This window comes from Salinimicrobium sp. CAU 1759 (genome assembly GCF_054482715.1).
Genome location: NZ_JBTLRK010000002.1, coordinates 354,366 through 412,036 on the forward strand (window position 1 = coordinate 354,366; position 57,671 = coordinate 412,036).

47 protein-coding genes are annotated in these 57,671 nt (G+C 41.9%); 23 read left to right on the forward strand and 24 right to left on the reverse strand.

Annotated elements, in window-relative coordinates:
• Both ACXYMT_RS12700 and ACXYMT_RS12705 read left to right on the forward strand, forming a co-directional pair.
• The coding region (locus tag ACXYMT_RS12700; RefSeq protein ID WP_459059474.1) for a MopE-related protein at nt 1-1,594 on the forward strand (1,594 nt) is incomplete at its 5' end.
• A gap of 469 nt (nt 1,595-2,063) precedes the next feature.
• Entirely contained in the window at nt 2,064-4,955 is a 2,892-nt protein-coding gene (locus ACXYMT_RS12705; RefSeq protein WP_459059475.1) for a thrombospondin type 3 repeat-containing protein, read from the forward strand.
• A gap of 72 nt (nt 4,956-5,027) precedes the next feature.
• Here ACXYMT_RS12705 and ACXYMT_RS12710 read toward each other — a convergent pair whose 3' ends face one another.
• On the reverse strand, nt 5,028-6,299 hold the full coding sequence (locus tag ACXYMT_RS12710; RefSeq protein ID WP_459059476.1) for a carboxypeptidase-like regulatory domain-containing protein: 1,272 nt from the start codon (nt 6,297-6,299) through the stop codon (nt 5,028-5,030).
• 541 nt (nt 6,300-6,840) lie between these two features.
• Here ACXYMT_RS12710 and ACXYMT_RS12715 point away from each other — a divergent pair.
• Genes ACXYMT_RS12715 through ACXYMT_RS12730 form a run of 4 tightly spaced genes read left to right on the forward strand, consistent with a single transcriptional unit; the run spans nt 6,841 to nt 13,865 of the window.
• A complete protein-coding gene (locus ACXYMT_RS12715; RefSeq protein WP_459059477.1) occupies nt 6,841-10,491 on the forward strand; it encodes a chemotaxis protein CheB in 3,651 nt (1,216 codons plus the stop codon).
• Between the two features lie 4 nt (nt 10,492-10,495).
• Complete coding sequence (locus tag ACXYMT_RS12720) at nt 10,496-12,724, forward strand: ATP-binding protein (protein WP_459059478.1); 2,229 nt, start codon at nt 10,496-10,498, stop codon at nt 12,722-12,724.
• 3 nt (nt 12,725-12,727) lie between these two features.
• Nucleotides 12,728-13,297, forward strand: coding sequence for a response regulator (locus tag ACXYMT_RS12725; RefSeq protein ID WP_459059479.1), 570 nt, complete (start codon nt 12,728-12,730; stop codon nt 13,295-13,297).
• Nucleotides 13,275-13,865, forward strand: coding sequence for a biliverdin-producing heme oxygenase (locus ACXYMT_RS12730; RefSeq protein ID WP_459059480.1), 591 nt, complete (start codon nt 13,275-13,277; stop codon nt 13,863-13,865). The genes ACXYMT_RS12725 and ACXYMT_RS12730 overlap by 23 nt, the downstream gene beginning before the upstream one ends.
• On the opposite strand, the gene ACXYMT_RS12735 is transcribed toward ACXYMT_RS12730, so the two are convergent.
• Together ACXYMT_RS12735 and ACXYMT_RS12740 are read right to left on the reverse strand one after the other, a co-directional pair.
• Nucleotides 13,833-14,483: a class I SAM-dependent DNA methyltransferase gene (locus ACXYMT_RS12735; RefSeq protein WP_459059481.1), complete on the reverse strand. Its 651-nt coding sequence runs from the start codon at nt 14,481-14,483 to the stop codon at nt 13,833-13,835. The genes ACXYMT_RS12730 and ACXYMT_RS12735 overlap by 33 nt on opposite strands.
• Nucleotides 14,459-14,818, reverse strand: a complete 360-nt coding sequence (locus ACXYMT_RS12740) for a SpoIIAA family protein (RefSeq protein WP_459059482.1) — start codon at nt 14,816-14,818, stop codon at nt 14,459-14,461. The genes ACXYMT_RS12735 and ACXYMT_RS12740 overlap by 25 nt, the downstream gene beginning before the upstream one ends.
• Nucleotides 14,819-15,332: 514 nt before the next feature.
• Between ACXYMT_RS12740 and ACXYMT_RS12745 the strand changes: the two genes are divergently transcribed.
• Both ACXYMT_RS12745 and ACXYMT_RS12750 read left to right on the forward strand, forming a co-directional pair.
• On the forward strand, nt 15,333-15,833 hold the full coding sequence (locus ACXYMT_RS12745) for a VOC family protein (protein WP_459059483.1): 501 nt from the start codon (nt 15,333-15,335) through the stop codon (nt 15,831-15,833).
• Nucleotides 15,834-15,853: 20 nt separating this feature from the next.
• The gene (locus tag ACXYMT_RS12750) at nt 15,854-16,183 is read left to right on the forward strand and encodes a DUF3140 domain-containing protein (protein WP_459059484.1); all 330 of its coding nucleotides are present in this window, start codon (nt 15,854-15,856) and stop codon (nt 16,181-16,183) included.
• Nucleotides 16,184-16,214: 31 nt separating this feature from the next.
• Here ACXYMT_RS12750 and ACXYMT_RS12755 read toward each other — a convergent pair whose 3' ends face one another.
• The 6 genes from ACXYMT_RS12755 to ACXYMT_RS12780 all read right to left on the reverse strand — a co-directional run bounded on the left by ACXYMT_RS12755 (nt 16,215) and on the right by ACXYMT_RS12780 (nt 19,511).
• Nucleotides 16,215-16,712, reverse strand: coding sequence for a rhodanese-like domain-containing protein (locus ACXYMT_RS12755; protein WP_459059485.1), 498 nt, complete (start codon nt 16,710-16,712; stop codon nt 16,215-16,217).
• A 162-nt stretch (nt 16,713-16,874) separates the two neighbouring features.
• Nucleotides 16,875-17,195, reverse strand: coding sequence for a hypothetical protein (locus ACXYMT_RS12760; RefSeq protein WP_459059486.1), 321 nt, complete (start codon nt 17,193-17,195; stop codon nt 16,875-16,877).
• Nucleotides 17,196-17,216: 21 nt separating this feature from the next.
• Entirely contained in the window at nt 17,217-17,462 is a 246-nt protein-coding gene (locus ACXYMT_RS12765; protein WP_459059487.1) for a hypothetical protein, read from the reverse strand.
• Nucleotides 17,463-17,619: 157 nt separating this feature from the next.
• Entirely contained in the window at nt 17,620-17,778 is a 159-nt protein-coding gene (locus ACXYMT_RS12770) for a hypothetical protein (protein WP_459059488.1), read from the reverse strand.
• An 85-nt stretch (nt 17,779-17,863) separates the two neighbouring features.
• Nucleotides 17,864-18,829: a DUF438 domain-containing protein gene (locus ACXYMT_RS12775; protein WP_459059489.1), complete on the reverse strand. Its 966-nt coding sequence runs from the start codon at nt 18,827-18,829 to the stop codon at nt 17,864-17,866.
• 205 nt (nt 18,830-19,034) lie between these two features.
• Nucleotides 19,035-19,511, reverse strand: coding sequence for a glutathione peroxidase (locus tag ACXYMT_RS12780; RefSeq protein ID WP_459059490.1), 477 nt, complete (start codon nt 19,509-19,511; stop codon nt 19,035-19,037).
• A 344-nt stretch (nt 19,512-19,855) separates the two neighbouring features.
• Between ACXYMT_RS12780 and ACXYMT_RS12785 the strand changes: the two genes are divergently transcribed.
• From ACXYMT_RS12785 to ACXYMT_RS12795, 3 genes are all read left to right on the forward strand, one after another.
• On the forward strand, nt 19,856-21,412 hold the full coding sequence (locus ACXYMT_RS12785) for a glycogen synthase (protein ID WP_459059491.1): 1,557 nt from the start codon (nt 19,856-19,858) through the stop codon (nt 21,410-21,412).
• 770 nt (nt 21,413-22,182) lie between these two features.
• Nucleotides 22,183-23,724: a SulP family inorganic anion transporter gene (locus ACXYMT_RS12790; protein WP_459059492.1), complete on the forward strand. Its 1,542-nt coding sequence runs from the start codon at nt 22,183-22,185 to the stop codon at nt 23,722-23,724.
• 34 nt (nt 23,725-23,758) lie between these two features.
• The gene (locus tag ACXYMT_RS12795; protein ID WP_459059493.1) at nt 23,759-25,195 is read left to right on the forward strand and encodes a TonB-dependent receptor; all 1,437 of its coding nucleotides are present in this window, start codon (nt 23,759-23,761) and stop codon (nt 25,193-25,195) included.
• A 50-nt stretch (nt 25,196-25,245) separates the two neighbouring features.
• Here ACXYMT_RS12795 and ACXYMT_RS12800 read toward each other — a convergent pair whose 3' ends face one another.
• Nucleotides 25,246-27,459, reverse strand: a complete 2,214-nt coding sequence (locus ACXYMT_RS12800; protein WP_459059494.1) for a tetratricopeptide repeat protein — start codon at nt 27,457-27,459, stop codon at nt 25,246-25,248.
• A gap of 138 nt (nt 27,460-27,597) precedes the next feature.
• On the opposite strand from ACXYMT_RS12800, the gene ACXYMT_RS12805 reads away from it, so the two are divergent.
• Nucleotides 27,598-28,629: a hypothetical protein gene (locus ACXYMT_RS12805; protein WP_459059495.1), complete on the forward strand. Its 1,032-nt coding sequence runs from the start codon at nt 27,598-27,600 to the stop codon at nt 28,627-28,629.
• A gap of 137 nt (nt 28,630-28,766) precedes the next feature.
• Here ACXYMT_RS12805 and ACXYMT_RS12810 read toward each other — a convergent pair whose 3' ends face one another.
• The gene (locus ACXYMT_RS12810) at nt 28,767-29,204 is read right to left on the reverse strand and encodes a PepSY-like domain-containing protein (protein WP_459059496.1); all 438 of its coding nucleotides are present in this window, start codon (nt 29,202-29,204) and stop codon (nt 28,767-28,769) included.
• Nucleotides 29,205-29,411: 207 nt separating this feature from the next.
• Between ACXYMT_RS12810 and ACXYMT_RS12815 the strand changes: the two genes are divergently transcribed.
• Nucleotides 29,412-31,907, forward strand: a complete 2,496-nt coding sequence (locus ACXYMT_RS12815; RefSeq protein ID WP_459059497.1) for a glycogen/starch/alpha-glucan phosphorylase — start codon at nt 29,412-29,414, stop codon at nt 31,905-31,907.
• Here ACXYMT_RS12815 and ACXYMT_RS12820 read toward each other — a convergent pair.
• The 6 genes from ACXYMT_RS12820 to ACXYMT_RS12845 form a co-directional block, all read right to left on the reverse strand.
• Nucleotides 31,904-32,455, reverse strand: a complete 552-nt coding sequence (locus ACXYMT_RS12820; RefSeq protein WP_459059498.1) for an HD domain-containing protein — start codon at nt 32,453-32,455, stop codon at nt 31,904-31,906. The genes ACXYMT_RS12815 and ACXYMT_RS12820 overlap by 4 nt on opposite strands.
• Nucleotides 32,436-33,377, reverse strand: coding sequence for a YitT family protein (locus ACXYMT_RS12825; protein WP_459059499.1), 942 nt, complete (start codon nt 33,375-33,377; stop codon nt 32,436-32,438). The genes ACXYMT_RS12820 and ACXYMT_RS12825 overlap by 20 nt, the downstream gene beginning before the upstream one ends.
• Before the next feature lie 19 nt (nt 33,378-33,396).
• Nucleotides 33,397-34,440, reverse strand: a complete 1,044-nt coding sequence (locus tag ACXYMT_RS12830; RefSeq protein ID WP_459059500.1) for an adenylate/guanylate cyclase domain-containing protein — start codon at nt 34,438-34,440, stop codon at nt 33,397-33,399.
• 9 nt (nt 34,441-34,449) lie between these two features.
• Entirely contained in the window at nt 34,450-34,827 is a 378-nt protein-coding gene (locus ACXYMT_RS12835; RefSeq protein ID WP_459059501.1) for a response regulator, read from the reverse strand.
• 9 nt (nt 34,828-34,836) lie between these two features.
• Nucleotides 34,837-35,868, reverse strand: a complete 1,032-nt coding sequence (locus ACXYMT_RS12840) for a sensor histidine kinase (RefSeq protein WP_459059502.1) — start codon at nt 35,866-35,868, stop codon at nt 34,837-34,839.
• 237 nt (nt 35,869-36,105) lie between these two features.
• Complete coding sequence (locus ACXYMT_RS12845; protein WP_459059503.1) at nt 36,106-39,591, reverse strand: GAF domain-containing sensor histidine kinase; 3,486 nt, start codon at nt 39,589-39,591, stop codon at nt 36,106-36,108.
• 252 nt (nt 39,592-39,843) lie between these two features.
• Between ACXYMT_RS12845 and ACXYMT_RS12850 the strand changes: the two genes are divergently transcribed.
• The 3 genes from ACXYMT_RS12850 (at nt 39,844) to ACXYMT_RS12860 (ending at nt 43,922) form a co-directional block, all read left to right on the forward strand.
• Nucleotides 39,844-40,254, forward strand: a complete 411-nt coding sequence (locus ACXYMT_RS12850) for a hypothetical protein (RefSeq protein ID WP_459059504.1) — start codon at nt 39,844-39,846, stop codon at nt 40,252-40,254.
• Nucleotides 40,251-42,074 carry an adenylate/guanylate cyclase domain-containing protein gene (locus ACXYMT_RS12855; protein ID WP_459059505.1) on the forward strand — a complete coding sequence of 608 codons (1,824 nt, stop codon included), beginning with the start codon at nt 40,251-40,253 and terminating at the stop codon, nt 42,072-42,074. Before ACXYMT_RS12850 ends, ACXYMT_RS12855 begins: the two co-directional genes overlap by 4 nt.
• 357 nt (nt 42,075-42,431) lie before the next feature.
• Entirely contained in the window at nt 42,432-43,922 is a 1,491-nt protein-coding gene (locus tag ACXYMT_RS12860; RefSeq protein WP_459059506.1) for a flavin monoamine oxidase family protein, read from the forward strand.
• A 1-nt stretch (nt 43,923) separates the two neighbouring features.
• Here the strand turns inward: ACXYMT_RS12860 and ACXYMT_RS12865 are convergent, their stop codons facing one another.
• The 4 genes from ACXYMT_RS12865 to ACXYMT_RS12880 all read right to left on the reverse strand — a co-directional run bounded on the left by ACXYMT_RS12865 (nt 43,924) and on the right by ACXYMT_RS12880 (nt 49,118).
• Nucleotides 43,924-44,712: a PhzF family phenazine biosynthesis protein gene (locus tag ACXYMT_RS12865; protein ID WP_459059507.1), complete on the reverse strand. Its 789-nt coding sequence runs from the start codon at nt 44,710-44,712 to the stop codon at nt 43,924-43,926.
• A gap of 41 nt (nt 44,713-44,753) precedes the next feature.
• Nucleotides 44,754-45,770: an LLM class flavin-dependent oxidoreductase gene (locus ACXYMT_RS12870; protein WP_459059508.1), complete on the reverse strand. Its 1,017-nt coding sequence runs from the start codon at nt 45,768-45,770 to the stop codon at nt 44,754-44,756.
• A gap of 131 nt (nt 45,771-45,901) precedes the next feature.
• Nucleotides 45,902-48,448, reverse strand: coding sequence for an ABC transporter permease (locus tag ACXYMT_RS12875; protein ID WP_459059509.1), 2,547 nt, complete (start codon nt 48,446-48,448; stop codon nt 45,902-45,904).
• Nucleotides 48,435-49,118 (reverse strand): ABC transporter ATP-binding protein, encoded by a 684-nt coding sequence (locus tag ACXYMT_RS12880; protein ID WP_459059510.1) that lies wholly within the window; start codon nt 49,116-49,118, stop codon nt 48,435-48,437. Before ACXYMT_RS12880 ends, ACXYMT_RS12875 begins: the two co-directional genes overlap by 14 nt.
• 61 nt (nt 49,119-49,179) lie before the next feature.
• Between ACXYMT_RS12880 and ACXYMT_RS12885 the strand changes: the two genes are divergently transcribed.
• Nucleotides 49,180-49,875, forward strand: coding sequence for an arylesterase (locus ACXYMT_RS12885; protein WP_459059511.1), 696 nt, complete (start codon nt 49,180-49,182; stop codon nt 49,873-49,875).
• A 95-nt stretch (nt 49,876-49,970) separates the two neighbouring features.
• Here ACXYMT_RS12885 and ACXYMT_RS12890 read toward each other — a convergent pair whose 3' ends face one another.
• On the reverse strand, nt 49,971-51,035 hold the full coding sequence (locus ACXYMT_RS12890; RefSeq protein WP_459059512.1) for an endonuclease/exonuclease/phosphatase family protein: 1,065 nt from the start codon (nt 51,033-51,035) through the stop codon (nt 49,971-49,973).
• A gap of 242 nt (nt 51,036-51,277) precedes the next feature.
• On the opposite strand from ACXYMT_RS12890, the gene ACXYMT_RS12895 reads away from it, so the two are divergent.
• From ACXYMT_RS12895 to ACXYMT_RS12910, 4 genes are all read left to right on the forward strand, one after another.
• Nucleotides 51,278-51,943: a response regulator gene (locus ACXYMT_RS12895; protein ID WP_459059513.1), complete on the forward strand. Its 666-nt coding sequence runs from the start codon at nt 51,278-51,280 to the stop codon at nt 51,941-51,943.
• A 298-nt stretch (nt 51,944-52,241) separates the two neighbouring features.
• The gene (locus ACXYMT_RS12900; protein ID WP_459059514.1) at nt 52,242-52,790 is read left to right on the forward strand and encodes a hypothetical protein; all 549 of its coding nucleotides are present in this window, start codon (nt 52,242-52,244) and stop codon (nt 52,788-52,790) included.
• A gap of 116 nt (nt 52,791-52,906) precedes the next feature.
• The gene (locus ACXYMT_RS12905) at nt 52,907-53,668 is read left to right on the forward strand and encodes a LytR/AlgR family response regulator transcription factor (protein WP_459059515.1); all 762 of its coding nucleotides are present in this window, start codon (nt 52,907-52,909) and stop codon (nt 53,666-53,668) included.
• Nucleotides 53,669-53,670: 2 nt separating this feature from the next.
• Complete coding sequence (locus tag ACXYMT_RS12910) at nt 53,671-54,783, forward strand: sensor histidine kinase (RefSeq protein ID WP_459059516.1); 1,113 nt, start codon at nt 53,671-53,673, stop codon at nt 54,781-54,783.
• A 3-nt stretch (nt 54,784-54,786) separates the two neighbouring features.
• Here ACXYMT_RS12910 and ACXYMT_RS12915 read toward each other — a convergent pair whose 3' ends face one another.
• Nucleotides 54,787-55,146, reverse strand: a complete 360-nt coding sequence (locus tag ACXYMT_RS12915; protein ID WP_459059517.1) for a hypothetical protein — start codon at nt 55,144-55,146, stop codon at nt 54,787-54,789.
• 83 nt (nt 55,147-55,229) lie between these two features.
• On the opposite strand from ACXYMT_RS12915, the gene ACXYMT_RS12920 reads away from it, so the two are divergent.
• Nucleotides 55,230-56,144 (forward strand): LysR family transcriptional regulator, encoded by a 915-nt coding sequence (locus ACXYMT_RS12920; RefSeq protein ID WP_459059518.1) that lies wholly within the window; start codon nt 55,230-55,232, stop codon nt 56,142-56,144.
• A 133-nt stretch (nt 56,145-56,277) separates the two neighbouring features.
• Complete coding sequence (locus tag ACXYMT_RS12925; RefSeq protein WP_459059519.1) at nt 56,278-56,697, forward strand: SRPBCC family protein; 420 nt, start codon at nt 56,278-56,280, stop codon at nt 56,695-56,697.
• 24 nt (nt 56,698-56,721) lie between these two features.
• Here the strand turns inward: ACXYMT_RS12925 and ACXYMT_RS12930 are convergent, their stop codons facing one another.
• Complete coding sequence (locus tag ACXYMT_RS12930; RefSeq protein ID WP_459059520.1) at nt 56,722-57,510, reverse strand: hypothetical protein; 789 nt, start codon at nt 57,508-57,510, stop codon at nt 56,722-56,724.
• Between the last annotated feature and the right edge of the window lie 161 nt (nt 57,511-57,671).

Consider the following 57,671-nt stretch of genomic DNA (forward strand, 5'->3'; position numbering starts at 1 on the left):
CGATCTATATGGTGTTGATGATCCTGCTACAAATATAGACGCCTGTGAAAACCCTGGCGCCGGTTATGCCAGCCAGGCAGGAGATTGTAATGACAACGATCCCGCGATCAATCCCGGAGCTACTGAGGTTTGTGATGGTGTGGATAACAATTGTGATGGTAACATCGATGAAGGACTCACCACCAGCACCTGGTACGCTGATGCCGATGAGGATGATTACGGTGTCGATGATACGGCCACAAATATTGAAGCCTGTGAAAACCCTGGCGCCGGTTACGCCAGTCAGGCAGGAGATTGTAATGACAACGATCCCGCGATCAATCCCGGAGCTACAGAAGTTTGTGATGGTGTGGACAATGACTGTGATGGTTTAGTGGATACCGATGACGACTCCCTGGATCTATCCACCAGTACGATTTATTATGTAGATGCTGATGGCGACGGATATGGAGATGCTTCAGATACGGGAACAGCTTTCTGTACCACTCCTTCCAATGGCTGGAGCTTGAATAATGAAGATTGTAATGATGATCCAGCTACCGGTGCGGGCATTAATCCCTCCGCAACGGAACAACCCGATAACGGTATCGACGACGACTGTGATCCTTCAACTCCGGACACCGTGGAAGGAACTGATTCAGATGGAGATGGCATTACAGATGATGTGGACAATTGTCCTCTTTCTCCAAATTCTTCACAGGAAGATTATGACATTGATGGTGCCGGTGATGCCTGTGATGATGACATAGACGGAGACGGAGTGTTAAATGAAGAAGATTGTGATTCGTTTGATCCAAACATCGGAGTGGCCACAACAATTTATTTTATAGACAATGATAAGGATGGATACGGCGACGAATCTGATACCGGTGAAACTTTTTGCAGTGATCCCGGGGAGGGCTATAGTTTGAATAACATCGACTGTGATGATGAAGATCAATCCATATATCCGGGAGCCTTTGATATTCGTGGAGATGGAATAGATCAGGATTGTGATGGTAAGGACCAACCATTTGATTGTATAGGTACTGATGTTCTTAACATCATAGAACTTTGTTCTTATTCTCCGGACACCGAAAGGAGATGGTTAGTTAATAACCCAGCGAAGTGTGCAGTGGAAGTACGCTGGGAAATAAAGAAAGAGAAAACTTCTGAATCTTTTATAGCTTATAAAGGAGATAACATTTTTATTACCCCTGTGGCCGACAAATTTCCAACTCAAGTGGTAATTTATTGGAATGATAGTAAAGGTAAAAGTAAAAAAAGAACTTTAGCCTCAACTGGTCCATTGTGCCAAGAGGAAAATACAATCTATAGTTCATCTCTTTTAGAAACAGGAGTTACTGCCTACCCCAATCCAATGGGAGCAGACGGCTTCTATTTAAGCTTTCCTGCCGAACTGGGAGGACAGATCTTTACCGGCAATTTATACGACTATAATGGTCGATTTCTAATAGGACAGGATTTCCAGGTGCCTATAGGAGGTGGAGATATTTTCTGGAATCTGGATCACAGTGAATGGGATCAGGGAATTTACATCCTGAAATTACAGAACAGTGTTCATAATTATCAGATCCAGTTAATGAAGAACTAAATTTAATAGATAATTAAAAAAACAGGCGAATCGGTCTCAGGAGAATTATGCGGATTAAACTTCCGGGGCCGATTTTTTTATCCCCCTAAAAGGTGATTGTGGGATCCTTTTTTTAGAGGTAATTTTATAACTCATCCTTTACTAGAAAAATGTAGTACAAGGTATGACTAAAGTTTGCTGTATTATAATAGCAATTCAAAGACCGGAGTTCAGTGGTAACATTTTTGGGGGAAGGTGTTACTGCCGAAGCCGGTTTTTTGTCATCTAATTTTCGTAGATAACATTTCCCCAGTCCATATTACAGGGTAATCTTTTCTTACAGGCCTTACTGTCATCCAGAAAAATACACTTATGGTCGAAAAACATGCTAACTGCTGAATACTAGTTATTTATATTTTATAAATTTAGAATAATTATTACTGCTTTCCCGACATCCCTACCCTGGGTGAAGCCTAAAATTTCTCTTACTATGAAAAATTTATACACTTTCTACGGGAAGGTGGTATCGCTATTTGCTACTCCTTCAAATTTCTTTTCAAAAAAGGCTTTTTCAGCATTCACACTACTTGTGGCCTTTAGTGTAAACCTTTCAGCTCAAAAAACTCTTGTTGTTGACAGTAATGATGATACTTCAGACGTCAATTTGAGTGACGGAATTTGTGCAGACTTTAAAGGAAATTGTACTCTTCGTGCAGCTATTGAAACTGCAAATCAAACTTCAGAAACCAACGCAATTCATTTTAGTCTTCGTGGCAAATCTCCATATGTTATTGTTCTTACAGGGGATCTGCCGGTGATTACTGAAACCGTAATATTAGATGCTACAACTCAGAAAGACTACTCCTGGTCTTCACCAGTTATTGTGGTAGATGGAGGTGGAGTCGCTAAATTCGGTTTTAAACTTGAAGGACAATCATCGGAAAGTACCATACAAGGTTTTGTAATGGGAAATTTCAATTTTATTAATGAAAATAATATACTTGGAAACGGAACTGCCATTTATGCCAATGAAACAGGATCTCATAAAATTAGAGGTAATTTCTTAGGTGTAAACCCGGATGGAACATCTGCTTTTTCAAATATGTTTGGAGTGGCACTGGTGAATAGTTCGGGAAATACAATAGGTGGATTGGAACCTGGAGATAGAAATGTTATTTCCGGTAATTATATAAAGGCAGGTTGGGGTATAGGCATTTTTATACATGGAGTGAATTCGTTCAGCAACAATATACAAGGAAACTTTGTTGGGACTGATGTTACAGGTACACGGGCTATTCCAAACCACTGGGGTATTGTAACCCATGAGGGAGCCAACAATACTTTGATTGGAGGCGCTACTGCTCAGACCCGGAATATCATTTCCGGAAATATTCGTACCGGGGTGTATGTCTTAAGTCCTGACAACATTATCTCCGGGAACTACATTGGATTAGGGCAGAATGGGGAAATGCTTGCCTATTTTGGAGAATCACGCCAGCAGGGAATACGCTTGTGGACCGAGGCTGCATCAAATAACACGATTGGCGGACTAGAACCAGGAGAAGGTAATGTCATTTCGGGAAATATTTATTTCAACGCAATTACTATAGGGGCACTTTCAGAAAACCCCCTGACAGGCAGCAAGATTCTTGGGAATTACATAGGAACAGATCCTTCAGGACAAATTGCAATACCTAATTACAGAGGAATATCCCATACAGCCGAGAGAACAACTATTGCCAACAATGTAGTTTCTGGAAATTATTCATTAGGAATACAAATTCACGATTCAAAAGAAACAGTGATGTATAACAATCTTATTGGAACTAAGGCTGACGGGATTTCTCCAATGGGTAATGGTAAAAATGGAATTATGATAGTCAACGGAAGCACAAATAATGAAATCGGTAGTTCCTCAATAGGTAAGGGTAATACTATAGCCTTTAATGAGGGTGCTGGTATTCTTATTAGTTACTTTGATAATATTGGATCTCAGGTCACAACCCAGCCTATAAATAATTCTCTTTGGGGAAACAGGATCTTTGGAAATACTACTTTGGGAATAGATCTCAATAGTGATGGAATTTCAAAGAATGATCTACAGGATGAAGATGAAGGCGCGAATCTTATTCAAAATTTCCCTGTCCTAAGTGAGGAAATAATTCTTCTGGACCAGAAATTGGACTTACAGTATATGGTTTCTTCGAGTCCGCTGTATTCGGCATATCCATTAAGTATTGATTTCTACAGAAGTGATGGTACGGGACAGGGCCAAGAGTTATTAGGTTCAAATTCTTATTCAGAAATGGACTATAACCAGGATATACCAAAGAATATTTCCCTTTTTCTACCTCCCGATGTTGATTTGGCTTCAGGTGATTTCATAGTCGCAACTGCAACCGATGCCAACGGCAATACTTCAGAATTTAGTGCCGAAGTTCAGGTGATTGGTGACTGTACCCCGCAAACCTGGTACGTAGATGCCGATAATGATAGCCACGGAATTGATTCAGCAGAGACTAATATTTCTTCCTGTAATCAACCTGAAGGGAATTATGTCACTAAGGCGGGAGATTGTGATGATAATGATGCCGCAATAAATCCTGATGCAGAAGATTTTCCTGATGACGACATTGATCAAAATTGTGACGGAGTAGATGCTACCACTGAAATAGTTGACACTGACGGAGATGGAGTTGCAGATTCAGAAGATAATTGTCCGGAGGTGGCAAATCCCGATCAGCTGGATTCAAATGGAAACGGAATTGGAGATGCCTGTGAAAATACTTCTTGTCTTGGAACAGATGTTTTAACTGTCAGTGATTGTACTTCGGGTTCAAATGTTTCCTGGACGGTCAATAATCCGGGAGATTGTGCTGTAGATGTGCGATGGGAGGTAAGGAAAGGACCGGAGTCGGGTGCTTTTACTCTAAATGCCTGGGAAACAACAGAATTTGTTACTTCAGTTGCCTCCAAGGGGCAAACCCAGGTAATCCTCTACTGGAATGACAGTACCGGCGCCGAAACTAAGATAAGTGCAAATGCAAGCGGTACTGATTGTACTGCATCAGCATCACTAAGTTCTACTAATGTAGGGGAAGAGAAAACACCTGGTGAGGCACCTTCTGCTTACCCCAATCCGGTAGAGAGCAAAGGCTTCTATGTGAGTTTTCCTGAAAATCTGGGTGGTGCTTATTTCACTGGATCTGTTTACGATTTGAATAATCGAATGATCGGCAGTAATGTTTTTGATGTTCCGTTGGGTGGGAAAGATATCTACTGGAACATAAGTACAGAAGGATGGGAACCGGGAGTTTATATCTTAAGGCTAGACAGTAACAGTAGCCCAGGATCTTATCAGATTAACCTGCTCAAGGAATAGATTATATATTCATAAAAAAAGATACTCCTGAAAAATGTCATTTTCAGGAGTATCTTTTTAATGTGAACAGAATTAGTTATTTTCCAGCTTATCTCTAATCTTATCTATTGCACTTTCAATTGATTCATCTGGTTCGATGATATTGTTCTCCCCCCAGAAAGAAAGGTCGGCAAAGCCAGTAACATCATCGTTCATGATCACTCTTCGGCTTAAGAAGGTATCATCCTTTTTTACCTTTTCAGGGTTAATTTCCCAATTGGTGACTGCAAGTTCGCTGTTAACCTTATAGCGGGAATTGAAGAGCTTACGTTTCCAGTTGACCACAAATTCTAGTTGGGTATGGCCATATCCAAAATACCAGCGGCCATCCTTCTCGCGATAGGTGATATCATAGTTCACTTCGACCGGATAAACCTTTGTTCCACCGGGTTTTTTCTTCACAAAAAGATCTGTCGCGGCAGAGCGGTTATCTACATTTAGGTTAAATGATGCTTTTGCCAGGGAGAATGTACTGGCATCGATAAATAATTTACCATAGTACCAGGGCATGCTTTTATCCATTTCTTCAAAATTTACCACATATAAGTATTGATCATCGATCTTTGTTGGATCATCAAAACTGAATTTGAAATTGGCAAGATCCTGCTGATTAAAAATGTTTGTCGGGTTCTTCATGATATCAATGCTCAGAGGATTATAAGGACCACCCCTAAGTTTTAGTGCAACTGTATCCAGTCTGTCATAATCAGCTGTTTTACGAGCTTTTACAAGAGCGATATCATCATCTGCATTGGAGTCATAAGGTTGCTTGTGGATCTTGACTACAGCTTCAGACAGGGAGACATTTTTGCGACCTCTTTTGATGGCTTCCCTGTAAAAAGCTGTCATTGTAGTACGATCGTTGAAATAATTCGTGCCTCTTGTCTCAAGCATGTTCCGTACTAAAGCTACGGGATCTGTATAGGTGAAAACAGCCACTTCCTGAAGCTCCTCGAGAGATTCCTGAAGCTCGATCACCACTTCCTCTTGTTGAAAGAACTGCAAAGGCAGGACACGACTTTGAAAGCCGAGATAGGAAACCTGTACATTTACATCTTCCAGGCTTTTTGGAATTTTAAGAGAGAATTCCCCGTCACTGTTGGTCACAGTAGCAATATTGGAGTTTTGAACTGTAAGGTAAGCTCCGGCAAGCGGGTCATCATTTCGGCTGTTCACTACAAGCCCTTTATATTCGGTAAAATCACTTATAGTTTGCTGAAATGCTGCAACGGCCCCGGTGGGAAAACTAAAAACCAATATTAGAATTAACAGGGGCCTGACGAAATTAAAGCTGGTATTTCTCATGGCGCAAGTTTTATAGGAATTATCTCTCCAAGATACTGAATTTTAGTTAATTGTTAAGATCAAGAACTAGAAATTTTAAGAGTCAAAATAGGGGAAAATCCCTGCCACATAATTTGAATAGTCTACTTAATAGTGCTAAATTTAATAGTCTAAATATCAACTATTTGTGACGAGTTTTTAATTGTTGAAAAGGAAGGGAGAAAGATCACTGGTGTGCCTTTTAAAGGGGAAGAAGGCTCATCATTCTTTTCTCTTCCATTTTTTATTTCTTTCTTAGACTGTTTTCATTTCTTTAATCGGCACCTAAACTTTAACACATACCGTTTTTTCTTCTAACCATCTGTGTTTTAGCTTAATTTGGAGAGCTTCATTTTTACGGCAAATGTTACTTAACAGATCATTAACAGCAAAAAATAGGAGATAGGATTAATTTCACGGCTTGTAATTCTTTTTAAGACAGGTTGAGCTTTGTCCTGCTTCATATCAGGGTGTCCCCGGAAATAGTTTCTTCTAAGGGAGCTTTATTGACCTCTATTCAAATATGAGTAAAAAAATAAGTAATTCCCCGACCTTACGATCAGAAATTTCCACCATCCCTGTAGAATCCAGAATTGTGGCTATTGGAGCCAGTGCCGGCGGCCTTGAGGCTCTTAAAGCTTTTTTTGAAAATGTACCGCAGGAGACGAAAAGTGCATATATTATCATTCAACATCTTTCTCCCGATTATAAGAGTATGATGGGAGAGTTGCTCGCCCGCAGTACCGGTCTACCTATCAAGGAGGTGCAGGAAGGAATGCAAGTCCTTGAGGGGCATATCTATTTGATCCCTCCTGTAAATAACCTGGTCATAAGGAATAACCTGTTGCATTTGCTGGAAAAGCCGAAAAATCCAACCCTGAATCTTCCCATTGATATGTTCTTTGAATCATTGGCAAGAGAGCACCGCGAAAAGGCTATTGGTATTATCCTTAGTGGTACAGGGAGCGATGGAACTCGTGGAGCAAGGGCCATTAAGGAGAATGACGGCATGATCATGGTACAGGAGCCGGGAGAAGCACAATTCGACGGGATGCCTAAAAGTGCAATAAATACAGGCCTTGTTGATTATGTTTTACCCGTTAAAGAAATGGGGGTGGAGCTTGATAATTTTCTGTCAGCTCCTTCGATATTCCACTTTAAGGATGGAGATGTAGCTTATGACCAAACAGAGCTAATGAAGATCCTTAATTTTATTGATCAGGAAACAGGGCTGGATTTTCGGGAGTATAAAAGATCCACTTTGGCCCGAAGAGTAGCCCGAAGAGTTAGTGTCTGTAAATGCCGTTCTTTGTCGGAATATTTTTCTTATCTCTCAACTACACATGGAGAGGTGGATATCTTATACCGGGAATTCCTAATTGGGGTCACAAAGTTCTTTAGGGACAGTAAGGTTTGGGAAACCTTGCGGGAAAAAGTGATACCACAAATGATTGATTCCCGTAATAATGGCGATACTATTAAGATTTGGGATGTGGCCTGCAGTACCGGCGAAGAGGCATACTCCTTTGCTATGTGTTTCTTTGAAGAGATAGATAGGCAAGGGAAAGATATTGGCTTGAAAATTTTTGCTACAGATATTGCTGAGAAACATCTTGAAATTGGAGGGAGGGGACTTTACCCTGAAAGTATTGCTGCAGATGTTCCAGCCAATTTCCTTTCAAAATATTTTGCCAGTAAACCGCATAAATATGAAGTTGTAGAGAAACTGAGACGTTCGGTGATCTTTTCACGGCATAATGTGATCAAGAATCCGCCGTTTAGCAATATGGATCTTGTTTCGTGCCGAAATCTTCTCATATATTTTCAGCCTGCTATTCAGGCAAAGGCTTTAAGCGTTTTGCATTACAGCTTGAAGAAGGACGGATTTCTGGTGCTAGGGACCAGTGAAAGCACTCATACACAGGAAAATAATTTTGCTGAAGTTGATCGAAAATGGAAGATCTACAGGAATATTCGTCCCAGCAGTAGACTTGAAGGTGGCATATCTCATACCCCGTCAAACATTGTACGGGGAAAATCACAAGGGAACAGACCGGCAACTGAAAGTATAACCTATAAACCCCCAACAGGCTCAAATCATCAAAAGCTTACAAGTGAATTTAATGAAACTGTATTGGATCATTTTAAAGCAGCCAGTGTTTATGTGGACTCCGATTATAACATCCTTGAGGCAATTGGAGAGTTTAGGAAGTATGCCAATCTTCCTGTAAGTGGCTTTTCCACGAATTTGCTGGACATGTTGGGTACAGATCTTAAGTATCTTGTGCAGAATAGCCTGAAAAGGGCTAAAAAACTTGAGCAAAAAGTTTATTATAAAGATGCTGTTTTTGAGCACCATGGTGAAAAAAAAGGCGTAGACATATTGGTTAAACCTCTTGCAAATAACCACCTCGACTCCGGAAGCACCTTTATGATCACTTTTCTGGAAAAGGAACTCAACCTGGACAATGTTGAGAAGGTGGATAATATTACCCTTACGACCCGCACAAAGGAATATGTTTCAAACCTTGAGGAAGAGCTTAAACAAACAAAAGAGGAATTACAAACCTCTCTTGAGGAGATTGAAACGAGCAATGAAGAATTACAGGCAGCCAATGAAGAGTTGTTGGCTTCTAATGAAGAATTGCAAAGTACTAATGAAGAGCTGCAAAGTGTTAACGAAGAAATTAATACTGTTAATGCCGAGAACCTTCAGAAAATGGATGATCTGGCAGCCCTTAATGCAGATATAAATAACCTGCTGGAAAGCACCCAGATAGGAACCATATTCCTGGATTCTTCCCTATGTATAAGAAAATTCACTCCTGCGATCAGACAGCATTTTAGTTTTTTGAATTCAGATGTGGGGCGCCCAATTAGCCATTTTACAGGTAATATTGGGAAAAGTAATCTCCTTGAGCGATGTAAAAGAGTGCTAAATTCTGGAAAGACTTTGGAGAAGGCTGTGGTTTCTAAGGAAGGTATCCGCTACTTAAGAAGAATTTCCCCGTATATCAATTCCGGTCAGGAGATTGACGGAGTCGTCATTACGTTTATCGAGATAGAAAATCTTCAAAAGTCAAAGGAAAAATTACAGGCTAGTGAGAGGAGGTTCAAAAGCTTTTACGAAGAGGATCCGGTTATGCATATTAGCGTGAATCCTCAAAACTACAAGATTCTCCATTGTAACAAAATGACTATAAAGCAGCTTAAGTATGAATCCAAGGAAGAGCTGGTTGGAAGATCAATTTACGATCTGTACAATGAAGATTCACAAGTAGAGGCGCTAAAATCCAGCAAAGAATTTGCTGAAAAAGGTGTGCTCGTAAACGTGGAGCAGAAAATCCTTACTAAGGACGGAGAGGCTTTACCTGTTATCCTTAATGCCATTGCTGAAACAGATGAAGATGATAATATCATTACCATAAGGTATACCTTTGTGGAAATTGCGGCTCTTAAAAAAGCTGAAGATCAGCTTAAAGAGCAAAAAGCCGATCTGGAGAGGGCAAACCGGGATCTTGAGCAATTTGTTTCTATTTGTACTCACGACCTTCAGGAACCTTTGTCTACCATTAAATTTGGTATTGATATTCTTGGGAAGATCTATTCTCCAAAACTGGACGAGAAAGGCCAGAACTATGTCGCTTATATTAAACAGGCTTCAACCCGATTATCTGAACAGATCCGCGCTCTTTTAGAACATTCCAGGATTGGAAGAAATGGAGTGAAAAAAATGGTGGATACCAGGGAATTGGTAGAGGTTGTGAAATATGATCTTGGCAAAAGAGTTAAAGATACCATGGCAAAGATCCATATTGGAGATCTGCCTAAGATCGAGGGATATGAGGTAGAACTAAGACTGCTCTTCCAGAACCTTATTAGTAATGCAATAAAGTATACTCCAAAAGACAGAAATCCCGAAGTGAGGATCTCAGCGTATCAAGAGGATGATTATTGGGTGTTCTCTGTTGTAGATAATGGCGTAGGGATCGCAAAAGAAGACCAGGATAAAATTTTCACTATTTTTAATAGAGTTAAAAAGCACGAGAGTTATGAGGGAACTGGGGTAGGGCTTGCTCATGTGGAAAAGATCGTTCACCTGCACGAAGGTACGATCTGGGTAGATTCCCAGGAAGGTGTAGGAAGTTCATTTTATTTTAAGATCAAGGCTTAAGAAGATGGCTGCATCCGAAAATTACCCAGAGCTGGTGAATCTGGAAAATTGTGCCCGGGAACCTATCCATATCATCGGAAAAATCCAGGAACATGGGGTTTTGTTGGCCTGTAGTGCAGCTAACCTCGAGATCACCCAGGCATCCCGAAACACTGCAGACTTTTTCGGGATCCAAGTGGAGGATCTTCTAGGTAAGCCACTATCATTTCTGCTGGGAGACCAGCAGGTGCAGCTTATAAATGGATCTTCTGAGAAGGAAGAGGAGAATGCGCCACAGGAAGTAGTCGTGAAGGAGAAAAAATTTGTGGTTTTTTCCCATTTTTCGAACGAAAGCCTCGTGCTGGATTTTGAACCTGTTAAAGAGATGCAGGACCCCTTCTTTTTTCAGAAGGAATTGACCAATGTTCTTAACCGGTTTCAGAATGCCAAGTCACTTGGAGCGCTTGTAGACGAGGCAGCAGGTCTTACCCGAAAAATGTTTGGTTATGACCGGGTGATGATATACAGGTTTGATGAAGAATGGAATGGGGAGGTGATTGCCGAATGTAAAAATGAGAACATGGAGTCATGGCTGGAATTTCATTATCCGGCTACAGATATTCCCGAGCAATCGAGAAAACTATTTTTAAAGCACAGGGTAAGACTCATTACCAATGTTCACTACAAACCCGTTCCCATAGAACCTGAATTTTCTCCGCTTACAGGAGAGGCACTCGATATTTCCAGGTCGGGACTGCGGGCTGTTTCACCTATTCATATTGAATACCTGAAAAACATGGGAGTGGGCGCCTCTCTTACGGCTGCTATCATAGTCAAAGGAAAGCTGTGGGGGCTTATTGCCTGCCATCATAACAGCAAGAAGTACCTGGACCTTTATCAGCGGGAGACTTGCCGCTTCCTGGCACAGATGTTCTCTAATGAAATTACCCTGCATGAGACCAGTAACTTGTTGAGCAAGTCTGAACTTACAGAGAACATTCGCCGTCAACTCATGGCTCAGATGAAGTATCACCAGGACATCGTGGCGGCTTTGAACAGAGATACCGTAAAGTTTACCGATCTTATAGAATGTACAGGAGGGGCAATATATTATATTGACAAGTGGGAGCTAAGCGGTAAAACGCCAACTCCTGAACAGCTCGATACGCTCCTTGAAAATTTTATTAAAAAGCAGTCAAAAAGCCTTTTTTTGACACGTAATCTCTCTGGACTTTTTCCTGATGCCGCAGCTTATTGTGAAGAGGCTTCGGGATTAATTAGCTTGAGGATATCAGACAATAAATATGTATTGTGGTTTAGGCCACAGGTGGCTCAGGTGATCAACTGGGGAGGTAATCCAAACCTGAAGGGGCACTATAACGAAAAAGAAGACAGAATAAGCCCCCGAAGATCATTCGAGAAGTGGAGCGAGAAACTAACCGGCTTTGCCGAACCCTGGCATCAAATTGATAAGAATAATGCCCGCTCCCTGCGGGAAAATATCAGCTATTTCTTATTACATATCCAGCGTAAGGAAATCGAAGCTTTAAATGAAAAATTACTTGCAGCACATAAGGAGCTGGAACTATTCAGTTACGGGCTTTCCCATGATCTTAGAGCTCCGGTTAGAGGAATGGAAGGTTTTATAAAGATCCTTCAGGAAGATTACGGGCAGCTTTTGGGGGAAGAAGGGAATTACATGCTAGAAATGAGCAATGGACTCATTGAGAAAATGAATACGCTTATTGATGACATCCTGGAATACTTCCGGTTGGGGCATTCTGGTGCAATAAGGAGGAAACCGGTCGATACTGCTTCAGTTTTAAGGGAAGTTGTAGATCTTTTCAATATACCTATTAACTTTCCGAAGACCAATCTTATAATTCAGCGGGATTTACCGGTAGTTGAGGGAGAGCGAAGAATGATCTTTCAATTGTGGTCTAATCTTTTAAATAATGCTCTAAAGTATTCTTCTGAAGAAGAGAAGCCATTAGTGGAGATCGGGTTTCAGAATATTAAAGGGCGAAAGAGGTTTTTTATAAAAGACAATGGAATAGGTGTAGAACCAAAGTTTCAGAAAACCATTTTTGATACATTTAGAAGAGCTGCCGGTAGCCGGTTCAAGGGCACCGGAGTAGGCCTGGCTATAGTAAAGCGCATTATTGAAAAACATAAAGGTGAGGTGTGGCTGGAAAGTGAACCCGGTAGGGGTTCTGTTTTTTATTTTTACCTTGAGCCTCCAAAGGAAGATTAATTTATGATCAAGACGCCATTGAGAATTTTGCTGGTCGAAGACAATGAGGCTGACGTTTTAATTACAAGGCGCAATCTTCAAAAACTTATAGCCAACCCCATTATAGAGGTAGTCGAGGATCTTTCTTCCTGCAGGGACAAGCTTATAAATTTTATACCCGATGTAGTAATTTCAGATTATAATCTTCCCACCTGTACAGGGCTGGAGGTGATGCAGCTGGTACAGGAGAGATCTCCCAACCTGCCATTCATCTTTCTCACAGGAACGGTTGATGATGAAGAGCTGGCAGCTAACACCATACTTGCCGGTGCTTCGGGTTACATTTTAAAGAAAGATATGAGCCATCTGGAAGAGAAACTAAAGCCCTTGCTCAATAAGATCGTTTTTAAAATGAGTGAAAAACAGGAAGTGCGGGAACGGCTAAGACAAAATAAGATCGCGATCAACCAGATCTATGATTACCTCGATAAGCTAAAGGCCGATAGTAAGGAGCAGAAGGAAAATATCACTAAGATCAAGGGAAAAATTAGAGAAAATAATTTGTTGAAGAATGATGATGACAGCAAAGCTTAAGGCAGAAACACAGGAACTTCATGACCAGATCGAGGAAAAGAACCTGGCAAGACAAATTATGGATGGCAGTATAGATCTGGAAACATATAAGCTTCTCCTACTCCAGAATTACATTGCCTATAAACACACAGAAACTGAAATTCACAGGTTTTTACCGAACTACACCGGCAGTAAACATTTACAGTTAAGGCGAGATCTTGAGAACCTGGAAATGACCACTGCTATACCTCCCAAAAATGTTGATTTTCAATGTAATTCTCCTGCTGAGGCTTTAGGGGCTGCTTATGTTGTAGAAGGATCTGCCTTAGGAGGAATGGTCCTTGCAAAAAAGCTAAAGAATTGTCCTGCTTTGGAAGGTCTCCCGGCGCAGAACTTTTTTAATGGTGATAAGGAGAACCTGAAGGAGTGGCGAAACTTTAAAGAGCAATTGGAACATTACCCATTCAGTCAATCTGAAGAAGTCGAGGCTATCCAGAAAGCCAAAGACACCTTTCGATTCTTTGAAAAGATCTTTGATCTCGAGTTCTCTTCAATTCTAGATCCTGCTTTCAAAAACAAGGGACAATAATCTCGGAATATTTTTTCTATCATCTTCATCAAAGTGCTCATTGAGATCAAGAAGCTTGAACTTGTTCGCCTTAGCGGCATTGAGAAAATCTGAAAGATGATGTGTAAAGGCTGGAGGAGTGTGTATGCCCTCGCTGGTCTCAAAATTTGCCCTGCTGCCTGAATATTGCCTGCCGGGATGTAACTCACAGATATAGAATTTTCCATTGCGTTTTAAAGCTCTTCCGGCTTCGGCAAAGATGAAGTCGAGATCTTCCACATGTTCAAGTACCAAACTGCAAGTTATTAGGTTGGCCCAACCGGGATTAACAGGCCAATCTATGGTGATGTCAGCCTCTTTAAAATGAACATTTTCGGCCTTAATTTTTTCTTTTGCTTTCCCTATCATTTTAGGGGAAAGGTCAATAGCCGTCACAAAATCGGCTTTTTCTGAGAGCCAGCCGGTGTTTTTCCCGGTGCCGCAGCCCAGCTCCAGGATGTTTCCATAATGAGGATTTAGGAAAGTCTTTCGCAGCACTTCCCCCTCCAGATCACGGGTCCTGTTCCTCATACTGTCATATGATGCGGCCCAGACGTTATAGGAGTCACCGGTTGTTAATTTGCTATTTTCCTGATCCAATTTTTAGCCTCGTCTTTTTGGGTTAAATCGTAATATTTTTTACTGGCACCTGTGAAGGGTTTCATTAGCCGGGTTAATTCCTTTTCCCATTTTTTGTCACCTACCATAGCTATTCTTTCCAGCTTCTCCTTGTTCCTGAAATCAAATTTTAGATCCTGCCACATGGCACTAAGGCTCCAACCTTCAAATTCCTGCATTTCAAAATACCACCTTATGACCCCGAAGCTTTCAATTTTTTCTTCCAGTAAAGGAATCAGCCGGTCATAGTCTTCATTGGTTAATTTTCCTTCTGCTACTGTGTAAACTATGTTGTGTTCTAAATGAATGGAGATCATAGTTCGATTTTATCACAATTTCCAAAGAAAAGTAGATTCTGCCAATAAAAAGGAAAGGTCCTGTGGTTAAGCTATTGTTAATCTGTGCTTAAGAAGTGTTAAGAGTTCTCTCTAATTCTTTTTCAGGTGTTGATTGTGAGAGCAACTCCTATACTTTTTCACCGGCAGGCTAAAAAATTTCCCGGGAGCGCAGTGGCTATAGTGGTATGGGCACATAGTTAAGGAACGAACATTATTATTTTAGCGGCAAGGTTTTCCATCCTTCAAACAGCAACTGAATTTGCCCTTTTTGGAAGCCGGTGAAGTAAGAGGGAATCTGTTATCCATATTCGAAATAACAACAGCAATTTCCCCTTTTTGAAACCTCTGTTTTTATGATTCCTTTAAAAGAGCTTTTCTATAAGCTTTCATATCTTGGTGAAAATCAGGTAGATATAAAACACAGATGTAATATTACGAGCACCACGAGGAATAGCAGGAGAAATTTCGGCAAGGCCGATAAAAATGTAGAAGGATGCCAGATAATGGAAATTACAAAACCCCCGAAACTACGAGGATAGGACATGTGCATCTCAAGGTGGCCGATCTTGAGAAGGCCCTCTTGTTCTATAATGGAATCCTGGGTTTTCAGGTGACGCAGATGATGAATGACTCGGCTGCATTTTTATCGGCCGGGGGTTATCATCACCATATTGGTCTTAACACATGGCATAGCAAGGACGCACCCCCGGCTTCAAAAGCTGGAGTAGGACTTTATCATACAGCTATTTTGTACAAGAGCAGGAAAGAGTTGGCAGAAGTGCTGCAACGTTTAATCGATGCGGAATATCCACTTACCGGTGCCGCAGATCATGGAGTATCTGAAGCGCTATATCTCAATGATCCCGATGGCAATGGAGTGGAGTTGTACTATGACCGACCACCAGATAGATGGCCGAGAAACAGAGATGGATCCCTTGGAATGTATAGTAAAGCCTTACATCTAGATGATTTGCTGGCGGAATTGAATGAATAAGATTTTAACTGTTAAAATTTATGGTAGAGAATAAAGATGAAGTTTATAAAGAATTTAATGATCTCGTGAACCTGAGTCCGGGAGAACTGGAAGACTGGCTTAAAACAGAGGAGTCAAAAGAAGTAGGCCAGGACAGTGGAGACGGGGAATCTATTGGTAGAAAGAGTGCTAAAAAGATCATCGAGATCAAGAGAAAAAAGAAAGCAGACCTTACTGAAGCCGATTATGAACATATGCAAAAGGTAAAGGGATATATTAGCCGGCACAAGGCGCAAAAGCCGGATAGTGGGGTCAAAGATTCACCATGGCGGTACAGCCTTATGAACTGGGGCTATGATCCTTTAAAATAAGTAGCTTTAATATCTTCAGGAACTTGATAAGTTATTCCGCAGTAGGATAACCTCGATCTATCCAGTCAACCTTGATGTTCTCCCGCAGATTAAGGAGTCGGTGATTAGTAAAGGCCATGTCATTGAGCAAACTAAAAGCAGGTCGAACATTTGGACAGATATTAAAGGGACAGCATCCACAATAGATAACGATGTCTGTATTCCTGGGAAGGGCTTCAAGTTCTTTTTTAAGGTTCTTTAGAGCCTGTTCTTCCCCTGAAGGTCCTGTGTCCTTTGAACCGGGTATAATTCCACCTGCACCCAGACTAAAGATGACAAGGCTGTCATTAGGATCATCTATTAGTTGCACAAGGTCCCTTGGCTCCAAAAGTTGCTGTTCTGTCCAGGGTTCTCCGTTTCCTTTGGATGTGGAAGCTTCAGGTGATGCTTCTATCATTTTCTTTTCAGACAATTGATCTTCACCAGCGTCATTTTTACAGGAGGTGATGACAAGCGAGCAGCTAATTACTAGGTAAAGGAATTTTTTCATCGGGACTTATTTGAGTGCAAAAATAACATTACTGATGTCAACTTCTAACATTTTTTCAGGGTCTTTAGAAATTCAAACATGAAGAATTAATAATGCAATCATATCCCCGCAACAATATCCTGAATCTGCGAACTCCGAACAACCAGCCAAACAGACTGCCAACTAATTCTTCGGCGGCGTGATCATAATGTGGGCCCGGTGAGTTCCAGGATCCATAATCCAGGGCATTCCCGGAGCAAAAGGTTTTTCGGGCAGTCCTGTTGATTCTGCAGTAGCGTAGGGTATGTAGATGACATATCTAAAATGACCGTCCTTCAACTCCCCGGTTTCCTTGTTATAATTTTCTTCACTTCCGCTAAGAATGGTAGTCATTCCGGGAGAATCAGTTAAGGATAATTTTCCGGCTTCGGCTTCTGTTTTTCTCATTTCCCGCTTTTCCATTTCTCCTTTTCCTTCCGCAGAAAGTTCGCGTCCCCTTGACATAAATGGTTCCAGCTTTTTAGACTAACAGGTAACGCTGATTCCTTCTTTATTGGGATCGTCGGCCAAACAAACGAGGTGATTAGTTCCTTTTTTCAGGACAACCATTTCTCCTTTTTCATTGAAACCATAGACCATTACTCCTTCCCGAAGCTCTTCGGGTGCTGCGAGACTGGCTGTTTTGATCTGAATTTCGGCAGGTAAAACATCTGTTTGAGCAAAAAGTATTGCGGGAATACAAAACGCGAAAAGGCTGGTAAGAATTTTCATGAATAATGAATTTAGAGATTACTGCAGCTTAAAGATAGGAAATAAGCATTAGCAGAAAAAAGATAATAGAGATTAGGGCCGGTTGTTGAGAACCACCGGGATTTGCACAGTTTAGCTTGTGCAGGCCGGGAAAAGAAAAGGTGTAGGGGGAGGAATCTTAGTTGAAGAAGTCGAGGTAGTCCTGGGAACTCGTCCGGATATTTTTAATATCCTTGAGGTTCCTTTTTAACCTGTAACTCTGCCTTCGGTTTTGAATCAATAATATGATCAAAAAGAGAATGGCAATTCCTGCAATACCTGAAATGAAATATTCCATCTTTTTTGCATTAGGCCAATAAAAGTAATGTAAAAAAGCAGAAATTAATTACGGCTTCCCATAATTTGTTGCAGTTCTAAAAAAATTAATTCCAGTCAAGTAATCTTTTTTCTCCTTCTATCCCTTTAATATCAGTAATGTCCTGTGACATTTCAATTACTCCGCGGTAATTTTCCCTTTCATCCCTTACAGCAAAATACCTGATGTAAATAAGTCTGCCCTTGAAATCGAACCAGAAGGAAGCTTCATTTTTGGTGCCTTTTCTAAACTCCTCCAGGATCTTTAGCACCATTCCCACGCTCTTTGGAGGGTGGCAAAATTTAACTTCTCTTCCTATGATCCCCGCACTTCGGGGAAACACTCGCTCATCCCCACGGTTGTAAAAGATCACCTTATCGTTCTCATCTACATAAGTGAGATCAAGCGGCATGGTTCGCAAAAGAAGATTTACCTGCTCGACCGTCATATATCCTTCATTATAGTGGGATGCTTTTTCTGTATCAAATGCATGTTCTCTTTTAGTGTGGTCTATTAAAGGATGAATATAGTCCTCTTCCATTGACACGGGATACCCTTCCGGCTTGTCTGCCAACATCCAGCCAATCTCCTCTTCGCCCTTTCTAACCTGCATCCAGTCATTTTCACTAAGGAGCTCCATTGAATTTGGGAAGAGCACATTATCTTCCACCAAAAGAAGTCTGAATATGCTGCTTACCAGGTACTGCGCATCCCGTGTTGCTTCAGAAGATTTTTTGTCTTCAATCTTCTTTCTCAATAACCGGAACTGTTCCCGGATGGTGTCGTGAAATGACCACATATTTTTTGACGGCCCGGTCCAGCCTTTTTGCTCCAGTACCGGAAACAGCTGATTCTCCTTTCGCTCGAATCTCCTCTCGATTTGCTGAAGTTGATTGAAGATATTGTAGAATTTCTGATCTTCAGTTCCTGGGTCGGTCTCAAGTAGTTCCTTTCCCAGGCTTTGGATCAATTCCTTTTCTTCAGAATAGATACTAACCGGATGTCCTTTTGGTAAGGCTGAAGTTTCTGTCATAGCACAAAATTTTCAGCAAATAAAGAGGATAATCAAATCCTGTTTTATGACCTCAATCACAACACCAGGAGAGGTTTCAAAATAGTAATATTCCGTCAAGCTGAACACTTGCTTCAGCTTCTTATTGATGTTGATTTTTTGGTGAAGATCCTGAAAAAATTCAGGATGACGTTTTCCTGGCTTTTTAATAGGCTTTGTTAAAAAGCTAAAGCAGCATTTTGATTTCCTTCTCTAAATTTTCCGGCTTTGTGATAGGTGCAAATCGCTTCACAGGTTTACCTTCCCGGTCGATAAGAAATTTGGTGAAATTCCATTTTACCTTGCTGCCCAATAAGCCGCCCAGCTCTTTTTTCAAGTATTTAAACAGGGGGTGAGCTTCTTTGCCGTTGACCTCCACTTTGGAGAACATAGGGAAAGTAACTCCGTAGTTCACCACACACCCCTCGGCAATGGATTTTTCATCTCCCGGCTCCTGCTTTCCGAATTGGTTGCAGGGGAATCCAAGGACAACAAATCCTTCTTCCTTGTATTTTTTGTAGAGTTCCTCAAGTCCTTCTAACTGCGGAGTAAATCCACATTCAGAAGCTGTGTTGACAACCAGCACGACCTTATTTTGGAATTCCTCCATACTTTTTTCCTTACCCTGCAGGTCTTTTGCCGAGTGCCTGTAAAATTCTTTCATGGAAAATACTTTTTGTAAAAATACTGATTTTGAATTTTAATCTAATAAGCGCAGCTGACATGCAGCGAGAGTACGGGTTTTTACAACCGGTGGGGACCCCTTATCATTGGCGTTTAACTCAGGGCTTTTGAGGCCCTAAGATTTTATCTTCCATAAATTCTGTTCCAGAAGAAAAAATGACGCTTTTTTTTTTGCCTTTTGATCCATTTCAGGAAAAAAGGTGAACTAAAACGTTTGAAGTAACTTTTATTTAATACTAATTTAACCTTTTGATATGCTGGCAGTTATGGCTTTAAAAAGTATTTTCGTCCTGTGAACGTGATGGTAATTTTTAGGATAAAACTATGAACAATTTTCTTTTTGTCGCTTCAGAAAATGATGCAATTTCTAACTGCAAAGTTGGTGGGGTAGGTGATGTGATCAGGGATGTTCCCCGTCAGATTTCCGATAGGGGTGACCGGGTGCACGTGATCGTTCCTTCTTATTCCCGCCTGCACAAAATGGGGAGATTAAAGGCAACTTTAGATTTTGAGCTAAGGGGCGAGGTTTATTCGGCTCAACTCTATGAGGTTGCACCAAAAGAACATCACGAAAATATTACTCATTATGTAATTCATCATCCCGAGATCGAGGCAGGCAGCATCGGCGGAGTTTACCATCATGATCCCTATGAGCCCTTTTTCACCGACGTGATCAAGTACACCATTTTCTGTACTGCAGTGGCCGAAGCTGTAAAACAGGGGCATTTTGGAAAGCTGGATATTATACATCTTCATGACTGGCACTCCAGCATGTTGTTGTTCCTGAAGAATTTCCACCCTGCTTATACAAAACTAAAGAAGGTGAAATTTGTCTATTGTATCCACAATCTTGCTCTCCAGGGGATACGTCCTTTTGAGCACAGCTATTCTTCTTTAGCTACCTGGTTTCCTAATATAGACTTGAACAGGGAAGCTCTTCAAGACCCCCGTTACCATAACTGCTTTAACCTTATGGCTATGGGAATCAGGTTTGCCGATTCTGTACATACTGTTTCTCCTTCCTATAAACAGGATGTCTTGCTGCCCAGTGAAGCACCAGAATTCATAGGTGGGGAAGGCCTGGAAGAAGATCTTAGACAAGCTGATAAAGAAGGCCGTTTCCACGGAATTCTCAACGGCTCAGATTACGAGAAGGTACCCGTTAAAAAAGGAAAGCTTTTCCAGAATATTGCCACTACAATTTTTCAGCAGCTCCAAAGAGAAACTCACAGAAGTAAAGCTGAATTTCTTGCTCACACAGGCGAGAAAATAGTTCCTTTTTTAAAGAAGCGTCCAAAGTTCATTTGCGCCAGTGTGGCACGGCTAACAGAGCAAAAGTTCTATTTCTTTAAACGTTCACCTGAAGCCTTGCTGCAAATCCTCGATCAACTTGAGGAAGTAGGGGGAGTTTACGTCCTTCTGGGAACCGGAGCTCACGATTATGAGGACCTGTTGAAGGGTCTAAGTTATAAAAGAGAGAACTTCATTTTTATCAATACCCAGTGTGAAGCGGTAGTAAATTCTATTTACAGGGATACCGATCTATATTTTATGCCAAGTCTCTTTGAACCTTGCGGTATCAGTCAAATGCTGGCAATGCGTAACGGTCAGCCGTGTTTGGTCCACCACACCGGCGGACTCAAAGATACAGTGCAGCACGTGCATACGGGGTTTGCCTTTGACGGCAAGACCTATGATGAAAAAGTATACAATATGGTAGAGAGTTTTAAAGAGGCCTTATACCTTTTCCAGCACGAAAAAACAACCTGGAAGCAGATACAGGTAAATGCCAGGAGGATGCGCTTTACCTGGAAAAAATCTGTGGATGAGTATTATAAACTGCTTTACGCCTTCAACCCCGCTGAGGTAAGAGTGGCTTAAGGTTAGTAAGCAGTGGTCAGTTTTCAGTCGTCAGCACCTTCTTTTGTAATAGGGGGGCAGGGTCAGAAAATTAGAAATAAAAATAGTTGTCTTTATAAATGAAACTTCAAAATAAATTTTATAAAAACACCTATAATTGAGAAGAATTCTCTTTTAAGTATCCCCTCCTTCGGAGGGGTGCCTGTAAGGCGAGGGGCAGAGCTTATAAGAGAGAGGGACGAATTTGTGATCACTGGGCAATATTCAGGATAAGCTTGCCTGAAAGATTTTTTACAGGATCCATACCCATGCATATGACTCAAAAAAGGCAAAAATAGCTATCTTTTATTGTCCTTGAATTTTTGCCTTATGGAGCTCCATTATTTTCTTCGAAAATGATTTATTCATTCATTACAACAAGCTCCCTTTGCTCCTTTACAGGAAAGGCATTATACAACAGGGGAAAATGCTGCCAAATTTTTTATTTTGCTTTAAACTGGAAGGATTCCTGACGCAACGGAGTTTTTAATTTTGTCCTTACCACAGTAATACATTTGAGGTGCTCGGGCTTTACAGTTGAAGAGCACTATTACGTTTGAGTGTAGAAGTTCCTTTTTTCTTTTGCTCGTTTCCGGAATAAATGTCTATTTTTGCCGGCTTTATGACGAGCACTAACAAAATATCCGTTTCGCCGGTTACTCCGCCCTGAGATAATTCTCTTTCTCATTTTCCTCCCTTTTATGATAGGGAGTGTCTTTCTATAAATTAAATTTATTTCAATACCATTTTAGATGAAAAAGATCTTCAACCTGTTCGATTTTTCACAAAAAGTAGATTATAAAAATGAAGTGCTGGCAGGGCTTACGGTAGCGCTTGCATTAATTCCAGAGGCGGTTGCTTTTGCAATGATCGCCGGGCTTTCACCTTTAACAGGTCTTTATGCTGCTTTTGTAATGGGCCTTGTGACCTCTATCCTTGGAGGCCGTCCGGGAATGATCTCGGGAGCCACCGGTGCAGTGGCAGTGGTTATTGCAGCACTGGCAATTTCTCATGGACCTGAATATGTATTTGCCACTGTGGTTCTCGCAGGAGTTCTTGAATTGTTAGCTGGAGTGCTACGTTTGGGAAAATTGATTAGACTGGTGCCCCATTCAGTAATCTTTGGTTTTGTGAACGGTCTCGCCATTATAATATTCATGTCTCAGCTGGATCAGTTTAAAACCCTTAATGAAGCCGGCGAGCTGGTATGGATGACAGGCCAAAATCTTTACATCCTGCTGGGTCTGGTCTTACTCACCATGCTCATCATTTGGGGACTGCCTAAGCTAACCAAAGTTTTTCCTTCCTCCCTTGCAGCAATTTTAGTTGTTTTCGGGCTGGTTGCTTTCTTTGGAATAGATACTAAGACCGTAGGAGACATTGCCTCCATTGAAGGAGGTTTTCCTCCTTTTCATATCCCAATGGTGCCCTTCACCTGGGAAACTCTTGCTTTAATTTTCCCTTTTGCAGCAATCATGGCAGGAGTAGGACTAATTGAAAGCTTACTAACCTTGAATATCGTAGATGAACTTACCGAGACCCGTGGAAGGAGTAATAAGGAGTGTGTGGCGCAGGGAACTGCAAATATACTTTCAGGTTTCTTTTCAGGAATGGGAGGCTGTGCCATGATCGGGCAGAGTTTGATCAACGTTTCTTCAGGAGCAAGAGCGAGACTATCAGGAATTGTTGCTGCTGTAATGTTGCTGGTCTTCGTGATGTTCGCAGCAAATATCATAGAATTATTGCCCATGGCTGCTTTAACAGGAGTAATGATCATGGTTTCCATAGGCACATTTGAGTGGGCAAGTTTGAGAACTTTCCGAAGAATGCCAAAAAGCGATGTATTGGTGATGGTTCTTGTGACCTTCGTTACGGTTGTACTTCACAATCTTGCACTTGCAGTTCTCGTGGGAGTGATCATTTCGGCTCTTGTTTTTGCCTGGGATAATGCTAAAAGAATTAGAGCTCGCAAGTATGTTGATGATAAAGGAGTAAAGCATTATGAGATCTACGGGCCCCTTTTCTTCGGAAGTGTAGCTGCTTTTAATGAAAAGTTCGATGTTACAGGAGATCCGGATGAAGTGATCATTGATTTCTCTGAGAGCCGAATCGTCGACATGTCGGGAATTGAAGCCGTTAACAGGCTAACCGACCGTTACCTGAAGCAGGGTAAAAAACTACATCTTAGGCACCTTAGCCGCGATTGCAGACAACTTCTTAAAAATGCCGATGAGATCATCGAGGTCAACATCCTTGAAGATCCCACCTGGAAAGTTGCTACAGACCGAATTTAATTCTTAAATTCAAGTCGTAACTAAATTTGAACTTATGAAATTCAGAGATAGAGACGACATAGAATTTGATCCTGTGCCTTCCTTGAAAAGTAAGGCTCTTAGGGTTAATCTAAACGAGCACATCTACGGCACCTTTGCCGAGATTGGAGCAGGACAGGAAACGGTGCGTAACTTTTTTCGTGCCGGGGGCGCTTCAGGAACTATAGCAAAGACTATGAGCGCCTACGACAAGGATTTTAGTGATGCTATCTATGGAATTGAAAAGGATGCCCGTTATGTAACCGAAGCCCGCCTTAAAAGCATGCTGGAATACGAGACCAGACTCCTGGAGGCACGTATCTCCAGGGAAAAACATCCGGATAAGCTCTTTTTTAGTTACGCCAATACGGTTACCACTATTGACTTCGCCAAGAAATACAAGGGTCATGGTTGGCTGGGTATAAGATTCCAGACAAACCCTAAGGAGGAATTTAACGAGATTATTATTCATGTTCAGTTTCACGAGAATAATGCAGGCCTTCAGCAAATTACGCTGGGCACCATGGGTACTAATTTAATTTACGGGGCCTTCTACCAGTATGATGATGCCAAAGTTCTCCTGCAGCATCTCTATGATCATCTCAACAGCGACCAGGTGGAGATAGATATGATCAATTTTACCGGGCCTGTCTTTAAAGATGTTGACAACCGCTTGATGAGCCTTCAACTAGTGAAAAATGGAATGACTCAGGCGGTGATGTTCGCTTCTTCAGGCAATAACGTTTTACCTGCCAATGAGCTGTATAAGAAGAACATTCTCACACTACGGGGAAGCTACCGGCCGGTTACTAAGGTGAACATGAACATGTATGAACAGTCTCTTGATCTTTTTCTAAAAGAGAGAAAGGTAAAGAAGGAAGAGACCAGAGTCATTTTTGAGATCACCTTATCGAACCTAAAATCTGAAGGAGATATTGACGAAAAAGATTTTCTTGATAGGGCAGATCTTTTGGGTTCTCTGGGACAAATGGTGATGATCTCGAATTTTCAGGAGTATTATAAGCTGGTTGAGTACTTTTCCCAATTCACTGCAGAGAGAATGGGATTGACTATGGGAGTCAACACCTTTATCGCTTTGTTCGATGAAAAGTACTACCGCCATCTTAGTGGTGGTATACTGGAAGCATTCGGAAAACTTTTCTTCAGAGATCTAAAGGTCTATCTGCATCCGCTAAAAGATCCCGATACAGGAGAGATCATTACCAGCGATAATCTTAAGGTACATCCCCGCATGAAGGAACTTTTCAAATTCTTTAAGGACAATGGTAGGGTAGTGGATATCACCAATTACGATCCCGAGATCCTGGACATCTACTCCCGTGAGGTGCACAAAATGATCTCTGAAGGCAAGAGCGGCTGGGAAGACATGCTTCCTCCAAGAACCACCGAAATGATCAAGGAAAAGCGTTTGTTCATGCCTACAGAGGCCTGATGGGAAGAGGTGTCAAAAATGTCATTTTTGAAGCTTTATTCAAAACTTCTTCATGGCTTGTCAAAAGTAAAATCTGTTTCCTCTGCGGTCCTGCCGCTAAGTCCCCAGGCAGAATTAACTTTTGCAATTAAACGGGGATAGCGTTCATCTTTACGCAGGTCTGCAAATTCTTTGGGGAAAAGATATCTAATGATCTCGGTTGAAAAAGAACTCCAGTCCGATACATTTTTAAGGCTATGATAAGCAGCATTGATCTCACCATCAAGAATTTGAAGCATAGCCATAGGAAAAGGGTTAATACGGCTGTGGATCTCTTCTTTTAATTTTTGTCCCCACTCCCCGTTGCCATGCGCGTGATAACAAAAAGCCATCACTGCCTTTACTTCTGCCCTGGAAGGAGTACTTAAAGGAAGGGTGTGAGGCAGTGTTTTCTTTAAAGAGATCAACGCCTCTTCAAATTTACCGAGGTGATAAAGACTCAGTCCTTCGACAAAATGAGTAAAGCTATAATCAGGGTTGATCTCCCTGGCTCTTTGAGCTTCCTTCAGGCCTTTAGAATAGTTTCCATTTGCGAGGTAAATTATTGATAAAAAGATCCTGAAAGCAGGGGAAAGCGGATTCAATATCACCGATTTTTCTCCCACCCCAATAGCTTCCATAGTTCTTCCCATCATAAGATTGATCCAGCCTAACCATATATAAGCTTCAGCATAACTGGGGGAGAGATCGATGGCGGTATCAAATTCTTTTTTTGCAGCAGGAGCATTCTGTTCGACTGAATAAGCAATACCCAGCGCGCAATGTGCTTCTCCCAGTTGAGGATTTAGCTCTACGGCCTTAGTAGCAACAAATATGGGAGTGAATGAGCTTTTAGGGGCCGGCAGTCCATAATACTTTAAAAGGGAGAGGGAGTCAGCAAGTCCTGCCCAGGCAAGAGCGTAATTGGGGTCGAGGTCTATGGAGCCTTTGAAAAGGTCCAGACTGCGATAAATACCATCTTCTGTGCGTAAATCAAGGCTGCTCCTGCCCGAGGTGTACAGGCGGTAGGCTTCAAGGTTCTTGGTGGGGTGTTGTGCTTCCCGGTTTTTTTCCCGGGGAGACAGCCGAATCTTTAAGGTCTCTAAAATGTCATCTGTAACCTCATCTCTTATGGAAAAGATGTTCCCCGCAGTTAACTCGCGTTGATACATTTGCGACCATGCCTGCGTATCATTTGATGCATGGATAAGTCGTACATTGATCCTTATATTGTTGCCGGCCTGCTCAACTTCCCCTTCCAGGAGCCAGTTGACATGTAGTTCCCTCCCAATGCGGGAGGATGTTTTACCCTTTTTATTATAATTCCTGACAGAGGTTCTGGAAATGACCTGCAGATCGCTGATCCTGGAAAGGGCGGTAAGAATATCTCCATGTATACCTTCGGCAAAATGCATTTTTTTAGAGCTAAGATCTTCAAAAGGTAAAACAGCTATGCTCTTTCCGGAAATATTGGACTCCTTTGTTTCAGTTCTTCGGTCTGGTATTACTTCTGGTCTGTTCTTGATTTCTTCGGCAGTTTTAGTGACGAGATCTCGTATTCTAGGACCGGGTTCTTCATTCCATTCGGTCTTTAAGTACCTACAATAGTTCTCATACTCTTCAAGTGCAGCCTTGCTGTCGCCACTATTCTGCAACAGCTTTATGAGTTTGATGCGGAATTCTTCTGAATCAGGATCGAGCTCTATTCCTTTTTTTAGCCATTTTGCGGCACTGTCATGATCATTGTCTAGCAATAGATCATTGGCCAGTTTGGAACAGGCATCAGTAGCTATGGAGAGAAATCTGCTTCTCTCTTTTTCCAGCCAGTGATCATACTCGGGTGAAATGTTGCTGACAAAAAATCCTTTGAGAAGATCACTTCTATAGACCTGCAGTGCAGTTTCAGGATCCTGATTATGTATAGCCTCTTCAAACTTCAACGCATCTGAAGAAAAAGATTCCGGGACTATCATGATCTCCTCGGCACCTCTGTTCTTTAATGCTTCTTTTCCAAGGGTTTTTCTAATGTGATAGAGCATATTGCTCAGGGAATTACGGGCACTTTTTTGGTCCTGCTCCGGCCAGAAAAGTGGAAGCAGACTATCCCTGCGATGGAAACCTCGGGGCCGGTCCAGTAACAGGAAAGTAAGTAATGCCAAACGTTTGGGGCCGGCTAGAAAGGAATGCTCCAGTTCACCTTTCGAATTCCTTATTTCGGCCGGTCCTAAAATATTTAATTCGATCATTACGGGGTGCTTAACTCTTAGATTGAAATCTAAGACATAAAACAGAATTAACAAAGAATGGCCGGTAATTTTACGGGATATAATCAAGAATGGAAGGAGAAATTTTTGAGAATTACCATTAACTAAAACCATATTATTATGAACAGACAAAATTTTAAAAGGAGTTTTATTGCTGCAGGGATCTTTTCAATGCTTTTAACCGGCATTGTAAGTCTGGCGATATTTGTGGGCTGTGAACCGGAGAATTTACAGGATTCAGAAACGCTGTCACTGCAGGCAAAAGTTAATAAGAGTGTAAAGGCTAAACAGAATGTTGTGGAAGTAGTGACCGATCATATGGACCTGAAGGTCCCGTCCAGGATTCCATCGGGGTGGACGACCTTTGAATATATTAATAATGGTCATGCACCACACTTCTTTGTAATTGAAAGAATGCCCGAGGGAAAGACCTTTGAAGATAGTAAGGCAGAGATCGTTCCGGTTTTTCAGGATGCAATGGATGCCATAGTGGCCGAGGATTGGGATAAAATGAACGAGGCCTTCGCCGCGCTTAACGAAGTAGAGTGGTACAAAGAGGTGGTATTCACTGGAGGCCCCGGAATTGTTTCTGAAGGTCATACGGCCAGGAGCACAGTTTATCTTGAGCCGGGAACTTACACCATCGAGTGTTATGTCAAGAATGAAAATAATGTTTTCCATGTTACCATGGGAATGATCGAGGGTTTTACGGTGACAGAAGATGAAAATGGTTATGATGAACCTAAATCCACAATGCAGGTAAATATTTCCAATGCCTCCGGAATTTCCTTTGATGATAAAATACGGCCCGGAAAACAGATCATTAAGATCAACTTTAGAGACCAAACCACCTACGCTCATGCCCTTGGCCATGATGTTCACCTGGTCAAACTGGAGAAGAATGCCGATGTTGAAGGGCTTAATGACTGGATGAACTGGTCATCACCGGCAGGACTTCTCACCCCCGTTCCGGCGGGAGTAACCTTCCTTGGAGGTATGCAGGAACTACCCGCAGAAGATGACAACTATGAGTCCGGCGTAGGTTATATTGAAACCAGGCTCGAACCCGGCACCTATGCATTTATAGCAGAGATTCCCGATCCAAAGAGCCATAACATGTTTAAGATATTTTCTGTTCCTTCGGCCAGGTAGATATGGCTAACAACAAAATAAAAGAACACCGGTATCTGCCGGTGTTCTTTTATTCAAAAAAGATTAAGCTCCAAGGGAAACCAAAGGGAAAGAAAATAAGAGGGCTCAAAAAAGTCATTTTTGAGCCCTCTTATTTTCTAATCTTCTTTTAAAAACTTCCCGGAGGAATCAAATTCTAATTCGCGTCCATCTGCCAATTGTACTTCGTGCCCATCATCTTCTTTTTCCCAACTTACTACGTGGTCTGTCAGATTATTCTGCTCTAAATAAGCTCTAATGGCTTGCGGAAGTGCCTGAAGGGGAATTGTAAACCCTTCCTTACTGTCAATTTCTGTGACCTCACCGGCTTTATTAAAATCCAGCTTGATCCCGTTTGCCAGTTTGACCTCATACATCTCATCCTTGTCCCAGTTGTACCAACTGTCATTCTTCTCTACTTTTGCCACTTGTTCAGACGAGAAATGTTTCTTCAGGAAATCCTGAGAGCTTTGAGGTAGCTTACCCATATCTGCCTGGGCAAATGTAAGGGCGGTGGAAAAGAGTAACCCTATACCTGTCAAAAATAACTTTTTCATGACCTTTTATTTTAGTTCCATATAAATTTAGAATAAGCTTCTGTCTTAGCCGCTGGCAAAGGTTTAATATTCTGTTAAATAGAGTCCTTGGAGAGCTAAAAGTGAGAAGAGCCCTCTTAATTACTTACAAGTCATAAAATAATCTTATAAAACTATCATCTGCATTAGCATTTTTCATTTTTTTCTTACTTTTTACAAAAAGCAACTATGAAAGAACATAAGAAGACTATAGAAAGCTATTTTGCTTCTATTGGGAGCAAGGCCAGTGAAGTAGGTCTGGCCAAAGAAGATATAAAAAAGGATTTTCTACATAAGCTTTTTTACCACCTGGGCCGGGTTCCGGCGGTAACAACAAATAATGATCTTTATACCGCGCTTGCACTTACCATTCGGGATAGGGCGTTAAGGCAATTTGTACGTTCTACAGAAGAATTTGCGCAAAAGGATGCCCGCGGAATTGCCTATTTTTCAGCCGAATATCTTCCTGGACCTCACCTTGGTAACAACCTTTTGAATCTGGAGATCATTGAGGAGACCCGGGAGGCTTTAAATGAATTGGACCTGGACCTGGACCAACTCCTTGAACAGGAAGTTGAACCGGGATTGGGAAATGGGGGATTGGGCCGCCTGGCGTCCTGTTATATGGACTCCTTAGCAACCCTGGGAATTCCTTCGATTGGCTACGGAATAAGGTATGAATTCGGGATCTTTAAGCAGGAAATCCGGGAGGGATGGCAGGTGGAAGCTACAGATAAGTGGCTGCACAATGGCAATCCCTGGGAAGTTATGAGACCCGAGATATCCTACGTTGTAAAGTTTGGTGGCCGAACAGAACACGGCATGGATGAGGAAGACAACTACCAGGTCAAATGGCTACCCGAATCTGAAATAAAAGGAACCGCCTACGATACTCCTATTCTCGGTTATCAAAGCAATGGGATCATCATGCGACTTTGGAAAGCCGAAGCTGTAGAATCTTTCGATTTTTCAGTTTATAACCTGGGAGATTACTATCGTGCTGTGGAGAAGAAAATGCGTTCAGAGAATATCACCAAAGTACTTTACCCTAACGATGAAAACCTCTCTGGTAAGGAGTTGCGACTCAAACAGCAATTCTTTTTCGTTTCCTGTTCTCTGCAGGATATGATCAATCTACACAAAGTGCAGGGTAGAAAACTGAAGGATTTCCACAAGAAGTTCGTCATTCAGCTTAATGATACCCATCCTTCTATAGCAGTGGCCGAACTCATGAGGCTTTTGGTCGATGAGCATAAGATGGAATGGGAAACTGCCTGGGATATTACCCGGGAAACCTTTGCCTATACAAATCATACCCTACTGCCGGAAGCCCTGGAGAAATGGACAATTAGCTTGTTAGGGAGATTACTGCCACGTCATCTGGAGATCATTTACGAGATCAATAGTCGCTTTCTTGAGGAACTTAGGGATAGAGGATTTAGCGGAGAGCAGATCGCCCGTATGTCTTTAATAGATGAGCAGGGGGAGCCTTCAGTAAGAATGGCTCACCTGGCAACTATAGGGAGCTTTAAGGTCAACGGAGTTTCTGAACTGCACTCCCGACTTCTCAAGTCACAGGTCCTTAATGATTTTGCCGATCTCTGGCCAGATAAATTCACCAATGTGACCAATGGGGTCGCTCATAGACGTTTTCTTGCAGTTGCAAATCCCGGTTTGGCCGACCTTATTTCTGAAAAGATCGGGAAAAAGTGGTTGACAGATCTTACAAGTTTTAGTCATTTGGAGAAATTTGCCGAAGATGAAGAATTTCAAAAGAGATGGCAGGAGGTAAAACTGCAGAACAAAGAGTTTCTGGCGCAGCACCTGGAGGAGCATACAGGAGTAAAGGTCGATCCCCACATGCTTTTTGACGTACAGGTTAAGCGCATTCACGAGTATAAAAGACAACACTTAAAATTGCTTCATATCATCGACCTTTATTTGAGGATAAAGCAGGGGAAATCTAAAAATATCGCCCCCTCGACCTTCATCTTTGCAGGAAAAGCTGCGCCCGGTTATTTCATGGCAAAGCTTATCATACGGCTGGTAACCGCAGTGGCCGATCTGGTAAATAATGATGAAGAGGTAAATAAGCTTCTTAAAGTGGTGTTTTTACCGAACTTTAATGTTAAACAGGCACAAAGGGTTTACCCTGCAGCCGATCTTTCTGAACAGATCTCTATGGCCGGTAAAGAAGCATCGGGTACAGGAAATATGAAATTTGCACTTAACGGAGCACTTACGATTGGAACCCTGGACGGAGCAAATGTGGAGATCCTTGAAGAGGTAGGGGAGGATAACTTTTACCTGTTTGGGCAAACTACAGAAGAAGTTCAGCGATCAAAAAAAGAAGGTTACCGGCCTTACAAGCTGTACCAGGAAAATTCCAGGTTAAAGAAGGTTCTTGATTTTCTGGTCTCCGGAGAATTAGCCGGGGGCGATACAGAGCTATTCAAACCTCTTTATCACAATCTATTGCAGCAGGATCCATATCAACTGCTAAAGGATTTCGATTCCTATTGTACCGAGAAAGAAGAGATCTTTAAACTTTGGAGTGATAAAAGGGAATGGACCAAGAAATCTATTCTCAATGTGGCAAGAATGGGAAAATTCTCTTCAGATCGTTCTATAAGGGATTACTGTGAGAAAATATGGAAGGTGGAACCTGTAAGGATCAAGGACTAACTGGCAATCCGGGCTTTTAATTCGGCTAGATGAGCAGCCTTTATTTCTTCACAGTACTTTTTACAGTAAGTCGTATGGTAGGAGTGGTTGGAAAGGAATTTGACCTGAATTTCGTTCCATTCCTGCCGCGAAAGCTGCGGCTGGCTGTGTTTTAATTCTTTATATAATCTTTCACTAACCTCATAGAAAGTATCGGTTCCTAAGTATTCAAGATCGGCATCTGCAAGTATTCTTTCAGAAAGGTTCTTTGGTTGTTGAGGTATTTTGGTCGCCATGATCATGCCGCAAATCCTTTGGATCTCTTCGGGTGTGATCTCAAATTCAGGAAGTTCGGCTGCAGCCATTTCACAACTTTTGCACTCATGGTCTTCCCTGCCTTTTATGAACCCAAGGTCATGATAAAGAGCTGCAACTTTTATCAGGAACAGTTCCCTGCCGGAAATTTCTTCCTGTTCTGCGAGAAAAATTGACTTTTCAAGAACGTATTTGGTGTGGTCGGGTGAATGGTAGTATAACCAGGAAGGCAGGTTATTCTCCAGATTCGACATTACTTTCCTGTAGATTTGCGTGAACATGATCTTCAAAAGGGTCTTTTGCTGTTTGTTTTCCAATTCCTCCTTTAACCTCCTTTATTCTTTGAACAAAGAAAAAGGCTTTAGGATCTATATTGGTAGTGGCTTCTTTTATTCTATGTATTTCCAGTCGGGTTACAATGGTCATCACAATATCGCAATCATGCTTTACATTGTATGTTCCCGGTAAATATCCTCTTTCACCCTTATAAACGGTAATAGCTTTACCAAAGTCATTTACAATAAGGGACTTCACTTGTTCACATTCACTGGATATTATAGTTAAGGCCGTGAACTCTTCAAATCCATCTATCACATAATCTGTGGTCTTGGCCGCAGTGAAATATACTAAAAATGAATACATCGCAGTTTCTATGTCAAAAACAAATGCTGCACCCACAAAGATCAGAGCATTCAAAGTAAGAATGATCTCGGCTGTGGAAAACGCCGATCTTTTGGTGGTATGCAGGGCCATGATCTCAATGCCATCCAATACGCCCCCTGCTTTTATAACAAGGCCGATTCCAAGGCCAATAAGAAAACCCCCAAAGACTGCAATGAGCACTTTATCATCGGTTACTGCAGGGATCTCTATAAAATGCATGAGGATGGTAAGCATGAGAATAGAGATAAGGGCACGAAGTGCAAAGGTCTTTCCTATTTTTTTATAACCCAGGTAAAGGAATGGCAGGTTAAAGGCTACCAGGAGATAGGTAAAAGGCACCTGAAGGATCTCCTCCACAAGAATGGAAATGCCTGTCACCCCACCGTCAAGGAAGTGGTTGGGCAGCATGAATCCTTCCAAAGCGACCATTGCTGAAAATACTCCCAGTATTGAATATACTATGGAATGAAGCGAGAAAAGTGATTTCCAGTTGATCGTTTTGTTTTGTTGCATTTTTGTCTTCTAATGATTGCTAGCTTAAGACTTCATAAGCTTGTACAGTTTCTTTTTTATTTTTGAAGTTAATCAAGCCGACCTCTTTACATTGAAAGGATTCTTTTATCTTTTCAAAATTTGCAGCTGTTATGAGGATCTGGTTGACAGATGCCGCTGTTTGTAGACGGGCCGCGACATTTACCACATCTCCTATAACAGTATAATCCAGTCTTTTTAAAGTACTGGAGCCAATGTTACCTGAAACCATTTCGCCCGAATTGATCCCGATGGAGATCTTTAGTTTGAAAGCTTCCTCCTCTTCCTTATCCTGTTCTACTTTTTGAAGTCTTTCCCTTATTGCAAGGCTGGCCTCAACAGCACGATCAAGATGGTATTCTCCCTTAAAGACGGCCATTATGCAGTCACCCATGAATTTATCTACAATTCCATTTTGATTGATGATCTCTTTTACCATCATATCAAAGTACTTATTAAGCAGTTTCACGACAACATCTGGCGCTTCGGTTTCGCTAATACGGGTAAATTCCACAATATCAATAAAAGCTACAGAGCCTTCCACGGTCTCATTCTCAAAAAGGGCATTTTCCACACCATTCTTTCCCATGAAGTTGAGAACGGTTTCATCTACATACATCCTTAAAATATCATTTTCCTTGACTGCTTTCAGGGTTTCCTTTAATTGGCTTACATGTTTGATTGTCTTATCTATTGTTATTTCAAGATCTTTAAAATCTACGGGCTTGGTGACAAAATCAAAAGCTCCCCGGTTCATGGCGATGCGTATATTTTCCATGTCTCCATAAGCTGAAACAATGACCGATTTCAACAAGGAGTTCTTTTCGCTAATTTTTGCCAGCAACGTAAGACCGTCCATTTCGGGCATATTGATGTCACTGAGCACAAGATCAACATCCGGGTTACTTTCCAGCTGTTCAAGCGCATGGCGCCCATTTAGGGCAAAAAGAAACTCGTATTCATTCTGCCTTATTTTCTGCCGGAACTTTTGCTTAATAAGTACCTCAAGATCGGCTTCATCATCAACTACCAGGATCTTTGCCATAGTTCCATTTTAGCTATTAATGATTCCTCTTATTTCCTCTTTTAGGGAAACAAAATCAATGGGTTTGGTGAAAAATTCTTTTGCTCCTGAATTAATTGCCTTGTTATAATTCTCGGAATCTCCATAAGCAGAGATCATACTCACCTTCATTTCCGGAAACTTCTGTTTAATGATCTGGAGCAGTTCAAGACCCGTCATTCCGGGCATATTGATATCTGAAAAAACATAGACCACAGAAGGGGGATTGGACTCCTCCAGGATTTCCAACGCCTCCTGTCCCGAAAAAGCAAAGACCAACTCCAGGTCTTCCTGTTTTGTCTCCTTCCGGAATTTTTGGCGGAATAACATTTCCACATCCTTTTCATCATCGACAATTAATATTTTCATAGCAATATTTTAAAGATTTTTGTTCAATTCTATCCTGAAGCGGGTATACTCCCCTTCGCCGGTCTCAATATCAAGTGAGGCTTTGTGTTCCTGAATGATCTCTTTGCTTATGCTCAAACCCAATCCGGTGCCTTCTGCACCTTTCTTGGTGGTGAAAAAAGGAGTAAGGATCTTTTTCTTAATATCTTCCGGAACTCCCGGGCCATTGTCTTCAATGATGACTACGGCTTTATCCTCTTCTGTAGTAGTTATCACCTTTAGAACAGGTTTATAATCCTCTACAGCCGGAGTGGATTCTACTTTTTCTCTCATCGCATCAAAGGCATTTTTACACAGGTTAAGAATAACCCGGCTAAAACTTTCGGCGTTTAGTTTAACATTTCCGAGATTCGGCTCAAGTTCAAGCTGTATATCCACATTAATGGAATTCTTATTGGCCCTCATACCATGGAAAGCGAGGTTGACGTATTCCCTGATTAAAGCATTCAGGTCTTCGGGTTCGTAATTTCCGTTACCGCCACGGCTGTGGAGCAACATTGATCTTACAATGCCCTCGGCCCGGTGCCCGTGAGTCCGGATCTTACTTAGGTTCGATCTTATGTACTCAATGAGGTTAAAAGCTTCTTCTATCTCTTTTGGATTTCTTAGATCCTGCAGAATTTCTTCGATCTCCTCAAGGTATTCCAAGCTGAGGTCGGAGAAGTTGGTGATGAAATTCAGGGGGTTTTTGATCTCATGAGCTATACCTGCCGTGAGGAGCCCCAAACCAGCCAGTTTTTCCTGCTTAATGAGTTGTTGTTCGGCCGCTTTCAGCTGTTTTTTTGCAGCTGCAAGGTTCTTCCTGTATTTTGCCAGTTCCGCATCCATAGCTCCGCCGGGAGCGACAGCCTTCAGATTCTGCAGTTTCCAATCCTCTCCGGACTTTTTTAGGTGAAGCTGAAAATTGAGATCGTTTTCTTTCTGCAAGGCCAACTCTTTTTTTAATGCCTGAACAAGCTTGGCAAATACCGGATCTTCTGTTTTTAATTCTTTATTTTCCATTGGTTTGGGAAACTCTATGTGATTAAGTTAAGAAAAAAAATACTACATAACTTATTCTTTAGAGTAACTGTTCATATTTTAAAGATTTAATAAAAAGTTATATGATCTCCATTTAGGAGTAGTTGGATCCTGAACTCTGCTCTTTCACCCGCAACTAGCGGCAATTACTTCCCAAAAGAATATCAGCAAAAAACAACGATAGAATAGGTCTTAAAAATGTCATTTTTGAAAGCTTATTTAGACGCCGGTTTGTACAAGATTATTTGCAGATAGCTGTAGAATGAATTTTGTTCCACTTACAGGGGAGGTCTCAACATCCATTTTTCCTCCATGAGCTTTCATAATATCATTGGTGATACTTAATCCCAATCCGGTCCCTTCAGTACCCTTTTTAGTGGTAAAAAATGGCTGCAGGATCTTATCCTTGATCTCATCAGGAATTCCCGGTCCGTTGTCTTCTACGACCAATTCTACAGCATTTTCGTTTCGGGTAGTGTGTACCACCAGTTCGGGAGAAAATTTTGTAGAATGAAGTTTTTCTCTTATTGCATCAAAAGCATTATTGCATAAGTTGAGAATAACCCTGCTAAAATCTTCCCTTATCACCGGGATAAGGCCCAGGTTTTCATCGAGATCAAATTTTATGTTCACATTGACAGGGTGCTTTCCTGCGCGCATCCCGTGGAAGGCCAGATTTACGTATTCTTTGATGAGCAGGTTGAGGTCTGTTGGCTGCATTTTACCAGTACCGCCCCTGCTGTGTTGCAACATAGATTTCACAATAGTATCGGCCCGGGTTCCATGCTCGTGGATCTTTTTCAGATTCTTTTCTATATCTGTAAGCAGTTCTTCAATGCTCTCTAAAGATGCTTGTTTCCTTTCTGAATCTATGGTATTAGATCTATTTTCAGCTTTAACATCTAACAGTTCTTCTTTAGCCTCTTCTATAAGTTCTATGCTAACATCAGAAAAATTGTTCACAAAGTTTAGTGGATTTTTGATCTCATGCGCTATACCTGCAGTGAGTTGCCCCAGGGAAGCCAGTTTTTCCTGTTGTACCAACTGGTTTTGAGCTGCTTTAAGTTCTCCCAGGGCAGCTTTCATTTTTTGGTAAGATTCAGCATTCTGTATTGCAATCCCCACATTGGCAGCTATGGTTGTAAGAAGATGTTCGTCGTGAATAGAAAATTTATTTCCTTTTTCCTTACTCTGTACACTAATGACTCCAATTGCTTCTTCCCCGGCCATTATAGGTACTCCAAGATAGGATGAGACCATTTGGCCCCTTTTTTCAGCCTTTATTTTTTCATAAGTTTCATCTAGGTTGGTATTGACCAGCAATGGCTCCTTGTTCAAAATTATCTTTTCGGTTATCCCATTTCCGAACTTCCGGGATTGAGATATATCTCCGTAGTAATATGGGAAATTCAGCATATTGGTTTGGCGGTCATACAGGGCCAAATAGACAATATCAGCACTGAAAGTGCTCCTCATCTGTTCTCCTACCAGGCCTATTAATGCGTCCAACTCCAGTTGAGAGACAATTGCCTTACTAATGTTGTTTACCGTATGCAATTCTGCTGCCCGCCGTTCAGTTTCCTCAAGTAAGCGTGTGGTCTCATTGAACAATCTGGCGTTTTCTATCGCAAAGCTCATACTATTGGTAAGGGTAGTGAGAAGTCTAACGTCGTCTTCATTGAATGCAAATTCCTTTTTAATATTCTGAAGACTAACAGATCCCTTTATTACATCTCCAACGACCATGGGAATAAAAATGGCTGATTTTGGTACCAATCCTTCTGTAAAACCTCTGCTTCCATGCTTTCTTGCAGTTTCCTGATAATCTTTATTTATGAGAAGAGGTTCTTTGCTTTCGATTAAAATTTTATTGGCCCAAATAATGGGTCGTGGTTCTGAGGTCATTTCTTCACCACCTTCAACTGCATACTCCCAATTTTCTAAATTCTCTTGCAGGTCAAAGGTTCTAATAATGAGAGTTTGGGTATGTAGAACTTCGCAGATCCTGTCTCCAACCTCCTTATAGATCGCTCTCATATCTAATTCTTTTACCAATCCTTCCTGCACACTGTTGATGATCTGTAGTTCTGAATTTCTTTTCTCGGTTTCGTCCAATAATCGGGTGGTCTCATTAAAAAGACGGGCGTTCTCGAGGGCAACACTCATACTGTTCACCAGGGTGTTGAGCAATCGTATATCGGAATCACTGAAGGCATTTTCATGATCCAGATTTTGCAGGGAAACATATCCTTTGACCTCTCCTGCGATTAGCATAGGAACGAAGACCATGGTTTTGGGTAAGACCGTTCCCGGAAGAGCTTCCGGATCTTTACCCATCAGGTTTTTGAGAAAATCTTTGACACTTTCCTTTAAATGGATCGTCTCCTTCTCCCGGATTAATAATTCCCGGAACTTATCTAAGCTCCTCGGTTTTGGATAAATCCGCTTTCCATTTTCAAAATTATAGTTGAAACTCTCCTGCTGCTTTTCCAAATCAAAGGTGGCAATTGAAACCACCTGGGCATCGAAGAGGTCGCGTGTTTTGTTTCCTACCAGTTCATATATCTTTTGAAGGTCCATTTTGGCCATAAGACCTTCCTGTACACTGTTAATGACATCAAGCTCGGCATTACGCTGGGTGGTTTCACTAAATAACCGGGCGTTTTCCAAAGCCACACTCATACTGTTGGCGAGGGTGGTAAGCAGGCGAACGTTAGCATCTGAAAATGCGTTTTCCTTATCGAGATTTTGAAGGGAAACGTAACCGGTTACACGGTCTCCCACCGTTAATGGAACGAATACCAGCGACTTTGCCCTCCTGGTACCTTCCACGGGAACGTGCTCCTCACCGGTGATCTCTTCGATCCTTTGGTCGATGTTTTCCTTTATATGTAGAGGTTGTTTATTCTCTATTATCCATTGTCTTAGTTTATTATATTTCTGGCTGTTTGGATAATATCTCTTCCCGTCCTCATACAGGTAGTTGAAGATTTCCAGTTTGTTTGAAAGATCGAAAGTAGCTATGGCTGCGACCTGGGCTTCAAAAAGATTCCTGATCTTGTCTCCCACCAGGTCATAGATGTCCTGCATATCGGTTTCTGCAACCAACCCCTGCTGTACACTGTTAATCACCGCCAATTCAGCATTTCTTTCTTCAGTTTCATTGAAAAGTCGGGCGTTTTCAAGAGTCACACCAATAGTTGATGCAATAGTGTTTAGCAGCCGGATATCTTCCTCTTTAAAAGCATGTTCGCGGTCGACGTTTTGAATGCTTATATAGCCAAAAACTGTATTCCCCGCTATCATTGGCACGTATAGAGCCGATTTTGTTGCTTTGGTTCCGGGGATTACTGTAGGTTCTTCCCCTGTGATCCGGGTCCAGACTGCATCTGCATCCTCACTAATGTAAATGATCTCAGCAGTCGAGATAAGGCGTTGCCTTAATTTATCTATGGGTCGGGGGATAGGGTAGTGGCGTTCTCCTTCTTCAAAGACATAATGAAAGATTTCCTTATCTGTCGCCAGGTTGAAGGTGCTTATCGCAGCGACCTGAGTGTCGAACAGGTCCTTTATCTTTTCACCCAGTTCGACATAAATCTCTCCAATTTCTTTCCTTGAAAGCAAACCTTCCTGTACATTACTCAAAAGCGCCAGTTGAGCCTCCTGTTGTCTTACTTTTTCAAGTAAATGTTTTTCCCCCTGCATAATAATAGGATTATGGGTTGTTGGTGGGGGAATCTGGATGTTAAACGAAATGTATGCTATTAAATTAACATTAATTAAATGGGCTAATTAGTTGATTAACAAAAATTTAGTAGTACTGTCGTCTTTGGCTTCCAGCCTTTAGGCAAGGCTAGTTCTTAAGGCTCACTTTCCTGTACTTCAACGAATTTTGTTGACAAGCTGAACTTTCTTCACTAACTTAATAATCAATTAATTAACCAAAATTTTGCAGATATGGGAGCAGAGAACACCAAGATCTACATGATCGTGGATACCAAAGAGATCCAACCGGGCAACGTTGACAAAAACGTCAGGTTTAAAGATAACCGTGGTAACAAGGAACCACAGGGGGACCCGGTCAATTTTACTTCAGATGTAAATGCAGGACAGAAAGTATTCTGGTTTGGACAACCCGAAGATGAACAAAGGGACACTATAGAGATCACCGGAGTTAAAAGAAAAAATGGTGGGCCTAAGCTCCTAAAAGATATTGGAAAGGATCCCGCACACAGCGGTGCATACATGGCCAGGGTAGTCGATGACTATATTGAAGGTTTAGAAAGCTATTCTATTAGCTTCAGGATCAAAGATCATAAAGCTGAATACGAAGTAGATCCAAAAATCAGAATGGTCTCAGTTGAATGAAAGGATTTCCATTCATATTAGTTTTTTTACTTTGCAGCTTTTCTTTCAAAGACAGCCTTGCTCAGGAGACCTATAGGGACTCTCTAAAGCAGGTCTATTATTCAGATCCCGAGAGAAGTGAAGATGCCTGGCTACTCATTGAAATAGCAGAAAAAGAAAAGAGTGCAGACAGCATTCTTAAATACTCTTCTCTTGCTTTAAAAAAACTGGAGCAGGATGCTCACGATTCCTTGAAAATAAAGGTTTATCGAATACATGGCGTGGGATGGCGCTACGCAGCAGATTATGACAAATCTTTGGAATTTTTGTTTAAAGCCGCGCAAATTGGAGAAGAAACCGGTCTCGAAATGGAGTTGGGTATAGCGAATGTTGAAATAGCTAATACTTATTCTGAAAGCGGTGATTTTGCTAATTCTCAAACTTATTACAATAGAGGAATTGAATTACTAAGAAAAGATGGAGAATCTCTTGTGTTCGGTCTTGTGCTCTATAATAAGGGAGATGATCTGCTTGAGAAAGGACAGGCCGATCTAGCTCTTAAACCCATCACTGAAGCCCGAGAAATTTTTAAAGCTCATGGCGAAGAATCTTACGAGGCATATAGTTTGGGTAACCTGGGTCGCATATATGCACTGCAGGGGAACTCCTATGAAGCGGAAAAATATCTTAATCAGGCCATAGATCTCCTGCAGGAGGAGAAGGATTTTTATGCGATTGCAGATTTTTTAAAAACAATGACTCAAATCTATTTGGATAAGGGTCAGGAATATGCTGCCCTTGAATTTGCTGAAGAGGCTCTTGACGTCACTAGGCAATACGGACTGAGAAAGGAGCAGGAGGAAATACATTATCAGCTCTACCAGATCTATGAAGGCATGGGAAATTCTGCACAGGCCCTTAATAATTACAAGAATTATATTGCATACAGAGATAGTATAAAAGATGTGAAGACCATAGAGGAAATGGCCGATCTGCGGACCAATTTTGAACTTTCCAGAAAACAAACCGAAGTTGATCTTCTCAACGAGCAAAAGGCAAATCAACGGAATGTGGTAATTGCTACTGCCGTTGCTTTGTTCTTGATCATGCTTCTTGCTCTGGGACTCTACAGGCGTAATAAGTACATTGGCAGAACCAAAAAGATCATTGAAAAGGAAAAGAACAGGTCCGATCAATTACTTTTAAACATCCTGCCTCAGGAAACAGCAATGGAGCTTAAAGAAAAAGGCAAAGTAAAGGCCAAGCGATTTGAAGCCGTAACGGTGCTCTTCACCGACTTTAAAAATTTTACCCATTACGCCGAAAACCTACCGCCGGAAGAATTAGTAAAAAGTGTGGACTTCTATTTCTCAAAATTTGATGAGATCGTCGAACGATATGGGCTGGAGAAGATAAAAACGGTAGGTGATGCCTATATGTGTGCTTCAGGGGTGCCTTTTCCTGTAGAAGATCACGCACATCGGGTTGTAGCCGCAGCTTGTGAAATGCTTTCGTTCGTGAGGAAAGCACGCGAGATGGAATCGGGGAAGGAAACCAGGTTTGAAGTCAGGATTGGGATCAATTCGGGACCTGTGGTGGCCGGAGTGGTAGGTAATAAAAAATGGGCCTATGATATATGGGGGGATGCAGTGAATATTGCTGCCCGCATGGAAACAACTTCAGAAATTGGCAAAATTAATATTTCCGAAAATACATATAGCCTTATTAAAGAAGATTTTGACTGTGATTTTAGAGGTGAGATCAATGTAAAGAATAAAGGAATGATGAAGATGTATTTTGTAAAGGGTGCGAAGGAAACCGAACAAAGTTGTGTGGCTTAAAACATTAGCAGTCAAAAATGACATTTTGAGGCCACGTTTCCGGGCTCGTAATAGCCGGCACCACGTCATTAAGTAAATTACCAATGCTTTTCCTGTCAAAGGAAATCACGCTGTACTTCTTAAACAAGAAATTGATTTTTGATATCTTATGATATGAAATCGGAGAGAAATTTTTATGCAAAATTCAATTGCAGGAAGCTACCTACATGGGTAAGGCTTAGCATTCCGAAGAAGTTTTAAAAAATTTTATATATTTGATTATCAGGCAGCTGCTGATGTTATTTTTCCCTAATTTCAGTGGACAGAATATCCCCCTACTTTATTCTTTGATCATGAAGATACTAATCAACCTATATAATGATGAAAAAAGAGAACAAGGGCAGAATTTCACGCAAAACATTTTTAATACAAATTGGCATGGGAATGGGCGCTTTGGGCACAGGGATATTTTATCCTGCTGGTCTTTCGGCTGCAGAATTCCTTTCAGGTAAAACAACTACAAAAAAGAAGGTGGTTGTAGTCGGCGCCGGACTTGCAGGGCTTGCTGCTGCCTGGCAACTGCGTAAAGATGGACATGAAGTAACGGTTCTTGAGGCCCGCAACAGGCCCGGAGGCAGGGTCTCAACCGTAAGTAAACCATTTGCTGAAGGTCTATATGCCGAAGAGGGCGCTGCAGCATATTCTGAAAGTTATACTGAAGCTGTAAAGCTGATCAAGGAATTTCAACTTGAGACCATACCTTATGCCTGGCCTGAAGAGGAAATTATTTACCACCTTAATGGTGAGCGTATTACTGCCAAAGCCGGCGAACAGGTAAATTGGCCATACGAGCTTCATCCTGAGGAGCAGGGAAAAGATCCTATGGCCCTGGTTCAGAAATACATAATTGAAACCTTACCTAAAGAAGCAGGTGACCCTAATCTATGGGATAAGGCCCCTGTGGTTAATTTTGATAAAATGTCTCTTGCAGAGTATCTTAAAAAACAAGGTGCCAGCGAGGGAGCTGTAAAACTTTTGCAGAACACCCAGTGGTTTGCTGCCGTACCTCACAAAACTTCCGGTTTGTCCATGGCGATGTCAGATTTTGGACTTTTCATGAGCGGAATGCCATTTGTTTTAAAAGGTGGAAATGATCTTCTGCCAAAAGAAATGGCTGCGCGAATGAAGGATGATATTAATTACGGGGTGGAGGTAAAAAGTATAAGGGATACAGGAGAAGGAGTAGAGGTCTCAGCTCACAAAAATGGGGAAAGCAGAAGCTTTAGGGGAGACGAGGTCATAGTAAGCCTGCCACTAAAGGTTCTCAAAAATGTCACTTTTGACCCTCCTCTTTCCGCAGCTAAGACAGAGGCCATAGATGAAATGCCAAAGATCGACCTAACCCGGGTCTACCTCCAGGTAGATGAACCTTTCTGGAGAAGCCAGGGCCTCTCGGGGATGGCTTTTACAGATCTTCCTGTGATGCAGATCAACCCTTATCACAATATGAAAAATAAGGAGGAAGGACCGGCCATTCTCGAAAGTTATGTTGCCGGTGACCGTGCAAAACAATTAAGAGACCTGACGGAAGAGGAAGCAATTGAAAGGCAATTGAATGAAATGGAAAAAGTGCATCCCGGGGTAAAAGATCATTTCATCGGTGGATATTTCAAAGCCTGGGGAGAAGATCCCTATGCTCTTGGTGGCCCCAGTTGGCCTGCGCCCGGCGATGTTACTGCTCATTTAAGAGACCTGCAGGCAGCACAGGGAAATATTCACTTTGCAGGCGAGCATACCAGTATTTTGAGAAGTACGATGGAAGGAGCTATAAGATCGGGTTTTCGTGCAGCTAAAGAGATCAATAGCTAAGCTATTCAGTAAAAAGTTTTCCGATGGAGTAGGTACGGGCGCTGCCTGCAACTTCAACCCGGTGGTTTTTATTCCGGCAGAACAATCGACCGCCACGCTCAGAGAGTTGCTGTGCCATTAATTCATTCTGTCCGAACTTCTCACTCCAGTAGGGGGTAAGGGAACAATGGGCTGAACCGGTAACAGGATCTTCAAAAACAGAAGCTCCGGGGGTGAAGAAGCGGGAAACGAAATCACTTTCTGTTCCTTTAGCGGTAACTGTTACTCCACCGGTACCAAGTTCAAGTTGGTCAAACCAGTTGCGGTCGATCTCTATATCTCTCACTTCCTGCTCGTTCGAATATACCAGGACAAAATCCCGTGCCTTAAGTGTTTCCTTAGGCTGAATATTCAGAGATCTTTCAAGAAGCTCGGGAAGAGGAGTAGTGGTAGGTTTTCTAGATGGTAGATCAAGCACGTATCTTCCATCTTCAACGGTAACTTTTAGTTCCCCGCTAAGGGTCTCGAAAATGATGGTATTGGGGGAATATTTTCTGATCTCTTTCAAGGCGTGAGCAGCTGCGAGAGTAGCGTGTCCACAGAGATCCATTTCCATTTCGGGGGTGAACCATCTCAGGTGAAACTTATAACCCATATCTACAAAAAAGGCAGTTTCGGCAACTGCATTCTCTTTTGCTATTTTAAGGAGGGTTTCATCGGGCAGCCATTCAGACAGTGGGACCACACAGGCAGGATTTCCGCTGAATATGCGGTCTGTAAAAGCGTTGATCTGGTATAGGTGTAATTGCATCGTATAAATTTAAAAATTCGCAGCTAATATTGACCGCACCTTTACTTTGAATTGAGCTCCTGCATTACTTCTGAAAAGATCCTGTAGGATTCCAGCCTGTCCCGGTGATGGTAAATATGAGAAGCGACCATGATCTCATTGACTCCGGTTTGTTTCAGAAATTCCGCCGTTTGTTTCTTCACCTTTTCCTTACTGCCAATAAAGGCATATTTCAACATTTTTTGAAATGCTGGATTCGCGGCTAGCTCCCGTAATTCATCATTCATGGGAACAGGCGGTTGCATATAGTCAATGTTGCCGGTCATCACCCCCAACATCAACCTAAGAAGGCTGGTGGAGATCTTTTCTGCCTCCTCATCGGTTTCGGCAGCAATAACATTGACACAGCCAATGGTATAAGGCTCTTCAAGATATTTTGAAGGCTGAAATTTGTTGTAGTAGATATTAAGCGCCTCAAAAAGCTGGGCAGGTGCAAAATGACTGGCAAAAGCGTAGGGTAAACCTTTTGCTGCCGCAACATGAGCACTATCTGTACTTGATCCCAGGATGTAGATAGGAACATCAACACCTTCAGCTACTGTAGCCCGTACTTTGGCATCCTTATTTTCTGTCGAAAAATATTGCCGGATCTCATCTATCTCCTCCGGAAATTTATAGACTGCCTGCATGCGATCGCTCCGAATGGCATGTGCTGTGATCTGATCTGTGCCCGGAGCTCTTCCCAGCCCAAGATCGATCCTGCCGGGATAGAGGGAGCCTAAAGTGCCAAATTGTTCCGAAACTATGAGAGGGGAGTGGTTTGGGAGCATAATGCCGCCACTACCCACTTTTATCTTTTTTGTGCCCCCTGCGATGTAGCCAATAAGCACAGAGGTTGCCGAACTGGCAATGCTTTTCATATTGTGATGCTCTGCCAGCCAAAACCTGTGGTAGCCCATTTCTTCCGCTGTCTGGGCGAGATGCAGACTATTATTAAAGGTTTCCTGTACAGAGGAATCCACTCCAACACTTGCGAGCTCAAGAATGGAATAGGGTAAGGGAGTTTTCGTAAGAGACATAGCAATAAATTTCTTTGTTCAAAGTTCGGGAATTTGAAAAGGAAGACCAGCAGAAATCAGCTTTAAAAATGGCCTTTTTGAGAGGACACCTGAAACAAAAATTTCAGAAGAAAGATTGAATATCCGTCCCTTTAATAGCTTTCCTTCCTTAGTACTTCTAGCGGCGGACTCTTTATTACACTAATACTATTTGTGAGACCAATGATCATGACCAGCAAAGTAATTGCAGGGAACAGGACCAAAAATGGGAAATACGAGGGGGCAAATGCGGTGTCAAATAACAGCCAGGCCAGCAGTTGCCCGCTTATGAGGGAAAGGAAAATGCCCGAAAGGGTTCCCAATGCTCCAAGGTAGAAATATTCCAGGGTCAGGATCTTTAGGATCTGCTTACTACGGGCACCTATGGTTCGAAGTAGTACACTTTCTCTTATCCGCTGAAATTTACTGGTCCTCACTGCCCCCAAAAGCACAATTATTCCTGTCAGGATGCTGAAAAAGGCCATGAAGTTAATAAGCCACGCGATCTTGTTGAGCAGGTCTTCTACCACCTTGAGGATCTGTCGCAGATCAATAATTGATATGTTCGGATACAATTGAACCAGGTCCTGTTGGAGAGAAGCCGAGGCATTTTCATCTGCCACCTTCGTAGTGATCACCCTGAACTGCGGTGCATCTTCTAATATTCCCTTAGGGAAGACTATAGAGAAATTGGGTTGCATCCGGCTCCAGTCCACTGTTCTTACACTGCGAACTACGGTGTTCATGATCACCCCCTGCACGTTAAAGGAGACCTTATCTCCAATTTCAACTTTTGCGTCTTCAGCGAAATTGTCACTCACAGAAATTGGAATGAGGTTAGGATCTGTTACTTTGGGGATCCATTCTCCGGCAGTAAGTTCTTCAGAATTGATAAGAGAGTCCCTATAGGTCACCCTGAACTCATGATTTAAGACCCATCGGTTAATATTCGAGGTGGAGTCTTCCCTTATCTCATTTACGGTTCTTCCCTTAAGAGTATGTACCCGCATGGTCACTATGGGAATGTCATCCAGGACGGGATTCCCACTACTTATGATCGTTTGTTCCACATCTTTCTCCTGTCCCGCCTGTACATCGAGCAGGATCATATTAGGGCTATCGGTTTGCGCATCGATAGATGCCTGTGCCAGTAGAATATCTTTCGTGAAGTATAGGGTGCTAATTAAAAAAGCTCCGACACCAATTGCCAGAACAAGGGTTAAAGTTTGATTTTGCGGCCTGTAAAGATTCTGCAAGCTTTGTCGTGCAGGAAAGCCCCAGTTGGAAGGAAAATTGTCGCGAATGGCTTTCATGAACAGTCGCGCAATTCCCGCAAGAATGGAAAAGGTCACGATAATTCCAAAGACAAAGGCCAGGGAATATCTCCAGTCCTGTAATAGCCAATAGGAGAATAGAAGAATGAACAGAAAGATAGCACCCAGGACTGCCAGTTCTGCTTTACCCTTTTTCTTATTACTGCCGCTCTGAACTCTTAAAGCCTGTAAAGGTGAAATGTAAAGGGTGCCAATTAAAGGGATCAGGGCGAACAGTACTGCCATAAAGATTCCCAGAAGAAGGCCAATAAGTACAATCTGAAGTGAGACATTCATCTCTACATCTACAGGTAAAAGATCCCTGAGCAGGAGAGGAAAAAGTTGCTGTAAGAATAACCCTGTGACAGTTCCTATAATGCCTCCCAGCAAACCCATTCCTGCAATTTGAAGCAGGTAGATATAGAAGGTCTGTCTTTTTGTTGCTCCCAGGCACTTCAATACCGCTACTGCCTTTAGCTTCCCTTTGATATAGATGTTAATGGCACTTGCAATGCCTACGCAGCCAAGAAGCAGTGCGATAAATGCGACCAGGTTCAGGAACTTTCCGAAGTTTTCATAGCGGCGCCCCAATCTTTCACTGGTGGAGGTGTGAGTGTCAAGATCTGCCTCCATTTCATCCAGCCTTGGATCCAGCACTTCATCCAGCTGTTCAAGGCTGGTGTTGGGTGCTGCAGTAAAATAAAAGTCATAAGAGATCCGGCTTCCGGTTTGCACCAGTCCGCTTTCTTCAATAAATCTGGAAGGAATAACTGCCGGAGGTGCTACAGAAGAGAAAAAAGCATTACTGCCAGGTATTGATATTAAAGCACCGGCAATTGGAAGCACTACCTCTCCAATTTTCACTTTGTCTCCGGGACTTAAGCCTAATTGCTTCATGACAGTGGCATCAATAAGAGCTTGTCCTTCTTCCTGGTAAATACTTGCAGCATTAGGAGGATCTGTCTCCAGCTCTCCGTATAATGGGAATCCGCCTTCGATTCCCCGAACCTGCACCAGCTTAGTCCCGTCTTTTCCGGGAAAAGCTGCCATAGAAACAAAGCTGATTTCCCTGGCTTTGGCACCTCCCAGGGAATCCATTATAGACAGGATCTCTTCACCCGGAGCTTTATCCATATCAATTTTATAGTCGGCACCCATCATGGATTTGGACTGAAGAGCAATATTGTCTTTCAAAGTTTCGCCAAAAGACTGTATGGCCACTACAGCTGCAATTCCGAGTACTATGGAAGCCATAAAGAGAACCAGTTTTCGACTGCTGGCTTTCCCGTCACGCCAGGCCATTTTTACCAGCCAGGAAAAAGAGGAGGTTGAACTAAACTTGCTCATGAGACTCAATTATTTTTCCGCCTTTAAGACGCAGAATTCGCTGTGTCATCCCGGCGAGATCAAGATCATGAGTCACAATCACTAATGTAGTTCCCGCTTCTCTGTTGAGTTCAAACAGCAGTTCAATAATTTTCTCCCCCGTTTCGGCATCAAGGTTACCCGTGGGTTCATCTGCAAAAAGAATAGCCGGATTATTTGAAAAAGCTCTTGCTACTGCCACCCGTTGTTGTTCCCCGCCCGAGAGCTGCGATGGATAATGATCATACCTGTCACCCAGGCCAACCTTATCCAGGAGCTCTTTACTAATTTTCATGGCATTTTTGGCACCCTGAAGTTCCAGGGGAACCGCAACATTTTCGAGCGCTGTTAGGGTTGGAAGGAGTTGAAAATCCTGGAATATGAAGCCTATTTTCTGGTTACGCAGCACTGCGCGCTCATCTTCTGAAAGTTCGCTGAGGTTGGTATTGCAGAGCTCTATACTTCCGGAATCGGGTCGGTCCAGGCCGGCGCAAAGACCGAGCAAGGTAGTCTTTCCACTACCCGAAGGCCCTACGATCGCAAAAGTCTCTTTTTCTTCAATATCAAAGCTTATGTCGTGTAGTACCGTGAGCTGCTTGGAGCCGCTGGAATAGCTTTTCTCCAGGTTGCGCACGTTCAATATTTTTGTCATCTTTAAAATCGCTTTCAGAAAAAGCAAAATAAGAAATGATTTCCACTTCAAGCCTGTAGCTATGAGAAACCTGTTGTATTTGCCATTTTTGACCCTTTTCCTGCTCAGCTCCTGCGGGGAGACTTCAAAGGACGAAAAAGAAGCTGAAGTAGAAACTGCTTCGGAAGTTGAAAATGAAGCTGAAGATTCTAAAGATACCGGAAAGATCCTCTTTTTTGGAGACAGCCTTACTGCTGCCATGGGATTGGATCCGGCTGATGGTTATCCTGCCGAAATCCAGGAGATCATCGACTCCCTTGGGCTTAATTACGAAGTGATCAATGCCGGCCTTAGCGGAGAAACTACCGCAGCCGGTAAGAACCGCATTGAATGGGTACTCAACCAGGATGTAGATGTTTTTGTGCTGGAACTTGGAGCCAATGACGGTCTACGCGGAATTCCGGTAGAGGAGACCAGGCGAAATCTCCAGGCCATCATTGATACGGTAAGGGAGAAAAATCCAGATGTGGAGATCATCATCGCAGGTATGCAGATCCCGCCCAATATGGGACCGGAATATACTTCAGACTTCAGAGAAGTTTTTCCTGAACTTGCCCGGGAGAATGACGTTCACCTGATTCCTTTTCTTCTGGAAGGTGTAGCCGGAAACCCCGCGCTCAATCAACAGGATGGGATCCATCCTACCGCCGAGGGTTATGATATAGTTGCACAAAATGTTTGGGAGGTTTTGAAGCCCGTGCTTATTAAAAAAGACTAAGTTCCAAAAAAGGTATTTTCGACTACCAAATTTTTTAACCGTCTCATATTAGCAACAGAATAAGCGGTGTTAAAAAAGGTGTTTTATGATCTTCTTTAGGATTGTTTTCCTTTTTCGATCTTTTCTTCTGCCCATTCTTCCTCTTCTTCTTCAGGTTCTTCAGTCTCCCCGTTCTGGTCTTTTTGAAGAGGTTGATATACTAACTTAATAAAAATGGGGAAGTGGTCTGACCCTATGTCTTCCAATCTTTTCAACTTCAGCAGCAAAAAGTCGGAGCTGTGAAATACGTGGTCCAGGGGCCATCTAAAAATAGGATATTGTGCATGAAATGTATTGAAGAATCCGCGACCGATTCGGGGATCCAGTAAGCCACTAAGGCGCAGGAACAGTTTGGTGGTGCGGGACCAGGCCACATCGTTGAGGTCACCAAAGACCAGGGTGGAATCTTTCCCGTCAATTTCTTTACCTACCAGCAGCAACTCGGCATCACGGTTTGTGGAGGTGTCATCCTCCGAAGGACTGGGAGGTTTAGGGTGCAGGCAATGGATGTTGATCATCTCACCGGTGCGCAGCTTTACCTTACCATGAACTGAAGGGATCTCTTCAGTAATTAGGTATTTGATATCGATGTCTTCCAGCTCCAGCTTGGAATAAAGGTGCATTCCATAAAGGTTGTCCTGTGGGATCTTGACAGTATAAGGATATTCTTCTTCTATAGATTCCAATTCTTTTTCCCATTCTTTGTCACTTTCAAGGGTAAGTACCAGGTCGGGATTTTCCCTGATTATAAGTTTGATAAGTTTATCGTACTTGTCATTAGTGGTTAAGACATTGCTTACCAGGACAGAAATTTGTCTTTCTACATCTTCCCCATAATATTCTTTGACCTGCTTGGAGGCAATATAGGTGTAGGGATAGATCTTTATGGCCTGGTAAATAAAACTCAGTGCCAGCAAGCCCACCATAATGTACTCCCAGATGGCGCTGAAATCAAAGGCTGTGAGACAATAAATAAAGACGGCTACAACAAGAGTACTAATTTGTAATCGTGGAAAATCGAAGTCTCTAATCCACCAGTTATCCAGTCTACTTATGGATGCTACTGTAGGAAAAAGGATCAGGATCCCCAGGATGTAAGCAGCTAATTCCGGAATATTCATATTAAGGTTAGATAGGCATATCAAATATACAGCTTTGGATTTAACTGCTAGACCCCATGATGTAAAAATGAACTTTCCAGTCTGTTTTTTTTGGAATAATAATGAAATTACTGACTGGGGATTAATGAAAAAATTCTGAAAATTTTTATCAAATTGTGGAAAACCGTAAAGACTGCTGAATAGTTTGTTTTAATTTTGAGGGTATAATTAATGAAGTCGTGGGATTACCTAAACAAGTAGAAATGTTTCGAAAAGTGTTGGTGGCCGAAGATATGGACAGCATAAACCTTGCAGTTTCAGGGTTGCTTAAAGATCTGGATATAGAGAAGGTGGAGCATGCTCAATATTGTGATGAAGCCTGGTTACTTGCGAAAAAAGCTCTTCTGGAAGGAGAACCTTTCGACCTTCTCATTTGTGATCTTTCATTTAAAAATGATCACCGTACTCAAAAACTAAACTCCGGTAAGGAGCTTATTTCTATCCTTAAAAAGGAAGATCCAGAACTTAAGATCCTGGTCAACTCCATTGAAGATCATCCGCAAACTGTGCGAGACTTATGGGAGTCGGGAAATATTGATGGTTACATTTGTAAGGACCGCCATGGAATGCGTGATTTGCAGGAAGCAATTGTAGCGGTGAACAGAGGTGAAAAATACAATTCTGCACGTATTGAAAATGTGTTGAAAAGCAACAATATGTTGATCCTGGGAGATTGGGAGATGGAGATGCTAAAGGCTGTTGCTACGGGTCATACCCAGGAAGATATTCAGGAGGATTTTAAAAACAGGAATATTTCCCCCAGCAGTAAAAGTTCCATTGAAAAAAGGTTAAAGGAATTACGTGAGGAGTTTGGTGCCAATACCACCCCTCACCTTGTAGGGATCCTCAAGGATCTTAAGTTGATATAAACAAAGAAAGGCCGTTTCTTTAAGTCGCACTTCCGAGAATGTAGGGTAATCGGAATGTTCGTAGGAGAGGCGGCTTCTTTATTTCCGTTTGTTGTTGCAGTGAGTGTCTAAAAAGGGCATTTGAAGCTTCTGTTTTTTGAAGCGAATACCAATTTATGTTGCTGCTGTTTTTACAACCCATCTCTTATCAGGTTTGTTAGGGAAGCTTACTCTCTATTGGTCATTCACATCATTAGGGTCTATAGAGGCGCATTCATGACTTAGTTTTGGTGATATAATAATCCTAAAACTTAAAGCTATGAAAACGCTCATTTTTTATCTCGTACTACTCGTATTCGGAACAGGTCATGCACAGCAAATCACTGAACTTAAGGAAGCAAAAGTTGGATTTGCACCGCTTTCTTCAGAAGTAAAAAAATCTGGGAATAGCTTCTCATTTAATGTGAAGGAATCTTATGCCGGAGAATTTGAAAAAGATCCTCTGGCTTTTATGGACGCCTATTTCGATATTGAAAATTTCATCAACGCGCTAAGCCATGAAGATTACGATTCTTATGAAGTAAGTTTTGTAAGCAGAAAAGGCATTTTAAAAGCCGACTTCAATGCTGAGGGGGATTTGGTAAGGAGCAGCTCAAGATTTAAAAACATTGTTTTGCCAGAGAAACTAAGAAGTCAGCTCTACCGTGATCATAAAGGTTGGGCCATGACCAAAAATGTCCATATCACCAGGGGTAATGCCGGCATCCTTAATAAAAGCTATTATAAGATCAAGCTCGAGAACGGAAAAGACCGAAAAAGGATCACTTTGGAGGCTCCTCTGGGAGGAACAGAAGTGGCGAGCAAATAATCTATAAGTTTTTGATCCCATACCATCAGACGACTTTAGCGTTTGATGGTTTTTACATGGCAGGAGTAGCAGGGACAATAAAAATCTTTAAATTGGAGAAACAAAATACTACTGGTATGAAGGCACTTGTCATTGATGACGAGGAATTGGCTCGGCGGCGGGTCGTAAACCTTCTGGAAGATGTTTCAGAGATTGAGGTGATAGGGGAGTGTTCGAATGGACAGACCGCTATCAAAAGGATCAATGCTGAAAAACCTGATATTATTTTTCTCGATATCAATATGAAAGATATGAATGGTTTTGAAGTCCTGCAAAAGATTGAGACCAGGCCCAAACCAGTGGTTGTTTTTGTTACTGCCTACGATTCCTACGCCACCCGGGCTTTTGATGTTGAAGCTTTTGATTTTCTACTGAAGCCTTTTAAAGACCAGCGGTTCTTCAAAACCGTTGAGCGGGTATTAAATACCAGCAGAACGGAAGCCGATGATCTCTTTGAACAAAGGATCAAAGAGCTGTTCAGGGTCTTTTCGAGGGAAGCTCAACAGGGAAAGCTCAATAAAATTGCGGTGAAACAAGGAAACAAGACGGTACTTATAGATCCGTCAAATATTCTTTACATCATAGCCTCAGGATATTATGCCGAGATCTGTACAGGAGAAGGAAAATATGTCTTGAGAGAATCTTTGAACAACCTCGAGGAGCAGTTGGAGGGCGGAAATTTCTTCAGGATACACCGCTCTACGATCGTCAACATTGAGCATGTTAAGGAAATAGTACATTCAGACTACTCTGAAGTTGATGCAAGAATGAAGGATAATAAGTTGCTTCACATAAGTAAAGCGAACAAGAAAGAATTTCTTGAAAAACTGGGGATCTGAACATGAAACTAAAAAAATATATCGACCTCAAGCTCATCCTACTACTGGCGGGATTCTACGGTTTGTTCAACCTGGTCTTTATAACAAAGTCGGCTTACCTGCGAACGGTTTTTCCGGATATGAAGCGAGAGTCGTGGTTTGATTTTCTTATCAATAATATACTTATAGATTGGCTGATAGTGGTCTTATATATGAGCATTATTGCCATAAGTACAAAACGTTTTCTAAATAAAAATTACTCATGGGTTAAGATCATAAGCATTCACGTAATTTTTTCTCTGCTTATTGGTTTTATAATCAGGCTTATTTTTGATATCTACAGCATCCTCACCGGATTGTTTACCATTGAAGAGTACCAGCCCGAAGAGAGTTTTACCAGGTTCATGATCGTGGTTGACCTCAATTTCCTTATTTATTTTGCCATGACCTTTATTATCTATACCTACTATTACGTAAAACAGGTAAAGGAGGCGGAGCAACACCGGGCGCAGTTGGAAACTCAGCTGGTCAATACCCGAATGAAGATGCTTTCTTCGCAATTACAGCCGCACTTTCTCTTCAATACTCTTAACAGTATTGCTGTTCTTGCCGATCTTGATAAGGAGAAGGCCAAAGACACCATTGCAGATCTTAGCGACTTTTTAAGGGAGATCCTATACAGTGGAGACGAGACAGTGATCCCTTTGGAAAGAGAGCTGCGAACTCTTGAATACTACCTGAATATTCTAAAGGTAAGATTCTCAGATCACCTAAAAATAAATCAGGAGGTCGACCCAGAACTGTTGTCAAAAAGGGTGCCTGCTCTGTTGCTACAGCCAATCCTGGAAAATTCGATAAAACACGGTTATTCCTATGAACATACAGATCTGGAAATATTGATCAGAATCTATTTAGAAAGAAATGATCTCATTATTGAAGTCATAAATGATGGAGCAGGACTTCATGAAGACCAAGAGGAGCTGGTGAAAAAAGGAAAGGGATTGGCGAATATAAATGCCCGCCTGGCAAATCTATATGGAAATGATTACAGCTTCGTTGTGAGAAATAAAAGGCAGGGAACAGGAGTAGAAACAGTAGTAAGGATCCCGGCCACTCCACATTCCATAGCCCTCTGATATTTAGTTGATCATCCAGACCAAAATTGTAAGCAGGCCAAGCAACATAAAAAGCAGAATGCTCAAGGTGGGTTTATAAAGAGGAGCGTTATCTGCTTTTTTACTGGTTAAAGCCAGATTCGGTGCCAGTGGTTTCTGCTGATCTAAAAAAGAACGAACACCTACTTCTTTCGCCTTTCTGCCGTTTACCGTAAGCTCCAGTTTTTCCATGTTAATGGAAATCAGTTCATGTTTGAACAACTCATTAAGGTGGAAGGTATTTTCAGATAAAAGGATCACAGTAGGATCACCCTTGTCAATAAGATCGAGTAGCTTATCACACTTTGTTTCAGGTTCTTCAACCGCTGTATTTGGATGATTCATGCTCCCGGGTTATTCATACAAAAGTAAGTAGTCAGTCGATAAGTTTTTATTTATATATTTAATCGCTTATATAAAAATTTTTAATGAATATAACCTTCCATCAACTGCAGGTGTTTTTAAAGGTATGTGAGACCTTGAGCATAACCAGGGCTGCCGAAGAACTTCACCTTAGCCAGCCGGCTGTATCCATACAGATAAGGAATTTACAGGAGCAGTTTGAAATACCTCTTTTGGAGGTAATTGGGAGGAGGTTGTTTATCACCGATTTTGGAAAGGAAATAGCAGAGGTGTCCCGGAGGATCCTTGGGGAGGCAGAGTCTATGAAATCCAGGGCAGCAGCATATAAAGGCCAAATTATCGGGAAATTGAACATTAGTGTGGTTTCGACAGGAAAGTATGTGATGCCATACTTTCTAACTGATTTTCTTAATCAGCATCCAGATATTGAACTGCTGCTTGATGTGACTAACCGGGCAAGGGTGCTGGAAAGTCTTGCAAACAATGAGGTTGATTTTACTTTACTTTCCCTCTATCCCGAAAACTTAAAGGTGGAGCACATCGACCTAATGGATAATGAATTATATCTCATTGGTTCCAAAGATTCAGGTTTTAAGGAGCCCCGGGATAAGAGCTTTTTAGGTAGGGTCCCTCTCATCTTCAGGGAACAGGGATCGGGAACTTTGAAAACCATGGAAGGTTTTTGCAAACAACATAACCTTAAAGTAAATAAACGCCTGGAATTGACCTCCAATGAAGCCGTTAAGCAGGCAGTAATTGCAGGTTTAGGGTATTCAATCATGCCTGTAATAGGGATAAGGCAGGAATTAAAGAGCGGGGATCTTAAGATCATTCCTATTGATGGTTTTCCCATTAAATCCACCTGGAAGCTGGTTTGGCTTAAATCCAAAAAATTATCCCCTGTTGCCGAGGCATATCGCTCTTTTATTCAGAAAGAAAAGAGCAGGATCATTTCCACTCATTTTGCAAATATCACGTAGAGGGTGACTCAAAGACCTGTTGCGAAAGGTGCCAAAAAAGATAAATTATTCACTTTTTTCATCGGCTGTTTTCGTAATTTTAAATAGCTGAATATCAATTAAAAAAGAAATTCTAATTGAATAAGAACAGGCTATGAAAACAGGTAAGATCACAGTTGATACCCTGGTGCCGCTTCCGGTAGAGAAGGTATGGCATTTGTGGACGGACCCGGAACATATCAGGCAATGGAATTTTGCCACACCCGATTGGCACACTCCTCATGCCGAGAACGACTTAAGAAAAGAGGGCTCTTTTACTTATAGAATGGAGGCAAAGGATGGCAGTGCAGGTTTTGAATTCACCGGGAAATATGATGAGATTGAGCCTCACAGTTTTATTCGATATACCCTGGGAGACGGCAGGGAGGTAAGCATACATTTCAAACCTGTAGACAACGCTACTTTTATAGAGGAATCATTTGAGCCTGAAGCAGAAAACAGCCGCGAAAGGCAGCGGGATGGCTGGCAGGCTATCCTGGAGAATTTCAGGAAATATGCCGAACAACAAACCTAAAGGCCAGGGCAGAACAAGCTATATTTATGGCCAGTCAAGGTGGAAAACCACATGCAGGTCAACAGTTTCATCAACTAGTTCCACTGTTTCGGGACGGGCTTCTATCTTGTCCCGGAGTTCGATCTTGTAAGAGAGCCTGTCCAGTAAGAGATTTTGACTCATCCCTCCGCCATCAACATCGGCGAGACTGAAATCGAACCCAAAACCAGGATTGACATAAAGATCCTCTTCTGTAAGATCCCAGCTTAGGCTACTTTCATTTTCATGAACTTCTGAAATGAACCAGGTGGCAGTTCGCAGTTCATTTTTCACAAATCCCGCCTGATGCAATTTTTCCAGACCAAATATTAGATCAGCAAGCCGGTCTTCGCCGGTAGCTTCGGGATCCCAGGTATTTCCCTGATCATAAAAATTTATAATTTCTATACCCATGATCTTTACTGTATTGCCCGGAGCAACTTCAAAACTAAGTTCTTTTTTAAGCACCTTTCCATTGAGATCCTTGAATTCCAGGATCACTGGATAAGTCCCGGGAAAAGGAAACTGGAAGTAGAGTTGAATGCCTTGTTCAAGGCTCTTTCCATCAAAAGCAGAATATGCCCTGCTACTGCTTTCTCTCACCCACTTGATTTCAGATAAAGGAGTATCGGTCTTAAAGCTCACCACTGCCGTTTCATCTACATCAAGAGAGAGGGATGAAGGGATAAGATCTACCTCAAACTTTACGGAAGTTTCTTCGGTTGGGGAATTGGGTTCAGGACTGCAGGAGGCCAATAGGAAGGTCAGTAAAACTACGCTAAAAATTTTCTTCATTGAATAGCTGATGATTCAGCTAATATAATGGTTTTCTGTTTTTATTCTGAAGAAAAAGGGATGAAGACAAGCTTTTTCTTGGTTCTGAAACTTAACAACAAAAAAACTAAAAAGGCTGTTCTAAAGAACAGCCTTTTGCAGAATTTTACCTGGTGGCAAAA

Bases quoted from the DNA above. Each gene is read 5' to 3' on its own strand.
- ACXYMT_RS12705 (WP_459059475.1), top strand. From the start codon at position 2,064: ATGAAAAATTTATACACTTTCTACGGGAAGGTGGTATCGCTATTTGCT.
- ACXYMT_RS12710 (WP_459059476.1), bottom strand. From the start codon at position 6,299: ATGAGAAATACCAGCTTTAATTTCGTCAGGCCCCTGTTAATTCTAATA.
- ACXYMT_RS12715 (WP_459059477.1), top strand. From the start codon at position 6,841: ATGAGTAAAAAAATAAGTAATTCCCCGACCTTACGATCAGAAATTTCC.
- ACXYMT_RS12720 (WP_459059478.1), top strand. From the start codon at position 10,496: ATGGCTGCATCCGAAAATTACCCAGAGCTGGTGAATCTGGAAAATTGT.
- ACXYMT_RS12725 (WP_459059479.1), top strand. From the start codon at position 12,728: ATGATCAAGACGCCATTGAGAATTTTGCTGGTCGAAGACAATGAGGCT.
- ACXYMT_RS12730 (WP_459059480.1), top strand. From the start codon at position 13,275: ATGATGATGACAGCAAAGCTTAAGGCAGAAACACAGGAACTTCATGAC.
- ACXYMT_RS12740 (WP_459059482.1), bottom strand. From the start codon at position 14,818: ATGATCTCCATTCATTTAGAACACAACATAGTTTACACAGTAGCAGAA.
- ACXYMT_RS12745 (WP_459059483.1), top strand. From the start codon at position 15,333: ATGCCAGATAATGGAAATTACAAAACCCCCGAAACTACGAGGATAGGA.
- ACXYMT_RS12750 (WP_459059484.1), top strand. From the start codon at position 15,854: ATGGTAGAGAATAAAGATGAAGTTTATAAAGAATTTAATGATCTCGTG.
- ACXYMT_RS12755 (WP_459059485.1), bottom strand. From the start codon at position 16,712: ATGAAAAAATTCCTTTACCTAGTAATTAGCTGCTCGCTTGTCATCACC.
- ACXYMT_RS12760 (WP_459059486.1), bottom strand. From the start codon at position 17,195: ATGTCAAGGGGACGCGAACTTTCTGCGGAAGGAAAAGGAGAAATGGAA.
- ACXYMT_RS12765 (WP_459059487.1), bottom strand. From the start codon at position 17,462: ATGAAAATTCTTACCAGCCTTTTCGCGTTTTGTATTCCCGCAATACTT.
- ACXYMT_RS12770 (WP_459059488.1), bottom strand. From the start codon at position 17,778: ATGGAATATTTCATTTCAGGTATTGCAGGAATTGCCATTCTCTTTTTG.
- ACXYMT_RS12775 (WP_459059489.1), bottom strand. From the start codon at position 18,829: ATGACAGAAACTTCAGCCTTACCAAAAGGACATCCGGTTAGTATCTAT.
- ACXYMT_RS12780 (WP_459059490.1), bottom strand. From the start codon at position 19,511: ATGAAAGAATTTTACAGGCACTCGGCAAAAGACCTGCAGGGTAAGGAA.
- ACXYMT_RS12785 (WP_459059491.1), top strand. From the start codon at position 19,856: ATGAACAATTTTCTTTTTGTCGCTTCAGAAAATGATGCAATTTCTAAC.
- ACXYMT_RS12790 (WP_459059492.1), top strand. From the start codon at position 22,183: ATGAAAAAGATCTTCAACCTGTTCGATTTTTCACAAAAAGTAGATTAT.
- ACXYMT_RS12795 (WP_459059493.1), top strand. From the start codon at position 23,759: ATGAAATTCAGAGATAGAGACGACATAGAATTTGATCCTGTGCCTTCC.
- ACXYMT_RS12800 (WP_459059494.1), bottom strand. From the start codon at position 27,459: ATGATCGAATTAAATATTTTAGGACCGGCCGAAATAAGGAATTCGAAA.
- ACXYMT_RS12805 (WP_459059495.1), top strand. From the start codon at position 27,598: ATGAACAGACAAAATTTTAAAAGGAGTTTTATTGCTGCAGGGATCTTT.
- ACXYMT_RS12810 (WP_459059496.1), bottom strand. From the start codon at position 29,204: ATGAAAAAGTTATTTTTGACAGGTATAGGGTTACTCTTTTCCACCGCC.
- ACXYMT_RS12815 (WP_459059497.1), top strand. From the start codon at position 29,412: ATGAAAGAACATAAGAAGACTATAGAAAGCTATTTTGCTTCTATTGGG.
- ACXYMT_RS12820 (WP_459059498.1), bottom strand. From the start codon at position 32,455: ATGTCGAATCTGGAGAATAACCTGCCTTCCTGGTTATACTACCATTCA.
- ACXYMT_RS12825 (WP_459059499.1), bottom strand. From the start codon at position 33,377: ATGCAACAAAACAAAACGATCAACTGGAAATCACTTTTCTCGCTTCAT.
- ACXYMT_RS12830 (WP_459059500.1), bottom strand. From the start codon at position 34,440: ATGGCAAAGATCCTGGTAGTTGATGATGAAGCCGATCTTGAGGTACTT.
- ACXYMT_RS12835 (WP_459059501.1), bottom strand. From the start codon at position 34,827: ATGAAAATATTAATTGTCGATGATGAAAAGGATGTGGAAATGTTATTC.
- ACXYMT_RS12840 (WP_459059502.1), bottom strand. From the start codon at position 35,868: ATGGAAAATAAAGAATTAAAAACAGAAGATCCGGTATTTGCCAAGCTT.
- ACXYMT_RS12845 (WP_459059503.1), bottom strand. From the start codon at position 39,591: ATGCAGGGGGAAAAACATTTACTTGAAAAAGTAAGACAACAGGAGGCT.
- ACXYMT_RS12850 (WP_459059504.1), top strand. From the start codon at position 39,844: ATGGGAGCAGAGAACACCAAGATCTACATGATCGTGGATACCAAAGAG.
- ACXYMT_RS12855 (WP_459059505.1), top strand. From the start codon at position 40,251: ATGAAAGGATTTCCATTCATATTAGTTTTTTTACTTTGCAGCTTTTCT.
- ACXYMT_RS12860 (WP_459059506.1), top strand. From the start codon at position 42,432: ATGATGAAAAAAGAGAACAAGGGCAGAATTTCACGCAAAACATTTTTA.
- ACXYMT_RS12865 (WP_459059507.1), bottom strand. From the start codon at position 44,712: ATGCAATTACACCTATACCAGATCAACGCTTTTACAGACCGCATATTC.
- ACXYMT_RS12870 (WP_459059508.1), bottom strand. From the start codon at position 45,770: ATGTCTCTTACGAAAACTCCCTTACCCTATTCCATTCTTGAGCTCGCA.
- ACXYMT_RS12875 (WP_459059509.1), bottom strand. From the start codon at position 48,448: ATGAGCAAGTTTAGTTCAACCTCCTCTTTTTCCTGGCTGGTAAAAATG.
- ACXYMT_RS12880 (WP_459059510.1), bottom strand. From the start codon at position 49,118: ATGACAAAAATATTGAACGTGCGCAACCTGGAGAAAAGCTATTCCAGC.
- ACXYMT_RS12885 (WP_459059511.1), top strand. From the start codon at position 49,180: ATGAGAAACCTGTTGTATTTGCCATTTTTGACCCTTTTCCTGCTCAGC.
- ACXYMT_RS12890 (WP_459059512.1), bottom strand. From the start codon at position 51,035: ATGAATATTCCGGAATTAGCTGCTTACATCCTGGGGATCCTGATCCTT.
- ACXYMT_RS12895 (WP_459059513.1), top strand. From the start codon at position 51,278: ATGTTTCGAAAAGTGTTGGTGGCCGAAGATATGGACAGCATAAACCTT.
- ACXYMT_RS12900 (WP_459059514.1), top strand. From the start codon at position 52,242: ATGAAAACGCTCATTTTTTATCTCGTACTACTCGTATTCGGAACAGGT.
- ACXYMT_RS12905 (WP_459059515.1), top strand. From the start codon at position 52,907: ATGAAGGCACTTGTCATTGATGACGAGGAATTGGCTCGGCGGCGGGTC.
- ACXYMT_RS12910 (WP_459059516.1), top strand. From the start codon at position 53,671: ATGAAACTAAAAAAATATATCGACCTCAAGCTCATCCTACTACTGGCG.
- ACXYMT_RS12915 (WP_459059517.1), bottom strand. From the start codon at position 55,146: ATGAATCATCCAAATACAGCGGTTGAAGAACCTGAAACAAAGTGTGAT.
- ACXYMT_RS12920 (WP_459059518.1), top strand. From the start codon at position 55,230: ATGAATATAACCTTCCATCAACTGCAGGTGTTTTTAAAGGTATGTGAG.
- ACXYMT_RS12925 (WP_459059519.1), top strand. From the start codon at position 56,278: ATGAAAACAGGTAAGATCACAGTTGATACCCTGGTGCCGCTTCCGGTA.
- ACXYMT_RS12930 (WP_459059520.1), bottom strand. From the start codon at position 57,510: ATGAAGAAAATTTTTAGCGTAGTTTTACTGACCTTCCTATTGGCCTCC.